The sequence below is a fragment of the Streptomyces sp. Wb2n-11 genome, assembly GCF_001049855.1.
Lineage (GTDB): Bacteria > Actinomycetota > Actinomycetes > Streptomycetales > Streptomycetaceae > Streptomyces > Streptomyces altiplanensis.
Window position 1 is genome coordinate 757,501 of sequence record NZ_CVPB01000001.1, and the last position, 55,851, is coordinate 813,351.

Here is a 55,851-nt window from a genome sequence, read left to right on the forward strand (position 1 = left end):
GCAGCGCGGGGTGGGAGGCGGTCATGCCGTTGATGAAGACACCGCCCGCCTCCAGGTCCTGCACGAACCGCTCGACCTCCCCGTCGTCGCGCGTCCACACATTCGAGCTCAGACCGAAGGGCGAGTCGTTGGCGAGGGTTACCGCCTCGTCGAGGTCCGATACGCGGTAGACCGTGGCCACCGGGCCGAAGGCCTCTTCGCGGTGGATTCGCATGGCGTCGGTGACGCCGGTGAGGACGGTGGGCTCGTAGAACCATCCCTTGTCCTGCTTCTCGGGACGTTGCGCTCCGCACTGCACCGTGGCGCCGAGGCGCAGGGCGTCGTCGACGAGCTCTTCGAGATCGGTACGCCCCTGTTCGCTGGCGAGCGGTCCGACGTCGGTGGATTCCCGCATCGGGTCGCCGACGGTCAGTTCCCGCATTCCGGCGGTGAAGCGCTCACAGAAGGCGTCGTAGACGTCGCTGTGGACGATGAAGCGCTTGGCCGCGATGCAGGACTGGCCGTTGTTCTGCACCCTGGCCGTCACCGCTGTACGGGCAGCCCGTTCGATGTCGGCCGACGGCATGACGACGAAGGGGTCGCTGCCGCCGAGTTCCAGAACGGTCCGCTTCACCTCGTCGCCCGCGACGGCTGCGACGGAGCGTCCGGCCGGTTCGCTTCCGGTGAGCGTCGCGGCGGCCACCCTTCGGTCGCGCAGGATGCCCTCGATCGCGCCGGATCCGACGAGCAGTGTCTGGAAGCACCCGTCGGGGAAGCCTGCGCGGCGGAACAGGTCCTCGATGTAGAGGGCGGTCTGCGGGACGTTCGAGGCGTGCTTGAGCAGGCCCACGTTGCCGGCCATGAGCGCGGGGGCGGCGAAGCGTACGACCTGCCAGAGCGGGAAGTTCCACGGCATCACGGCCAGGACGACACCGAGCGGGCGGTAGCGGACGCTCGCCCAGGAGGCACCGGAGTCCGTCACGTCGGCGGCGGAGGGGTGCTCGTCCGCCAGGAGCTGCCGCGCGTTCTCGGCGTACCAGCGCATCGCCTTCGCGCATTTCGCCGCCTCGGCGCGGGCGGCCACGATCGGCTTGCCCATTTCGGTGGTCATGGTGCGGGCGATGTCCTGCTGCTCCTGGTCCAGCAGGTCCGCGGCGCGGTTCAGGAGTTCCGCACGCCGGTCGAATCCGGTGGTGCGGTGGAGCGTGAAGGCGGTCGCGGCGCGTGCCAGGCGGCGCTCGATCTCTTCGGCTCCGAACGCGTCGAACGTCTTGAGCGTCTCTCCGGTGGCGGGGTTCACCGTGGCGATGGGCATGCTGCCGTCCTCCTCGGACTCGGTGCTTCGAGATTTGCGCGGTACGGGCGCTCCCGCAACGCGGCGGGGGCCTCGTCTGCTTCACCTGTCAGGTGGAAGTCCGCCCGGACAAGGAGCGTGGGAGACCGGTCCGGGGAACGCTTCCGGGACTCCTCGGACCGTTCCCGGAGCCGAGGGCGGGAGGTGGTTCCTGCGATGCGCGCTGTGGGCGTGGGTCTGTTCGCGGTCCTGGCATGTCTGGCTCTCTCGGGCTGTTCCTCTCTGGGCGGTCGGGAGGAGGCCGCGGCAGCGGCGGCTCTGCGTTTCGAGGAGAACCTGCGCCGGGCGCAGGCCCTGCCGGGGTGCGACGGCCTGGCTCCCGGTACCCGCGAGGAGCTGGAGGAAACAGCCGGTTCTCCGTGCCCCGCGGCTCTGGCGGCACTGGAGCTGCCGTCGGCGAGCGGGGTGCGCCGGGTGGACGTGTACGGGCACCAGGCCCGTGTCGTCCTCGACGCCGACACGCTTTTCCTCTCGGCCTTCCGCGACGGGTGGAAGGTCGTCGCGGCGGGCTGTTCGGCGCGGCCCGGGCTTCCGTACCAGTGCGATCTGAAGGGCGGGTGAGACAGTGCGGCTGATGTTCGGGCTCTGCCTTTTCGTCGTGTTCGGCGGCCTGGCCTACGCGATCGTGGTGGGGGTGATGCACTGGTGAGCGCATTGCCGCGCTTCTTCCGGGACAACGGCCTGTCCCTGGCGTTCGGCGGCGCTTTTCTGCTCAGCCTGGCCGGTCAGGCCGTCGCGGGCCACGCCGATTTCAACAACCGGCTGATCACGGAGGGCCTGCAGCCCGTCACTTTCCCGGGTTATCTCCGCACGTCCGATTTCGCGGTGGACGTGACGGAGAACTGGCAGTCGGAGTTCTTGCAGTTCTTCCTCTACATCTTCGGCACCGTGTGGCTGCTGCAGCGCGGCTCACCGGAGTCGAAGCGCATGGGCGAGGCGGGCCTGGAGTCCGACGAGAAGCAGAAGACGGGTCGCTACGCGAGGGAGGACTCTCCCCGGTGGGCGGCCGCGGGCGGGTTCCGTCAGTCGCTCTACTCGCGCTCCCTGGGCCTCGTCATGGGCCTCGTCTTCCTGCTTTCCTGGCTGGCCCAGTCGGTCACGGGAAACGTCGCCCACAACGAGGAGCACCTGCGCGATCTCCAGGCACCGGTCAGCTGGGGCGCGTACCTGCTCTCCGCCGACTTCTGGAACCGCACGCTGCAGAACTGGCAGTCGGAACTGCTCGCGGTGGCCTCGATGGTCATTCTCTCGGTCTATCTGCGTCAGCGTGGTTCGCCCGAGTCCAAGCCGGTCGGCGCACCCCACCGGGCCACGGACGTCGAGGGCTGAGGCGCGCCACCGTCAACGCGTCACCGTTAACCGGAACGCAAAAGGGGAAGCCGAGAACCATGGCTGCAGAACGCCGGACTGTGGACGAGTCGTACTGGATGGCCACGGCCCCCGGGACCCGCTGTCCGCCTCCGGACTCCGATCTGACCGCGGATGTCGCCGTGATCGGTGGCGGCATCGCCGGCCTGTGCACCGCTTGGGAACTGGTCCGGGCCGGCCTGGACGTCGTACTCCTGGAGGCGGACAGGATCGCCGCCGGAGTGAGCGGGTACACCACGGCGAAGCTGACGGCGCTGCACGGTCTGGTGTACGCGAGGCTGGAGGCGAGGTACGGCCCCGACGGCGCCGCGCTGTACGCCCTCTCGCAGCAGGACGCTGTCGAGCGGACAGCGGCGCTGTGCGACGAGCTGGACATCGACGCCGATCTGGAGCGGACGGCCGCCTGTACGTATCTGGAGGATCCGCGGCGGACGGAAGAGCTCAGGGCCGAGGCCGAGGCCGCCCGGCGGGCCGGGCTCGACGCGTCGTTCGTGACCGGGACGGAACTGCCGTTCCCGGTGGCCGGGGCGGTGCGGGTGGAGGGGCAGTTCCAGTTCCACCCGCGCAAGTTCCTGCTGGCCCTGGCCGAGCGGATCACCGCTGCGGGCGGGCGCGTCCACGAGCGCACGCGCGTCACCGGGCTCCACGACGGTGTGCGCTGCCGTCTGTCGACCGAGGGCGGGCTCACGGTCGAGGCGCGTGACACCGTCGTCGCGACGCATTACCCCGTCTTCGACCGCACACTGCTGTTCACCCGCCTGAAGCCGAGGCGGGAGCTGGTGATCGCGGCTCCGGTGCCTTCCGGTGCCGCGCCGACGGGCATGTACCTGAGTCCGGAGGACGGGGTGCGTTCGGTGCGCAGCGCGCCGTACGACGACGGACGGCGGCTGCTGATCGTCACGGGCGAGACGTTCGAGCCGGGCGCCGGGGACGTACGGGAACGGTTCGCGCGCCTGGACGGGTGGGCGCGGGAGCGGATGCCGGGCTTCGCCGAGGCGGAGCGGGCCTACCGCTGGTCGGCGCAGGACAACGACTCGAGCGACCATCTGCCCTACGTCGGGCACGCGCATCCGGGCACCCAGCACGTCTACGTGGCGACGGGCTTCGGCGGCTGGGGCATGAGCAACGGCGTGATGTCCGGCCGTCTGCTCGCGGCCCACATCGCGGGTGGCCCCCGGCCCGCGTGGACCGATCTGTACGACCCGCGGCGACTGCCCCAGGTGCGCGAGACGGCGGAGCTGGCGAGGTTCCAGAGCGCTGTCGCCCGGCACTTCCTGGGCGACCGCCTGCACACCGGGCACGTCGACTCGGTGGACGAGATCCCACCGGGCAGCGGCGCGGTCGTCCGTCTGGAGGGCAAGCGCTGCGCCGTGTACCGCGACGAATCGGGCGAGACCTCCGCCGTTTCGGCGCGGTGTACGCACCTGGGCTGTCTGGTGCACTTCAACGATGCCGAGAAGGTCTGGGAGTGTCCTTGCCACGGCTCGCGCTTCGGGACGGACGGCACGGTCCTCCACGGCCCGGCCACGCGCCCGCTGGAGCCGCGTGGCCGCCCGGCCGGTTGAAGCCTTCCGGCACTTCTGACGCTTCTGACGCTTCTGACGCTTCTGACGAGAGGCTCTCGTCGCTCAGGATTCTTTGAGGGAGCGCTGGAGCTCGGACTTGTTCATCGACGAGCGTCCGTGGATGTTGCGGCGCTTCGCCTCCGCGTACAACTGGTCGTACGTCTGCCCCTCCGAGCCGCTGTGGGACCGCTTCCCGCCTCGCTTCGAGGGCGACTCGCCCTGCGTGGAGCTCTTGCTCGCCGTCTTGGACTCGCCGGAGCGCGCGCGCTCCTTGTTGACGGTGCGCGAAGCGATTTCCTTGGCCCTCTTGTTGCTCTCGCCTCGTTCTTCTGCGCCTTCCTTGATGTGTTCGTACTGGCGTTCCCTCTTGGAACTCGAACCCTTGGGCATTTCTCCTCCTCCGAGCATCGAATCAGTGGGCCGCTTCCTTCTGGTCAGCAGCTTCCGCCCACCCTGCGTCCGGTGTCTCCTCTCCGCAAACGCAGCTTCCATTCATTCCCACCGCTGGGATTGCGAGCCCGTTTCCGGCATTCGGCGCGACCACCGGCAGACCATCCGGAGCGCGTAAAGGAGCGTCACAGTCCAAGTGAGCGCGAAGGCCGAGACGAGCATCGGTGCGGATGTCCTGACCGCCGGTACCAACAGGAACGCGGAAATCGCCACCAGGGAGCAGAGGAAAACGCCGCGCCGCCGGTCCCTCAACCCCTTGAGAAACTGGACCGCGGGCGCCGGCCGACGTCGCATCGTCCGCAGTTTGAGCTCCAGCACGGCGTCGCTCCGGCGCACCGAATGCTCGATCCCGGCCAGGATCCGCCGTTCGTCATCCGTGAGACCGGCTCCGTCCATCTGCGAACCCTCCTCACGGCTTTTCGGTCACCCCGGGTCACCACTCCGGGGCACCGTGCGCGCATCACGGCTGGATCAATGAACGGCGAGTACCCTCCGAGCACAGGACCAGACCCTCAATTCCATGATCAGCCGCCTGCTCCGGGCGTTCATGTGGCTCGCCACCATGAGAGCCCGGGGGCAGGATGGAATACGAAACCGGCCCTACACGCTCCCATTCGACCAGGACACAGTGCGATGGAAATGGAAACGACGGCCGCAGGCACCACATCGAGCCACGAGGTATTCGGCGCTCCGTGCTGGATCACCCTGATGGCGCGCGCTCTGGAGCCCGCCCAGGCCTTCTACGGAGCGGTTCTGGGCTGGGAATTCCGGCAGGCCGGACTCGGTCGCGGATTCAGCATCGCTCTGCTCGACGGGGCACCCGTCGCCGGAATCGGCGTACTCGACACCGCCTTGCAGGCGCCTGTCACCTGGACGCCCTACTTCGCTGTCGCCAGCGTGGACGAAACCGCGAGCCGGATCCGTGAGCGAAGCGCCACCGTCGCCGTGGGGCCTCTGCGGTTCGCCACCGGCCGCGGGGCCATCGCGGCGGACCGGGACGGCGCCGTCTTCGGCATCTGGGAGGGAGAGCTCTTCTCCGACTGGCACGTGTGGCGCAAGAACGCACCCGTCTGGCTGCGCCTGCGGACCCGGGACGCGTTCGATGCGGCGATCTTCTACGGCCAGGTCCTCGAATGGGCGAGCGGTCGCCCCGGCTGCTGCGAGGTCGAGTACCAGGAGGACGAGGTCGTACTGCTCCAGGACGGACACATCCTGGCGCGGCTGAGTTCCGGTGCGGTCGACACGGCGCCCGATCCGCTGATCCAGCCCCGGTGGCACGCCCACTTCCCCGTTCCCGACGTGGAGGCCACCGTGCAGGCGGCGCTCCGGCACGGCGGCTCCGTCCTCGGGCAGGGTCCCACCCCCTACGGCACGGAAACGACGCTGCGCGATCCGAACGGCGCGCTTTTCACCGTCACCAGCGCAGCGCCCGGATAAGCCGACGAGGAAGGTGCACCCGTGCGCGGTTACTCACAAGACGCCTCCCAGCCCGGCGACCGGGCCGGTCCGGCCGGTCCGGCCGGTCTGGGACTGACCGCGGGAAGCCCTGCGGACAGCGGCCCCGCCGGGGCGCACGGCGGTACCTGGCCGCACGGCGGTGCCCGGCCGCTGCCGCCGGACCGCACACAGGCCATCCTGGAGGCCACCAAGCACGTGGCTGCCAGGCTCAAGAGCGGTGGGTACCCGTTCGCCCTGGTCGGGAGCGTCGCCGCCTACGCGCACGGCGTGCCGGCCAGCCTCCAGCACGACGCCGACTTCTGCATCCTGCGTGAGGACGCGGAAGCCGTGACCGCGTCTCTCGAGGCCGCCGGGATCGAGGTGCGTGTCCCGCCGGAGGACTGGCTGATCAAAGCACGGAGTCACGGCGAGGAGATCGACCTGATCTTCGAACTGGCCCGGCAGCCGGTGACCAGAGAACTGCTGAGCCGGGCCCAGATCCTTCCGGTGGACTCGGTGCACATGCCGGTGCTGTCGCCCACCGACCTCATGGGCAGCCAGCTCGATGCCTTCTCGGAGCACCACTGCGACTTCGGGGCCGTACTCCCCATCGCCCGGACGCTGCGGGAGAGGATCGACTGGAGCCGCCTGCGCCGCGAGCACCAGGACTCACCGATGCCGGACGCGTTTCTCTACCTTCTCGAACGTCTGGACGTCATCGAACCACGGGAGGCAGCACCGTGAACGACACATGCGCCGCCGAGTACCGCATCGCCCACCTGCGGGAGCATCTGGCCGGCGGCGATTTCGCCGAAATGGGCGTACGGATCGAGCTGCGCGGAAACAGTGTCCTGATCGCCGGCACCGTCTCCAGCACCGCCTGCCGGGACGAGATCCTCCGTATGGCCGAGGACGAGCTGGCCGGGCTTCCGCTGCACGAGGACCTGGTCGTGGTCTCCGCCACCGCCCCCGACCGCCCCGAGGAGCTCGCGTGATCCGGATCGCGGCCGTCGGCGACATCCATCTGGGGCCGGACAGCGCGGGGGTGCTCCGGCCCGCGTTCGAAACCGTGAGCGACCGCGCGGACCTTCTGCTGCTCGCCGGAGACCTGACGCGGCACGGCACGGCCGGGGAGGCGGCCGTGGTCGCCCAGGAGGTGGCCGGGCTCGGTGTGCCCGTGGTGGCCGTCCTGGGCAACCACGACTACCACAGTGACCAGCAGGCCGAGGTGACCGCGGTGCTCGACGAGGCGGGCGTGACCGTTCTGGAGGGCCGGGGCACCGTGCTGGACATCGGCGGGGTGCTGGTCGGCGTCGCCGGGACCAAGGGCTTCGGCGGCGGATTCGCCGGCCGCAGCGGCGGCGAGTTCGGCGAACCGGAGATGAAGGAGTTCATCCGGTACACCCGGCGGTGTGCGGAGGGACTGCGCCGCTCCCTGGACGAGCTGAAGGAGCGAGGTTGCGCCGTACGCATCGCGTTGACGCACTTCGCTCCCGTCCCGGACACCCTGGCGGGCGAGCCGCCGGAGATCTTCCCCTTTCTGGGCAGCTACCTGCTGGCCGAGGCGGTGGACGAGTCCGGGGCCGACCTCGCGGTGCACGGCCACGCGCACCTGGGCACCGAACACGGGATGACCAGCGGCGGGGTGCGTGTGCGCAATGTCGCCCAGCCGGTGATCGGCCGTGCCTTCGCCGTCTACCACCTGCCGGTCCGCGTCGCGGCGGACAGCACGACGGACGGCATTCCTGTCGCGGCCGAATGATCCTGCTCCCGAGGCCGAAGAACATCGGCAGCCTCCGCCCGCACCTCCCGGACGGCGCTCCGCCCGGGCCGACCACCCTGTTCCGGTCCGGCATCAGCCCGTACGGAACCTTCCGTGACCTTTCGTACGGACATGGGCGCCCGGCTCACCGCGGTGGCGACCGGAGTGCGGCGGAAAGGGGCCGCGGCCGGATGCGGCCGCGGGCCAACGGCCCCTCACTCCGCCGTCGGGCCGCAATGCCCGGGAGCAGGTGTCGCCCCAAGGCGTAGGGCGGGAGGAGGTTGCCCGGATCCGTGTCGCCGTTGCCCCCTGGGCGGCGGCTCGGCTGTGCGTCCGGGGCGGGTGGCGGTGAGGGCGGCCGCGTGTCCCTGGCCCTGTTCCGCCTGCGAGCCGCGGGTCAGTACGACTAACTGTCGGCTGGCGGCGTGGCGTGCCGGGTTCTTCCCGGTGATCGGCACGATGAGGCGGGCAGCCCGGCGCCGGTTCGGCGAATCCATGCCGGGCGTGTGTTCGGGACGAGAGGTTCGGAGGACGCAATGGTGGTCACTCGGCGAAAGGTCCTGTGGCGCGGAGCGCAGGCCGTGGGCCTGGCCGGTGCAGGCTGGATGACCGAGGGTGTTGCTCGGGCCACGTCTGCGCGGCCCGAGCCCACCGGGGGAGGCAGCCTGCCGGCCTCGGCGTGGCGAGAGCTCGAACGGGCGCTGAGCAGCGGAGCGGGGCCCTACCGGCCGGGCGGCGACGCGTATGAGAAGTTGGTGCTGCCGGACAACCGGCGCTACGCGGCGGTGCGGCCGGCGGGCATCGTGGCGTGCGCCACGGAGAAGGACGTGCGAGCGGCTGTGGGCTGGGCGGCCGATCACGGGATGCCGTTCGCCATCCGTTCGGGTGGCCACAACTACGCCGGCTACTCGACCACCACGGGGCTGTTGATCAGCCTGCGCCGCATGCGCAGTGTGGTACCCGGCGGCCGCCGGCTGGTCCTGGGCGGAGGGGCCACCAACTCCGACGTCTATGAGGCGAGAGCGGCGAATCTGTACTTCCCCGGCGGCCGTTGCCCCGGTGTGGGAGTGGCCGGGCTGGCCCTGGGCGGCGGCTTGGGTTTCAACGACCGCAAGTGGGGCCTGACGTGTGACCGGCTGGTGGAGACCCGCCTGGTGCTGGCCGACGGATCCCTGGTGCGGGCCAGCGAGCGGGAGAACGCGGATCTGTTCTGGGCCTGCCGGGGTGGGGCCGGCGGGAACTTCGGCATCAACACCGGTTTCACCTTCGAGGCTGTCGATGTATCCGCCCAGCGCGCCACCGTGTTCGACCTGGTCTTTCCCGCCCGGCGGGGGGGCGAGGTGATGGACGCCGTACAGGATGCCCTGGCCGCAGACGAACACAACGCTTTCGACGTGCGTATCGGCTTCAAGAACGAAGGCATCGGCAGGGGTGGCACGCTGTGGCTGCTGGGCCAGCGCCTGGGTGACGAGGACGGGCTGCGCCGGGCGCTCGCGCCCGTACTGGCTCTGCGTCCGCAGAAGGCATTCGTGCAGGAGAGGCACTTCTGGGACGCCCAGGACTACTTGATGGAACTCCCCGGTCGGCCTGCGGCCAGCGCCTCCAAGTCACTGGTGCCGGACGACCGCATCGGCCGACCCGCCGTCGAGGACATCATCGGCTGGATCGAAGACTGGCAGCCCGGGCAGAAGGGCAACGCCGGCTACGTCACGCTGTTCGCGATGGGCGGCTCCAGCGCCCAGCCCGCGCCTGGCGACACCGCCTACCCGCACCGTCAGGGGACGTTCGTCATCGATGTCGGCAGTCACTGGCACGCCGACACCCCCCAGCAGACCGTCGGCCGCCTTCTCGCTCAACTGCGGACCATGCACCACACCCTGCGAGGCAGGCTGGAGACCTCCGCCGCATACGTCAACTTCCCCGACCCCGACCTGCGCGACTGGCAGCACGCCTACTACGGCGCCAACTACAAACGTCTCCTCGACGTCAAGCGCCACTACGACCCAACCCGCCTGTTCCGCTACGGCCAGGGCATCGGCGTCACCGATACCACGGCGTCGCACCCCTGACCCGGCCCTGGTCTCGGCCGGCCCGAAGACCGGCGGAGCGCGGGAGGTGGGCTTCATCCACACCACCGTTGACGCCGGGCACAGCGTCGGATACCAGCGAGTCGAACTCCGCGATGCGACGGTTACAGCCACTATGTGCTGGCACCTCGCTCGGCTTGGCGGCAGGGAACCGCGCCGAACCGAACAAACAGCCACCTGGCCGACGTTGTCCTCCACCGCGATCGGAGCGAAATTCCTCATGAGCGGTGGAGGCCGTCAGGGTATGTGTAATCAGTACTTGAGTGTCGAAGTCTCCCCGTGATGCTGGACACTCGACGCTTACGCCGCGAGGCCGTGTTCTGGCTCGTGCCGCTGCCGGGTCTCCAGCGGGATGAGATGGCCCCAGAGTCGATGCCTCCGTAGCCGCTTGCGGTGATAGAAGGTTTCGATGAAGGTGAAGATCTCAGCGCGGGCAGTGGTCCGGCCGGGCCGGCGGCGGGCGCCGGTCCCCGCTTTCAGCAGCGCGAAGGAACTCCCGGCGGCGGGCGGCGCGGGCCTGCTCGCCGGCCATCCAGCCGTAGAAGGAGGAGCGGGCCACCTTCAGCAGCCGGCACAACAGAGCGACTGGGTGGGTGGTCTTCCCCGCCTCGATGAACGCATACACGGCGTTCATCGACCGCTCTCCTTCGCGAAGAAGACCGCCGCTTTTCACAGCACCTCGATCGTCTCGGCCTGCTCACGGTTCTGTCGCCGCAGCCGACGCAACTCCTCCCGCTCCGCGCTCGTGAGCTCGCCGGCACCCCCTGTCCGCGGTCGATCGTGTCCTGCCTGACCCAGTTCCGCAGCCCCTCGCCACTGACCCCGACCCCCGGGCCGCTGAAATTTCCCCGTGCAGGTGGGCACACGGTTATTGATTACGCGACGAGCGTGAATTCAACGCTGCGGGGTCGGCGTTCGTATTCGTCGAGCCGAGGTGTTCGTTGGCGGAGTGCCGACGGCGGATGTTGTAACGGATCAGCCAGGCGAAGACCTTCTCTCTGCAGGCGGTGGCGCCACCGCACTGCCGTACCGGTAGTCACCGGACGGGAACGCCCACGTCCAGAGACACGCCCCCACACGTGTCCAGACAATCGGTTGGCTCTATTCACCAGTAGTGCCGTCGGCTGTTCGCGGGTTTGGGAGGCACCCAGATTCACGGTCGGGTGATGTTCACGAGTTTTGACAGCACTGTCGTTTGGAGAGTCAGACCGTCGGATGGTGCCATCACCCATCCTCACTGTCGTTTGGCGGCTGGACCAAGGCCTTCACCGGCCCATGCCTCTGCGCGGCCATCGTTGACCGCCTCACCTTCAACGGCACGATCGTCGAGACCGGCACCGACTCCTACCGACTCGCCGACACGCGCGCACGCACTGAACATGCCGAGGTCGGCTGATCCCGTTCCGAATTCGCCGCCCGTCCCGATGCCCCGGGTGAGAATCAAGGCCCAGGACCACTGACGAGGGTGAGAAGGCCGTGAGGCACGCACTGAACCTATGGCGTCAAGAACTCGGAGAAGTACCCGACTCGGTCTGGCAACAGACCGAACTCCGCGTGCTGATCCTTGCCGACAACGGGCTCACGGCCCTCCCACCGGAGATCGAACGACTGCACCGGCTGAGGACCCTGGACCTGGGCCACAACACGCTCACGTCGATTCCCGACGAGCTGGGCAGGCTGACGGAGCTCAGCGACTGCCTCTACTTGCACGACAACCAGCTGTCACGGATTCCGGAGGCCGTGGGAAAGCTGGCCAGGCTGCGATACCTCAACATCGGCGAGAACTCCCTCACGACCCTCCCCGAGGCCATCGGGAGGATGACCAGCCTCATCGAGTTCAGGGCACAGCACAACCAGCTGACCACGTTGCCCGACTCCATCGGCCGGCTCCGCAACCTGCGTGAGCTCTGGCTCCGGGGAAACACGATCGAGCACTTGCCGCCGTCGACAGCCGAACTGCACGAACTTCGTCACCTGGACCTGCGCGAGAACTCCGTGGCGGAGCTGCCGCCGTCACTGGCCGGCCTGCCGCGGCTGCGCCAGATCGACCTGCGAAGCAACCGCCTCAGCCACTTGCCGGGCTGGCTCACACTGCTCCCATCGCTGGAGAAGCTCGATCTGCGATGGAACGACATCGATCCTTCCCTGCCGCTGCTGACCGAACTCGAGCGACGGGGATGCGTCGTCTTGACGTGAGTGAGACGACACGCGATCTCTCCCAGCAGTGCCGTCATTTTCTCCTGAACATCTACGAGCAAGTTGATCATTAAATGCCGCTGAAACTCGCCGGCAAACGCTGCTGCTGAAGATGAACGAAGCCAATCGGTGGACGAAGCCGCTACACCGTGCCGCCTGGCAGACCTGCCACGCGTGTGCACTCGGAAACTGCTGTCCTCCACATGATCACAACAGTTTCTTCGGTCATGGCGCTGTCGGAGCAAGCCGTCCGCACAGGGTGTGGCTGTGGGCGGATCCCTTACCGGTGGTGTGCTGCACACCAGCCGACCGGATCCTGTCGCACCCACCGGCCGCAGGAGCACCGCGCCGGGCCCCGGCCCACAGTGCGCGGCTGGATCGGGCGTGGGGCGACGGGTGGATCGCAGCCGGGGACGCCGCTGCCGCCTTCGACCCCCTGTCCTCCCAGGGCATCCTGACCGCCCTCACCACAGGACTGGCCGCCGCCCAGGCGCTCGACGCCCACCTGCGCGGCGACCCCGCCACCCTCACCCGGTACGGGCAGCAGGTGGACGCCGCCTACCTGCACAACCACCGCATCGCCTACCGGCAGGAGACCCGCTGGGCCGGCCACCCCTTCTGGGCCCGCCGCCACCCGGTCGGCCGCCTGACCGACCGTCCGAACAAGCAACCCCTCCAAGGAGTACCGGCATGACCACCACGTCCCAGACCCACACCGGATCCGGCAAGGACCGGCACGGCCACCGTTTCCTGCTCATCGGCGAGAAGACGGTTTCGCCTTCCAGATGATCGCCAAGTTCGGCCTGGACGCGAAACTGCGAGAGCAGTAACTCAAGGACCTCGAAGCCCACCGGAACGAGCGGGTGCACTACTCGCTGTTCTCCGAGGGCCACTGGCCGCTCAAGGAAATCGTCGACGGCACCCGCACCTCCCTGCCCGTCGAGCTCGAACGGGTAAATGTCTACACCAACGGCAACCGCACCTTCACCACCCTCCTCGCCGCGACCACCGCGACCTGCCGCGCGGAGGACGTCGCGCACTACCAGTCGCTCGCCGCCACCACCTACCCCGACTACCTCACCTGCCCGGCCTTCGGTGAGGGAGACGAGGTCCACTTCGCCCATCAGTTCGCCGCCCCCAAGAACTGGGACGAAGTCATCACCACCACCCAACCTCAGAGCTTCCAGCAGACCGACCTCACTCACGCGAAGGCCGTCACCATCCCCGCCATCAAGGACTCCAAGGGCGTGCTCGACAAAAGCCTCCTGACAACGGGCCAGAAATACGAGGGCACGATCGACAGCCGCAAGGTCTCCTTCACCGCCGGCCGACAGGGCTGGCGGAACCACACCAGCCTCAACAAGCAGTAAAGGATTACCTGCTGGCCCACCGCATCACGCTACGGGCCCACCAGCGCACGAAGGGACTCATTCACCTCCGATGGGATGAAAGCTCTGAAAGCAGGGCAGAAGGCAAGGTCCGCATATGGTGACTGATCTTGATAAAAGATCTCTCAGCGCGTTCTCGCAGGCAGGAGCGGGAGCCGGGTGACCAAAGCGATGGCTGCGCGCGCAAGACATCAACACCACCAACTGGATCTGGACCGTCCGGCGCCAGACCACCCCCGCTCCCGGCGCCTCACCGACAAGGGGACGAAGGGGCAAGCGAGCCCGCCAGGTCCCCGTCATCGATGGGGATCCACCCCTCGTCGCGCAGCGCATCCCGGCCGCCGGCCCCGGTCCCGACGCGCGCGTGTTCACCGGACCCCGGGGCGACCGCATCTCCACCGCGGTCCTGCGCGACGCGACCCACTGGGACGGCGTCGTCACGAAACTCGGCTACGAGCACCTTCGCCGCCACGGCCTGCGGCACACAGGACTCACATGGTTCGCCGACGCCGGGTCCAGGGGCACGTCCCACACAAGATCGCCGGGCACGGCTCTCCGGCCACCACGCAGCGTCACCTGTACCCCGACGTGCACAAGATCACCGCCGCCGGCGCCGCCCTCTCGGCTCACCTCAGCGCGCTCCGCGCACCCCGGTTCCCGCCGAGCCCCATCATGGTCACCCACCGGCACGGTCAAGACGGGTTGGTCCCAACCGGTCCCCAAAAACGATCAAGGGCCGGTTTCAGATTCCTCTGAAACCGGCCCTGACCTGCGACTCTTTCGAGTCGGGACGACAGGATTTGAACCTGCGACCCCTTGACCCCCAGTCAAGTGCGCTACCAAGCTGCGCCACGTCCCGATGCCCGTCTGGCCTGGAGTTTCCCCTGGCTGAACGTGCTTGAGAACAATACCGCACTTCGACCGGTGATCACGAACCCCATTTCGCGCCCCGCGGGGGAGGCGAAGCGAGGCGCACGTCAGACGCGCTTGTCGAGCCAGGCGGTCAGGTCGTCCTGGACCTCGTCCCGGTTGGTCTCGTTGAGGATCTCGTGGCGGGCGCCCTCGTACCCCTTCCAGGCGAGGTCCTCGGTGCCGAGGTAGCGGAAGTCCTCCAGGAGCTCGTACACGAGGGTCATCTTCTGGTTGCAGGGGTCCTCCGTGCCCACGGCGATGTGGACGGGCAGGTCGGCGGGGACGCGGGCGAGACTGCGCGGGTCGTTGATCTTGCGGATCGCGCGCACCCAGTCCAGGGCGAGGCCCGCGCTGAAGGCGAAGCCGCAGCGCTCGTCCGCCGCGTACACGTCGACCTCGGCCTCGTCGCGGGAGAGCCACTCGAAGCCCGTGCGGCGCGGATACGGGTCGTTGAAGGAGGAGAAGAGGGTGGGGATGTACGAGGAGAGGGCCGTGCGGCCGCGCTCCGCGACCTCCGCCTCCAGGCCGGCGATCGACTCCTGGAGTTCGGCCCCCGGAAGCGTACGGAAAGTGCCGGACAGGATGATGCCGGCCAGGCCGTCCGGGTACTCCTGGGCGTAGTCGCGGGCCAGCATCGAGCCGAGGCTGTGGCCGAGCAGCACGACGGGCAGGCCCGGGTGCAGCGCCCTGGCCTGGTCGCCGACCGCCTTGAGGTCGTCGACCATCGCGCGCCAGCCGTTCTCTCCGGCCACGCCGTAGCCGCCGGTGGTGGCGGCGGTCGCGCCGTGGCCGCGGTGGTCGGAGGCGATCACGCCGTAGCCGTGGGAGACCAGGTGCTGTGCGAACCGGTCGTAGCGCAGGGCGTGCTCGGCCGCGCCGTGGGCGATCTGGACGAGGGCGCGGGGCCGCCCGCTGTCCGGAAGCCAGATGTACGCGGCGATCTGTGTGCCGTCGGCGGCGGTCGCCGTTCCCGTGCGGTGCGGAGTGCTCATCGGGCACGCCTCCTGGTGTCTGTGGTTCCGGGTGCTGAGTGTGCTGAGGCTGACTCTCCCCAGGGCCGGACGCCTCACACCAGGCTCCTGCCGACCCATTGACCCCTTCGTGGGCGGGAACCTACTCTGAGCGACGCACTCCAGAAAGCGCTTTCTAGCCCCGTTAGCCGCCTCACCAGCACCGGGAGCGCCCATGAGTCGTCCCGCGCGAAGATTCCTTCTGTCCTTCACCGCCGTCGGAGCCCTGCTGGCACTGATCCTGGGACTCGGGATGGCCTCGCCTCCCCGCGCCGAGGCAGCGCCTTTCCGCGTTCTGGTCTTCTCCAAGGTCACGAATTTCGCCCACGACTCGATTCCGGCGGGGATCGAGGCGGTCGAGAAGCTCGGCCGTGAGAACGGTTTCGAGGTCGAGGCCACCGAGGACGCCGCCGCCTTCACCGACACCAACCTCGCCCGCTTCCAGGCGATCGTCTTCAACAACACCAACTCCACTCCGGAGAAGGGCGACCTGCTGGACGCCGGGCAGCGGGCAGCCCTGCAGAAGTTCGTACGCTCCGGGGGCGGCTGGGTCGGTCTGCACGCCGCGTCGGCCAGTGAGCGCGACTGGGGCTGGTACGAGGGCCTGGTCGGCGCGATCTTCGACAAGCACCCCGCCGTACAGACGGGGCGGGTGAAGGTCCTGGACCGGGCGCACCCGTCCACCAAGGGGCTGCCGGAGCTCTGGGAGCGTACGGAGGAGTGGTACAACTGGCGCACCAATCCGACCGGGAAGGTGCACACCCTCGCACAGATCAAGGTGCGCGACGGCATCGCCGGCCTGGACGAAGGCGTCGACCACCCGTGGTCCTGGTGCCAGAACTACGACGGCGGAAGGTCCTGGTTCACCGCGGGCGGCCACGACAAGGCGGCGTTCCAGGAGGAGGACTTCCTCCAGCACGTCCTCGGCGGCATCCAGTGGGCCGCGGGCAGCAAGCCGGGCGACTGCACGGCGACGAAGACCGGCTCCTTCCAGCGCACCGCGCTGGCCACGAACGACCTGGCCGACCCGTTCGAACTGGCCGTCGCGCCCGACCGGCGGGTCTTCTTCATCCAGCGCACCGGCAAGCTGAAGGTCATCGACCAGACGACGCTCAGGGTCTCGACCGCGCTGGACTTCGCGTACACACCGGAGATGACGAGCCAGTCCGACGGTCTGCTCGGGCTCGCCCTCGACCCGGGGTTCGAGAAGAACAGGTGGCTGTACCTGCTGCACTCCGACAAGACCGAGAAACGGCTCAACCTGTCCCGCTTCACCGTGAGCGGTACGGGGGGCGGCACCACGGTCGACCCCGCCTCCGAGAAGCGGCTGCTGACCATCCCCACGCTGCGCGGCGAGGGCCGGGCCAACTCCCACATGGCCGGGTCGATCGCCTTCGACACGTCGGGCAGCCTGTACGTCGCCACCGGTGACAACACCGACCCGTTCGCGTCCGACGGCTTCGCACCGATCGACGAGCGCGAGGGGCGCCGCGCCTGGGACGCGCAGGGCACCTCGGGCAACACGAACGACCTGCGCGGCAAGGTGCTGCGCATCACCCCGCGGGACGACGGCACGTACACCGTCCCGGCCGGGAACCTCTTCGCGCCGGGGACGGAGAAGACGCGGCCCGAGATCTACGCGATGGGCATGCGCAATCCGTTCCGGATCACCACCGACCCGCGGAGCGGTGCGCTGATGGTCGCCGACTACGGGCCGGACGCCCGCCAGGCGAAGGCCGACCGCGGTCCCGAGGGGACCGTGGAGTACACCCGCATCACGAAGGCGGGCAACTTCGGCTGGCCGTACTGCATCGGCGACAACACCCCTTTCCACGACTACGACTTCGCCACGAAGACCTCGGGCGGGAAGTTCGACTGCGGATCGCTGGTCAACGATTCCCCGAACAACACCGGACTGCGTGAGCTGCCGCCCGCCCAGCCCGCCTCGGTCTGGTACGCGTACTCGGCGTCGCCCGAGTTCCCCGAGGTCGGCACCGGGGGCGGCGGGCCGATGAGCGGTCCGGTCTACGACTACGACGAGGCCAACCCGTATCCGACGAAGTTCCCCGAGTACTTCGAGGGGAAGTGGTTCACCTACGAGCTGACCCGGCAGTGGTTCAAGACCTTCTCCGTGCAGGAGGAGGACCAGACTTTCACCGACCCCCGCTTCGCGCCCGTCAGGGCGGGCGATCTCCAGTCGATCAACCCCGTCTTCGGCGACATGAAGTGGAACCAGCCCTTCGACGCCGACTTCGGGCCCGACGGAGCGATGTACGTCATCGACTTCGGCCTCGGCAGCGGCACGGGACGCGGTGGCAGCAACGACGGTGCGGGCATCTACCGCATCGACTACGTCGCCGACGGGCAGCTGCCCGCCGCCAGGGCGACCGCGAGTCCGGACAGCGGTCCCGCGCCGCTGACCGTGGAGTTCTCCAGCGCCGGGTCGGGGCTGGAGGGCGGTGAACCCGTGACGTACGCCTGGGACTTCGACGGGAACGGCACGACGGATTCCACGGAGGCGAACCCCACCCACACCTACCGGACCAAGGGCCGCTTCACCGCCCGCCTCACGGTCGGTGCGCCCAAGGGCCTGACGGGACTCGCCGTGCAGGAGATCACCGTCGGGAACAGCCGGCCGGAAGTGACCCTCCAGCAGCCGCCGGACGGCGGGATGTTCAGCTTCGGCGACACCATCCCCTTCACCGTCAAGGTCAAGGACCGGGAGGACGGGCGGCCCGTCGACTGCTCGCGGGTGGTCGTCCAGTCCCAGCTCGGCCACGACAGCCATCTGCATCCACTGGACAATTACACCGGGTGTACGGGTGAGATCGTGACCGATGCCGGGGACAGTCACGGCCCCGGCCAGAACCTGTACTACGGGATCACCGCGCAGTACGAGGACAAGGGCGGCCCGGACGGCGTCCCGGCCCTCACCGGCTCCGCGTCGCTGACGCTGCGCCCGGCGCTGCGCGAGGCCGAGCACTTCACGGCGACGGGCGGCGCTCACGACGGCGCCGTGGTCGCGAGCCGTGCGGACGCCTCGGGCGGGAAGCGGCTGACCGAGATCGAGGACGGCGACTGGATCTCCTTCGACCCGGTGCACCTCAAGGGCATCGACTCGGTGACGGTCGGCGCGGCGTCCGGCGGCATCGGCGGTGACATCGAGTTCCGCACGGGATCGCCGGCCGGTCCGCTGCTCGGAAAGGTGAGCGTGGCGAACACGGGCGGCTGGGGCAACGTCGTCTCGCCGACCGCCGAACTGGCGGACCCGTCCCCGGGCGGCACGATGAAGCTGTACGCCGTGTTCACCAACCCGCAGTGGTCGGCGGACAAGCCGGACCTCTTCGCCGTCGACTGGCTGCACTTCAACGGCCGCGGCGTCGAGGGGAAGCCGGGCACGAAGGTCTCCGTGACCGCGGTTCCGGCCGGGGGCGGCGCACCGCTGGCGGTGAAGCTCACCGGCGAGGTGAAGCCGCTGCCGGGCCGCACCATCGCCTCGTACCACTGGGACTTCGGCGACAACGCGAAGCCCGCGCCGGGCACGGAGGGCCCCGCGGCGGAGCACACGTACGCCAGGAAGGGGACGTACACCGCGCATCTGACCGTCACCGACGACAAGGGTGACACGACTTCCGGAGCAGTCCGGATCGACGTGAGTTGAGGTGGGCCGGACATGAACAGCAGCACACGGCGCTCGTTCCTCGGTACGGCCGTCGGGATCGCCGCGGCGGCCGGGATGGCGGGCGGCACGGTGGCGGCGGAGGCGGCGGAGGCCGTCGGTCCGCGGCGGCGCATCCCGCCGTCCGGCATCGGGATGCACCTCTACACCATGCGCACCCCCCTGGCGAAGGACTTCAGGGGGACGCTCGCCCGCCTCGCGGAGATGGGCTACGCGACCGTCGGGGTCAGCGGCAGACACGGGAACAGCGCGGCGGACATCCGGCGGATGCTCGACGGGGCCCGGCTCAGGGCGGTGCTCGAACACGTCGCGTACACCACCGTTTCGGGCAGCGGCCTGCCGCAGGCCGTCGACGATGTCGTCACGCTCGGCGGGAAGTGGATCGTCGTGCCGAGCCTGCCGGGTGCGATGCACAGCCCGGCCGGCTTCCGGGAAGCCGCACGGCAGTTCAACAAGGCGGGGCTCGCGGCCCGTGAGAAGGGCCTGAAGGTGCTCTTCCACAACCACGGCGGCGACCATGTGGTCAGCGGAGGCGAGAACCTCTACGACATCCTGCTCACCGAGACCGATCCGGAGCTGGTGGGCTTCGAGCTGGACGTGTACTGGGCGGCCAGGGGCGGCGCCGACCCGGCGCGGCTCTTCGTCGAACACCCGCGGCGCTTCCCCGCCCTGCACGTCAAGGACATGGCGCCGGACGGGGACTTCGCGGACGTGGGCTCCGGGGTGCTCGACTTCCCGGCGATGTTCGACAGGGCGCGACGGGGCGGCGTGAAGCAGTGGCTGGTGGAGCACGACGCACCGGCCGACCCCTTCGCGACCGCGCTGAACAGCTACGGGTATCTGTCCCGGCTGCGGTACTGAGTACGCGGCCGGGGCTGCGGCACCGAGGGCGGCCGTCGGCCCCGGACGTTCAGGTGCGTCCGGGGCCGGCGACGGGCGCGGTCCTGCGGGTGCTCGCCGGAGCGACGGCGGATGCCTCCGCGGGGCCGGCCGTACGGCAGACGGCCGACTGGGCGGAGTCCGACGCGGCCGTCGCCGGCTGGAGGCCGGGTACATCGAGTATGCCGAGTGCCCCGAGGACGGCCGGGAGGCGGACGCCGAAGCGGCCCCGGCTCCGGCCGCGCTCACGTGGCGCAGGTGCACGGCGCGGCCGGTCCGCGAGTCGCGGGCCGGTTCGCGGGCATGGGGCATGACGGCGCGACGCTCCTCACCGTCCGGGCGGACACGCCGCAGGACGCCTTCGCACCGGGGTGGGCGCCGGATCCGGCCGGTGCGTCAGTCGCCCGCGGCGGCCGTTCCCAGGAGCTCCCGGATGTGCGTCGTGGCGTCCCGGAACTCGGGCCGCCCCATGGTCTGCGCGTAGTCCCGCTCCGCGCCCATCCCGACCTCGACGATCTCCGTGATCGTGCCGGGCCTGGGGCTCATCACCACCACCCGGTCCGCGAGGTAGACCGCTTCCGAGATGGAGTGGGTGACGAGCAGGACGGTGGTGCCGGTCTCGCGCCAGATGCGGTTGAGCTCCATGTTCATCTGCTCGCGGGTGAGCGCGTCCAGCGCGCCGAACGGCTCGTCCATGAGCAGTACGGGCGGCTCGTGCAGCAGCGCACGGCACAGTGCGACCCGCTGCTGCATGCCGCCGGACAGCTCGTGCGGGTAGGCGTCCTCGAAGCCGCCGAGCCCGGTCATCGCGATCAGTTCGGCGGCGCGCTCACGGGCCCGCGCGGCCGGCATCCTGCGCATCTCGGCCTGGAGGAGGATGTTGCGCCGGGCCGAGCGCCACTCCAGGAGTGCGGCGCGCTGGAAGACGTAACCGATGTCGTGGCGCGGCTCCTTCACCTGCTCGTCGCGGAGCCGGACCTGGCCCGAGGACGGCTTCAGCAGGCCGGCGACCAGCTTGAGGAGCGTCGACTTGCCGCAGCCCGAAGGGCCGACGATCGCCACGAACTCGCCCGTCGCGACGTCGAGGCAGACGTCGCGCAGCGCGGTGACGTCCCTGTTCTTCGTGCGGAAGCGGACGGCCACGTCGTCGATGCCGACCGCCGCGGACGTCGCCGCGCGGAGCGTTGCGTTCCTGGCCATCGTCATCCCTTCGGCGCCGTACCGGCGTCCCAGTACTCCGACACGTCCTTCGGGCTCCTGACCATCCCGGCCTCGGCGAAGACGTCGACGGTCTGCTTCCAGTCGGCCTCGGTGTTGACGCCGGGCGCCTTGCCCTCGGTCGCGTCGGTGTGTAGCAGCGTCAGCGTCGTCCTGAACTGCTCCGACAGCACGTCCTCGGGCGGGAGTTGCTCCGATGCCCCGTCCATCGAGGCGATCGCAGGCCCGGGCGCCTTCTCGGCCTCCGCCCAGGATTCGCTGACGGCCTGGACCATGCGCTTGGCGACGTCCGCCCTGGGGCCGGCCAGACTCTTCGGTCCGGCGATCAGGCCGTTGGAGTAGAAGTTCAGGCCGTGCTCGGAGAAGCGCAGGTAACCGACGTCCTTCTTCGCCTTGTTCCGCATGGCCGGGCCCTGGTCGCTCGCGTAGCCGAGCAGCGCGTCGGTCTTGCCGGAGATCACCGCGGCGATCTTGCCCGCCGGGTCGGTGTTCTGGACCTTGACGTCGGACTCCGCCAGGCCGTTCTTCTCGAGGAAGATCGGGAAGGTCTTGGAGAGGGCGTCGCCCGCCGTGCCCGCGATCGTCCTGCCCTTGAGGTCCGCGGGCGTCTCGATGCCCTGCGCGTCGAAGAACTGCACGGACGCGGGCGTGGTCTGGAGGAAGACGCCGAGGCTCTTGACCTTCACGCCCTGGTCGACTCCGGCGAGCAGGGCGGGGGTGTCGGCCCAGCCGAAGTCGGTCTGGCCTGCGGCCGTCGCCTGGACGGTCTTCTGCGATCCCTGACCGGCCCTGATCGTCAGGTCGATGCCGTGCTTCTCGAAGACCTTCTTCTGCTTGCCGTAGTAGAAGGGGGCGTGTTCGCCGTACGGGTACCAGTTGAGCGTCAGCGTGACCTTGTCGAGCTTCTTGCCGGAGTCGCTCGTGCTGGTGGCGGAGCCGTCCTCGCCGCAGGCGGCCGTGGCGACCAGCATCAGAGGTACGAGTCCGATCAGAAGTCTGCGCGCATGCATGGGGCCGGCCCTCTCGGAGTCAGTACGCGATGAGTACGCGTCGGTACGCGGTCAGTACGTGGTGGTGACGGACGCGTCCCGGCGGCTCGCGTGCCACGGGAGCAGCAGCTTCTCGGCGATCTCGACGAGGACGAAGAGGACGACGCCGATCAGTGACATGACGAGCAGTCCGGCGAAGAGCATCGGGGTGTCGAGGTTCCCGTTGGCCTGGAGGATCACGTAGCCGAGCCCTTCGTTGGCGCCGACGAACTCGCCGACGACGGCGCCGGTCACGGCGAGCGTGACGGCCACCTTGAGTCCGGAGAAGAGGTGCGGGAGGGAGGCGGGGAAGCGGATCTTGACGAAGGTCTGCCAGGGGCTCGCCCCCATGGTCGCCGACAGTTGCAGCATTTCGGGGTCGACCGCCTTGAGGCCGGTCACCATGGAGATCACGACGGGGAAGAAGGCGATCAGCACGGCGATGAGGATCTTCGGCGCGATGCCGAATCCGAGCCAGACGACGAACAGCGGCGCGATGGCGATCTTCGGTACGACCTGGGCGAAGAGCAGGACCGGGTAGAGCGTCCTCTCGACCGTCGACGAGTAGACCATCACCACCGCCGCGAACACGCCGACCACGGCCGCGATCAGGAAACCGAGCAGTGTCTCGTAGATGGTCACCCAGCTGTGCTGCGTGAGGTAACCCGTCTTCTGCGTCAGTACGTCGAGCGTCGCGCCGGGTGAGGGGACGAGGTACGCCTCGACCAGCTCGGCCGCGGCGACCGTCCACCAGGCGGCGAGCAGGGCCATCAGGAGGGCGGCCGGGCGCCAGCTCTTCTCCGCCGCACCGAGGAACCGTTCGCGGGCGCCCGGCTTCTCCCGCACGGCGACTCCGTCGGCCGGGGCCGCTCCGCCCGCCGTTTTCCCGGCCGCCGTCGTTGACGTTCCCGGCGCTCCCGGCGCTCCCGGCATGACGTGCTGGCTCACGGTGAACTCCTCAGGAATACGGAGGCAGTTGCGAAGAGCTGGGTGGCTAGGAACCGGAAAACACTTTCAGAAAGCGCTTTCTGACGAGGTGTCGCCACGCTAGTGACCGGCCGTACGCACGGTCAATAGGCCGTCCCGAAGTTTCGGAACCCTGCCGCCACCGCCCCCCACGGGATCGGGTCGAGTGCACGGGAATCACCGGCCCAGGTGACGCTGGAGGCCGTCGCCCGCCGCGCGGGGGCCTCCCCGGCCACGGCGTTCCGAACGCTCAACGGCACCACCCGGGCCCGCGAAGACCTGCGGGTGCGCGTGCGCCGCCGCCGACGCGCTCGGCCGCCTCCCCGACGCCCATGCCCAGGCGCTCGCCGACGCCCCGACAACACCGTCGGAGTCGCCCGCCACGACGTCGGCGCCCCCTGCTTCGCCGCGATCGCCGGCGGAGTCGTGCGGGCGGCCGCCGAACGGGGCCTGCTCGTCATGCCGGCCTCCACCTTCCGGAAGCCGGGCCGGGAGACCGCGTACGTCTCCCTGCTGCGTGCGCAGTGCGCCCGCGCGATCCTGCCGATCGGCCCCGGCTTCGTGTCCTCAGTCGCCGGAGGGGCTCCATCGGAGCCTGTCCGGCGACTGAGGACACGCCCGAAGGGCGCCCGGGGGCCTGGCGCCTGCCCCGGGTTCGGGAAGGGGCGAGCAGGGGAACAAGCCCGCCGCAAGCACCCCGCCCCGCCCACTCCCCATTCCGAGGAGCCCCCGCGATGCCCGCCCCCTACCTGCGACTCCCCCCGACCGACGGCCTGCGGTCCCCCCGCACCGGATGGACCCGCGCCCACTGGGAAGCCATGGCCGACCACCTCCTGGCCTCCCTTGTCCCGTACGCGACACCGTGCTTCGCCCAGTACCGGCTCCCCGGACGAGGCAGCTGGTCGGGAGTGGTCTCGGACGGCCTCGAAGGCTACGCACGCTCATTCCTGCTGGCCTCCTTCCGGATCGCCGGATCGGGCGGTGACGTCGGTCCGCGCCTGATCGAAAGGTACGCGCAGGGTCTGACAACGGGCACCGACCCGGACCCGGGCTCCGGAGAGGCCTGGCCGCGCCTCACCGACTGCTCCCAGCAGATGGTCGAGGCCGCCTCGATCGCCGTCGGCCTGCACGAGACCCGCCCCTGGATCTGGGACCGTCTCGACACCCGTGTCCAGGAGCGGGTGGCCGACTGGCTCTCCGGCTTCGTCGGCGGCCGCACCTGGGACAACAACTGGCGGCTCTTCCAGGTCGTGTCCGAGCAGTTCCTGGCCTCCGTCGGCGCGCCGCACAGCCGCTCCGACATCGAGGGCGGCCTGGATCGTATCGAGGACTGGTACGCCGGCGACGGCTGGTACACCGACGGCGACGGCCGGAACTTCGACTACTACATCGGCTGGGCGATGCACCTCTACCCGCTGCTGTGGTCCCGAATGGCAGGCGACGACGACGGCGGCCGCACCCCCGTCTACCGGGACCGCCTCTCCCGGTTCCTCGCCACCTACCCGCACTTCTTCGGCGGCGACGGCTCCCCCGTCCACCAGGGCCGTTCCCTCACCTACCGCTTCGCATCCGTCGCCCCCGTATGGATGGGCGCGCTCGCCGACTGCACCCCGCTGGAGCCGGGCCTCACCAGGCGCCTCGCCTCCGGTGCGCTCCGGCACTTCGCGGAGCGCGGCGTCCCCGACGAGCGGGGGCTGCTGCCCCTGGGCTGGTACGACACCTTCCTCCCCACGACCCAGTCCTACTCGGGTCCGGCGTCCCCCTACTGGGCGAGCAAGGGCTTTCTCGGCCTTCTCCTGCCCGTCGGCCACCCCACGTGGACCTCGCGCGAACTGCCGCTCCCCGTCGAGGAGTCCGACCAGTACACCGCGCTTCCGGCCCCCGGCTGGCTGCTCCACGGCACCCGCCACGACGGCATCGTGCGCCTCGTCAACCACGGCAGCGACCACAATCCGCTCACCGGCGACGCCGAGGACGATCCGCACTACGCGAAGTTCGCCTACTCCACGGCGACGGCGCCCGACGCCGCCGCGCACGCCTGGGCGCGCGCCGTCGACAACCACCTCGCGCTCCTCGCACCCGACGGCACCCCTTCACGCCGCCGCCGGATCAACCCCGGCGACTGCGCGGGACGCACCGCCTCCTCCTGGCACGTCGCGCACCTTCCCGGCGACGAGCGGGAGTTCCGTATCGACACGACCAGCGTGCTGTACGGGCCGTGGGAGGTACGGGTCCACCGGGTGGAGGCCCCGGAGGGAGCGGGCGTGCGCGAGGGCGGCCACGCGGTGGCGGGGTCCGAGCGCCCCTGGGCGGAGACGGGCCCCGGCTGGGCCCTGGCCCGTACGGCCGAGGGCCTGACCAGCACGGTCGTCGCGCTGTGCGGCTGGGACGCGGAGGAGGCCGCGGTCTCGCGCGACGTCCAGGCCAATGCGTACGGTCCGCACTCCGCGACACCGTTTCTGCGGCTCGGCGCCCATCCGGGCGGGCACAGCGTCCAGGTGTCCCTGATCGCGCTGTCCCGGGACACGGTCCACCCCCAGACGCTGCGCGAGGCCGTCACGGTCGAGGTCTCGGCCGGATCGGTCCGGCTGTCCTTCCCCGACGGAACGGTCGCGGACGTATGACGACACCGCACGACGGGTGCGGTGTGCGGGCCCGTGTCAGAGCCAGATCCCGCCGTCCTCCCGGCGCCGGATCAGTTCGGCCAGCTCCGTGGCCATCGCCTTGATCGTCTCCAGTCCCGCCCGCCCCCACCGGCGCGGCTCGGTGTCGACGACACAGACCGTGCCGAGCAGGATGTCCGTACGGTCGATGACGGGCGCACCCATGTACGACCGGATGCCGATCTCGTCGACGACCGGGTTGCCCGCGAACCGCGGGTAGTCGCAGACGTCCTCCAGAACGAGCGCCTTGCGCCGCGCGACGACATGCGGGCAGTAGCCGTGGTCGCGGGCGAGGAACCGGCCGATACGGCTCGTCGCGGCCACCGCGCCCAGGTCGGTGCCGCTGTGCGTGCCGGTCGGGGTGTGCAGTCCGGCGAAGAACTGCCGGTTCTCGTCGATGAAGTTGACCATGGAGTACGGCGCGCCGGTCATCTCCGCGAGCCGGTCGGCGAACGCGTCGAACGCGGGCACGGCCCGGTCGCCCAGCCCGAGCTGGTGGAGTCGCTGCACACGGGCGGGCGCCTGGGGGTCGGCGGGGGGAAGCAGCAGGGAGCCGATCCTGTGGCGGGTCATGCGGGTGCTCCGTAACTCGGCGGGGCCGGGGTGAGGGTGAGGAGGTGCCGGACGAGGGTGACCAGCGTGCTGATCCCCGAGCCGGCGACACGGGCGTCGCACAGCACGACGGGGGTCTTGTGATCGAGGTCGAGCGCGGCCCGCACTTCCTCCGGTTCGTAGCGGTGGGCGCCGTCGAACTCGTTGACGGCCACGACGAACTCGATGCCGCGCCGCTCGAAGAAGTCGAGGGCAGCGAAGCAGTCCTGGAGGCGTCGGGTGTCGGCGAGCACGACGGCGCCGAGGGCGCCCTTGGAGAGTTCGTCCCACATGAACCAGAAGCGCTCCTGGCCGGGGGTGCCGAAGAGGTACAGCACGTGCCGGTCGTCGAGAGTCAGCCGGCCGAAGTCCATGGCGACGGTCGTCGTGGCCTTGTCCTCGACACCTTCCAGGCGGTCGGTCCCGACGCTCATCCGGGTGAGCAGTTCTTCCGTACTCAGCGGTGCGATCTCGCTGACCGCTCCCACAAAGGTCGTCTTGCCGACCCCGAACCCGCCCGCGACGAGGATCTTGAGTGCGGTGGGAAACAGGTCAGAGCCGTCGTCGTAGACCATCGAGCACTGCCTCCAGCAGGGATAGGTCGGTGGGCTGGTCGTCGAAGCGGGGCGCGTGGGTGGTGAGCGCTCCGCAGCCGACCAGGTCGGACAGCAGCACCTTGGTGATGACCGCGGGAAGCCGCAGATACGCCGCGATCTCCGCCACCGAGGTGGGACGTGCGCACAGCCCGAGCGCCTGGGCATGCTCGGGACCGAGGTGCATCAGCGGCTCCGCCCCGGTGGCCCGCACCATGGACAGCAGGTCGAGGGCGGTCGTGGGGCGGGTGCGGCCGTCACTCACCGCGTACGGGCGGACGAGCCGGCCGGCCGCGTCGTCGAGCCACGGCCCGTCCTGCGGGGGCGGCACCCTCAGAATCCCGTGGCGCTCTGTGCGCCCGCCCTCTGCCTGGCCGGTGTCACCAGGTACGGCCGGACGCTCTTGACGAGCATCGCCATCTCGTAGCCCAGCACCGCCGCGTCCGCCTCGCGGCCCGCGAGTACCGCGAGACAGGTGCCGGAGCCGGCGGTGGAGACGAAGAGGAGGGTGGAGTCGAGCTCCACGACGATCTGGCGGACCTCTCCGGCGTCACCGAAGCGGGCGCCCGCGCTGCGGCCGAGCGAGTACAGGCCGGAGGCGAGGGCGGCCATGTGGTCGGCGCTGTCGTTGTCGAGGCCGTGGACCGACTTGACCAGGCCGTCGGAGGAGAGCAGAACCGCGTTGCGCGTGAAGGGAACACGCTGGACCAGGCCGCTCAACAGCCAGTCGAGGTCGGGCACTCGGCCGGTCGGCGCATCACTCGCCATGGTGCATCTACTCCTTGGGGTACCGCGGGTCGGAAGGGTGGGGAGAACGACGGGAGCGGTCAGCCCGCGCCGCCCTCCCGCGGGTGGTACGGCTGCGGCTGCTGTTCCGGGGCCGGCACCCAGTCCGGTGCCTGGTCCGGTTGTGGAAAGGGGTGCGGGTCCGCCTGGGCCTCCGCCAGGCCGATGCCCCGCTGGAAGGCCGCCATCAGACCCGGGTCGTGGAGGGCGGGGTACTCGTCCTCCCGGCGTGCGGCGGGGGCTTCTCTGAGCTCGGGCACCAGGTTCTCCTGGCTGCGGCGCCTGGGCAGCCGGGGGCGGCTCACCGCGCCGCTCGTGTATCCGTCCGCGGGCGGTTGCGGTTGCGGTTGCGGTTGCGGTTGCGGTTGCGCGGGGACCGGTTCGGCGGGGAAACCGGGCACGGTGGAGCGGTTGACGCCCGGGTGGGCGGCGGCCGGGACGGACCGGTCCTCCCGGCTACCGCGTACCGGGAGCGGTGCGTTGCCGTGGACGCCGGCCATGTGAGCGTGGGCCCGGGGAACGGCGTGTGCGGGTACGGGCGTGAGTGGGGGGGCGCCCGGCGCCGGCGCGGAAGCCGGGATTCCCTGCCACGTCCCGGCGGTCGCCGTCCGTGCGGGACCGTCCTGGTCGTCCCCGCCCAGCAGCCCCTGCGGCAGGACCAGTACGGCCTGGACACCGCCGTAGATGTTGGCCTGGAGCCGGACGGTGACGCCGTGCCTGCGAGCCAGCGCGGACACCACGAAGAGGCCGATGCGCCCGTCCCTGAGAAGGTGGCCGACGTCGACGTTGTCCGGGTCGTGGAGCAGAGCGTTCATCTTGTTCTGCTCGGTGGCGGGCATGCCCAGGCCCCGGTCCTCGACCTCGATGGCCAGGCCCGCCGTGACGTACTGGGCGCGGAGCAGCACGGTGGTGCGCGGGGCGGAGAACACCGTGGCGTTCTCGACGAGTTCGGCGAGGAGGTGGATGACGTCGGCGACGGCGTGGCCGCGCAGGGTGCCGTCGATCGGCGGCACCAGCTTGACCCGTGAGTACTGCTCGACTTCGGCGATCGAGGAGCGCAGTACCTCCGTCATGGTCACCGGATTGCTCCACTGGCGCCGGGAGACCGCGCCGCCGAGAACGGCGAGGTTCTCCGCGTGCCTGCGGATGCGGGTGGCCAGGTGGTCGACGTGGAAGAGTCCCTTGAGCAGGTCGGGGTCCTCGACGTCGTTCTCGAGCTCGTCGAGCAGCTGGATCTCGCGGTGCACGAGCGACTGGAGACGGCGGGCCAGATTGACGAAGACCTCGACCTTCTGGTCCGTGTCAGCGCTGATGGAGAGCTGGGCGGCCTGCACGACGGCGCCCACGGCGGCCTCGTGCGCCCGTCCGAGCTCCAGTTCCAGCAGGTCGAACTCGTCGCCGTCCGGCGCACCGGGCGGCGGCGTGCGCCGGACGGGCGGCCCCTCGCCGCGCCGCAGCCGCTCGACGACCGCACGCAGGTCGGCCTGCCCCCGGGCGCTGGACCTGCGCAGCGCGTTGCAGCGGTCGAGCACGGTCTTCGCGGCCCGGTCGGCGCCCACGACGGCCGCCGCCAGCGCGACGACGGCGAGGGCCGCGGCCCCGGCGAGCGCGGCCCATAAGTCGCGCGTCGACTCGGCGGCGCCGACGCGGAGGGTGAACAGCACGGCAGCGGCGCCGCTGAGGGTGACGGCGACGGCCGGAAGTACGGCAGCACGCAGAAGCTGAGGACGCAGGTGGGCGTCGGGCATCGGCTGTGCGGGGTGGGAGCGTGCGCCCGGCCGTCCGTGCCGCCCGCCCTCACGGCGGTCTGCGCGCGCGGCGGGTGCGCGGAGTTGAGACATCAGTGTCCTTGGTACGTGGGCCCCAGGGGTCGACGCACTACGTCTGCTCGACTGTTCGACCACTGCCGGTCTGGGCTGTTCGACCAGGGCGTCGTGGCCCCGTGTCGATCACCGGACACACACAGTAGTCGGCAGCCTTTCATGATCGGCGGACAGTTGCCAAACTTGCCCGCGCAGCTCCCCACTCTGGTATGAGACCCCGTACGCCAGGCCGAAAAGCCCACGCCGCCGGCAGCCCGGGACGGCCTGGACCGCCTCCGCCTCCGCACCCGGGGCCCCGCCGGGACGGCACGCGGGCCGGGCCGGGCCGGGGCGAATTCATTCAGCGCCCCCCGGAATGAAAACGGGCACATAACAGCAGATGACATAAAGCCCGGCAGGGAAGGCCATTAGTTTGTCACCGCCGGGCTCCGGAGCACCGCCGTACGGTTAATGGCGCTCCGCTCTTTTCCGGCGAGCGGCCACGTCACCCGCTCCCCCTCGGAGCTGACTTCCGGAGAGCAAACCCGCCCCATTTGAGCGTTACGTCCCGCTTGAGTGGCAGACGGTCCGTAACTTCGGGCAAGACATCAGGTGACTGGCTCTCGCCATGCCGAGTAGGCTATTTTCCACAAACAGGAAAGGGACTACTTCGATGGTTCAGCGCACCGTAACGATCTATACCGACGATCTCACCGGAACCGAGGGCGAGGACATCGCCACTCATGCCTTTAGCGTGGACGGTGTCCACTACGAGATCGACCTGGGACCGGACAACTACCAGAAGCTGCTGGACGTCCTGGGGCCCTTTATGGGCGCGGGCCGCAAGGTCAACGGTGGTGGTGCCCGCCGGACCGCCAAGCGCGCGCAGTCCGGTGGAACAGATGCAGCCAAGGTTCGCGAGTGGGCCCAGAGCCAGGGCATTGAGGTGAACAGCCGCGGCCGTATCCCGGCCGACTTGATGGAGAAGTACCAGGCGGCCCATTGACGTATTCGGCCTCGAAGGAAGCAAAGTCCCCAACCGCGCGAGCGGCAGGGGACTTCGTGTTTTCCGCCGATGTGCCGGCCGCTGACCACGGGCGGTTTTCACGCACACCGAGGAAGCGCCGAAACGCAGTTCCCGGGGCCTCCACCACCGGGCCGGCGCCGCCGTAATCGACATCCGGCGGGTCGGGCCGCGGCAAGGCGTGAAGCCGTCGTGAACCCGCCGGCCGTCCTGTGAATGGCGTCGTTCCGGCCGAAACCCCGGGAGCGTCCCGTCCCGGCCCGGCCCGCGAACCGGCCGCCGCGGCACTCGCGGCCCGCCCCGCACCGTGTCGGCAGCACCGCCGCCGCGGATCACCGGCACTCAGTCGACGACGAGGTCCAACTGGGCCGATTCCACCGGCGGCCAGGCGGGCCAGCCGCCCTCGACGGGTCCGGCCACCGAACGCCACCACGGGGTCACCGCCGGCCTGTCGGCCGGCTGGAACGGCTCCCCCGGCCGAGGCGCGGCAGTGGCGACACCGGCCCGGCGGGCGGCGAACATGGTCCGTTCGGCCGGCTCCGCCCACGGGTGGAAAGCCAGGTTGAACGTACCCCAGTGGATCGGCAGCATCACCCCGAGCGGCTGCCCGCCCTGCAGATCGAGATGGGTACGAATCCCCTGCTCAGGGGTCATGTGGATGTCCGGCCAGTGGTCACTGTAAGCACCGATCTGGATCATGGTCGCGTCGAACGGACCGTGCTCGGCGCCGATGTCCCCGAAGCCTTCGAAGTAGCCGGTGTCGCCGCTGTGGTAGATCCGGTGCTCCGGTCCCGCGACGGCCCAGGAAGCCCAGAGGGTGTGCTGCTGGTTGCGCAGGCCGCGGCCGCAGAAGTGGCGGGCGGGGGTGGCGGTCAGGGCGAGTCCGGCGACCTTCGCCGTCTCGTTCCAGTCGAGTTCGCGCATCCGGTCGGCGGGCACGCCCCAGTGTTCCAGGTGGGCGCCGACGCCGAGCGGCACCGCGAAGACCGTGCCGGTGCCCGCGAGGGCGCGGATGGTGGGCATGTCCAGATGGTCGTAGTGGTCGTGGGAGATCACCACGGCGTCGACGGGGCCGAGCGAGGCCAACGGCACGGGGACGGGATGCAGCCGCTTGGGCCCCGCGAAGGCGAAGGGGGAGCAGCGCTGCCCCCACACCGGGTCGAAGAGCACGCGCCGCCCGTCGATCTCGGCGAGCACGCTCGAATGGCCCATCCAGGTGAGGCGCAGCCCGGTGGCCGGCGGCTGGGCCAGATCGGCGAGGGTCGTGGCGTGGAGGGGCACCGGCCCGGCAGGAGACCTGCGGAGCCGCTCTTCCTTGCGGAAGTAGAGCTTCGCGAGTTCGAAGGTCGACGCGGAGGTCCTCGTCCCCGCACCCACCGGGTTCTGGAAGACCCCGTCGGCGAAGTGGGGCGAGCGGCGGATGCGCTCCATCCGCTCCCCCGCCGGATCCGCGCCGAAAGCGGCGGTCCGCAGCGCGCGCAGCCGGGAGCGCAGCGGCGGCAGGGCGTCAGCACCGGTCACAGGACCTCCAGGGGCTCGGTCTCTTTTCCATTATGTGCGCCGGGTCCGACAGGGCGGGGGCGGGACCGTCGCGGAAGCGGGTGCGGAACGGGTCGCACAGCCTGGCTTGAACTGATCGTTGGTTCAGTAACGGATCTCGTTGACAGGGGTCCGCCCGGCTCCAAATACTGACTGACTGTTCAGTTAATCTGCCGTGGAGACACCGTCGTGCCTGAAGGCACCCATGTCCGACCTCCCTACCGAGCTCGCTCCGCTCACCGCGGAGCAGCGCGACACCGTCGAACTCATCCGCGCCTTCGCGCGTGAGGAGATCAGGCCCCGGGCGCGCGCCGTGGACGAGGCGGACACCGAGACGCCCCGGGACCCGTGGCGCAGGGCCGCCGAGGTCGGCATCACCGGATTCACGCTCCCCGAGGAGTACGGGGCGGTGGTTTCACCGACGTCTTCACGCAGTGCCTCGTCCAAGAAGAGCTGTACGTCTCCCGAGGAGATCACCGCATGAGCGCCCCCGCCCCCCTGATCTCGCTGAGCTGGACCGACCACGTCACAGGGCGCCGGGGTTTCCTGGTCGTCGACCGGCTCGTGCGCGGCGTGTCCAGCGGTGGTCTGCGCATGCGCGAGGGCTGCACGCTCGACGAGGTCGAGGGGCTGGCCCGCGGCATGACGATGAAGGAGGTCCTCCACTACAACCCCGAGAGCCGTTACGTCCCGCTCGGCGGCGCCAAGGGCGGCATCGACTGCGATCCCCGGGACCCGGAGGCGTACGGCGTCCTGGTGCGCTACCTGCGCGCCGTGCGTCCGTACATCGAGAGCTTCTGGACCACGGGCGAGGACCTCGGCCTGACCCAGGACACCGTCGACAGGGCCGCCGCCGAGGCCGGTCTCGTCTCCTCCGTCCAGGCCGTCTACCCGCTGCTCGACGACGAGAGCGCGGCACGCCGTCGGCTCGCCGGCGCGTTCGCCGTGGAGGTCGACGGCATCGGGCTCGACGAACTCGTCGGCGGCTGCGGGGTCGCCGAGTCGGTGCTCGCGGCGCTCGACCGCGCCGGGGTCGCGTACGAGGGCACGCGCGTCTCCGTGCAGGGCCTCGGAACGATGGGCGGTGCGACCGCCCGCTTCCTGTCCCGCGCGGGACTGAAGATCGTCGCCGTGGCCGACGTGAAAGGCACGGTCGCCAACCCGGACGGTCTGGACGTCGAAGCGCTGCTCGGCGCCCGCGACGCGTACGGCGCCGTGCACCGGAGTCTCCTGCGCCCCGGCGACCGGGAACTGCCGGGCGACGCCTGGCTGTCCGCGGAGGCGGAGGTGCTGGTCCCGGCGGCCGTCTCGTACGCCGTGGACGCCGCCAACCAGGAACGCGTCAGCACCACCGTCCGCTGGATCGTCGAGGCGGCCAACATGCCGGTGCTGCCCGACGCCGAGGTGCTGCTGGCGGAGCGGGGGGTGAGCGTCCTGCCGGACGTCGTCGTCAACTCCGGTACGAACGCCTGGTGGTGGTGGACCCTCTTCGGCGACATCGGTGCCGACGCGGACGAGGCGTTCGCGTACACGCGGCGCTCGATGCGCGCGCTGGTCGACCAGATGCTGGCACGGGCCGAGGCGGACGGCACGACGCCGCGCGCGGCGGCCCACGCGATCGTCGCCGACCGCCTGCCGGTCGTCGCGGAGCGGTTCGGGTGGTACAGGTGACCCGCACCGGACGCACCGGCCTGGACGCCTCCTCGACCCCCCGGTCCGTCGCCGTCGTCGGCGCCTCCGGCAACCCGGAGAAGTGGGGCCACTGGCTGGCCGCCGGGGCCCTCGAAGGGCGCGACCGCCGTACGGTCCACCTGGTGAACCGGCGCGGCGGCGAACCGCACGGCGTACGGTTCCTGCCCGGTCCGGACGGTCTGCCCGACCCGCCGGAGCACGTGGTCGTCGCCGTACCGCCGCGGCAGGTCAGGCCCCTGGTGGTCCAGGGGCTCGCGGCGGGTGCCCGCTGCTTCACGGTCATCACGTCGGGCGGTACGAGCGCGAGCTCGCCTCCCTGGTCACCGCGGGCGGGGCGCGGCTGCTCGGCCCCAACTGCACGGGCGTGGTCGACACGACGAGCGAACTGCGCCTGAGCTGGAGTGATCTCCCGGCCGGAGCGGTGGGCCTCGTCTCGCGGAGCGGCAACCTGGCGCTGGAGATCGGCAGACTGCTCTCGCGCGCGGGGCAGGGATTTTCGCGCTTCGTCCCGCTCGGCAACCAGCGCGACATCGACGCGGCGGACGCGCTGGACGCGCTGCTCGCGCACGACCCGACGCGGATCGTCGCCGCGTACGTCGAGGACTTCCGCGACGGCCGCCGCCTGGCCCGCACCCTGACCGCGACCCACGCGGCGGGCAGACCGGTGCTCCTGCTGACGGTGCTCCTGCTGACGGTGGGCCGCAGCGAAGCCTCGGGCCGCGCCGCGGCCTCGCACACGGGAGCCCTGGTCAGCGCACGCGCGACGGTGGAGGCGGTGTGCCGCGACGCGGGCGCGCTGCTGCTGGACACGGCGGAGATCGCGGACACGTCGCTGTTCCTGCTGGGCGAGCGGGCGTCGTACCTGACGGGCGAGTGCCCGAGGCTGGACGGCGGGCAGCGGCTCGGCAAGCAGGCGTACGGGCGGACCTCGGCCGCCACCGTGTAACACGTATCCGGCGGAGCCTCCCCCGCCCCGCTCCTCAGCACCCACCGCAGGGTCCGGCAGCGGTTCGCCGGACCGTGGTCCTCGGACTGCCGTCCCCAAACCGTGCTCCTGAGAGCGTGCTCCTCAGACCGTGGTCCTCGCGGTCACCAGCCGGTGTCCGCCCAGCACCTCGGAGAGCTCCGCCAGGAACGGCCCTGCCGGCGGCGGCCAGTTCCACAGCACCAGCCCCAGGTGGGCGACCGCGACCGGCGGATCCATCTGCCACGCCAGGAAGTCGGCCCACTCACCGCAGCGCACACAGGCCCCGCCGTCCGGGCCCGTACCGCCGAACCATGCGTACAGGGCGTCGAGCAGCGGGGCCCACGCGTGCGTCCACATGTCGGGGCCGCTGTCCGAGTGCTCGGTCCCGGCACCGCAGTGCGGGCAGGTGGCCGTCCAGGGGTCGGCGCACGCGTACACACGGCGCTCGATCTCCATGACCACGCCGCACGCCGCGCCCGCCGCCACCGCGTCCTCGGTGACGGCGTACGCGGCGCACGGTCCCGGTGGCCTGCCGAGTCCGTCGCCGGGCAGGCAGTTCGTCAGCTCGCTCCGGACGATGCCCCGGTGCTCCAGCCACTCCATGACCCGGCCGGCGAGCACGGCGGCTTCCTCCGGCCGGGCGTCCAGGTCGGCCACCCACACGTACGCGTCTCCCATGCCGCGCACGCTATCCCGTCGCCGGATCGCTCATCCCTCGGAGCGCCGCGTCTTCGCGCCCAGCGCGTAGAAGACCAGCCCGATCACCAGGAACCGCAGCAGCGGCACGACCTGGCTGAGCGTGTACTGGAGCCGTTCGCCCGAGAACGCCTCGGGCAGCGAGGCGGCGGCCGACCCCTCGGTGCCGAACCAGCCGACGCCGAAGCCCGGCCAGATCAGCACGACGACGGTGAAGGCCACGAACCCGGTCGCGAGCACGGTCACCAGCCATGTCCCGGCGCGGCCGTCGGGGACGGCGTACGGGCGCGTGACGTCCGGGTACTTGCGGCGCAGGGTGAGGGTGACCGTGCCGTCGGCGGCGATCGAACCCCCGTAGACGGTGAAGGCGGCCTTGCAGGCGTCGGTGAAGCCGCCGAGGCTGCCGATGTCCTGGCTGGGGAGGACGAAGAGGATGCCGGGGATGGGGCCGCCGTACAGGACGAGCGAGGCGAGACCGGAGCGGAGGATGGACAGGGGGATGTCGCGGCGCGGGTTCTTCATCTCCTCGGCGGCGGAGCTGGGGAGTTCGAAACCGGCGAAGTTGAAGATCAGGACGGGGGCGAGGGCGACGAAGCCGACGTAGGTGGGGGCGAATTCCCCGGTCGGCAGGGTGTGCACACCGTGCCGCGCGGCGAAGACGACGACGGAGACGAGGAAGAAGCCGAGCAGTACGATCCGCGCGACCGCACCGGCGATCGGCACCCACTTGCCGATGCGCACGGACTGCACGACGGCGAGCGCCCCGCCCCGGATGAGGACGAGTCCGGCGGCGTACTTCCAGCCGCCGGGCAGCGGGGTGAGGAACTCCTCCCAGGTGGTGAGGACGGTGATGCACAGACTGCCGCCCATCCAGGCGGGGTTGGAGATCCAGTAGGGGATCTGGTTGAGCCCGGCGGTGAGCCGCCCGAGGGCGAGCCGCGTCCAGACGTACGGACCGCCCTGCGCCGGGAAGGCGGAACCGAGTCCGGCGACGAGCAGCCCGTACGGGAGGAAGAAGGCGATCGCGAGGATCGCCATCCAGGTCAGGCCCTGGGGGCCCTGCGCCGCCACCGAGCCGATGGTGTCGAGGCCGACCAGTATGCATATGAGGAAGAAGAGGACGTCGAGGCGGCGCAGGCCCTTGTGGAGCCTGCCGCGCTGTTCGCCCCAGCCCCCGGAGAGGTCGGGCGCTTCGGCGGCGGTCCCTGCTGCTGTCCCTGTCGCTGCTGCTGACCGGGAGGGAGGTGCTTGGGCCACGGGGCTGACTCCTACGGCGGTACGAGGAGTGCGTACAGGCGCGGCACTTCGAACTGACTGAATGGACAGCCAGTAGAGGTGACTGCGGCCTGCGCCACAGCGCGCTGTCAAGGGTTCGGCGGCACCCCGGTGACCGGCCTGGTCAGGCGGTCCGTGTGTAGGGTTGTCGCGTGGCAAGAGTCCGGTTGAGCGTGGAGGAACGGCACGAAGAGATACTGCGCGCCGCGGTCGAACAGATCGAGGCACGGGGTGTGAGCGCCGTCCGCATCGCCGATGTCGCCTCGGCCCTCTCGGTGAGCAACGCGCTGGTCCTCTACCACTTCTCGACCAAGGAGAAGCTTGTCGCGGCCGCTTTCACGTACGCCGCCGAGAGCGATCTCGCACAGCTGCGCAAGCTGCTCGGCCGTCGTACCAGCGCGGTCCGCAGACTGCGCGCCGCGGTCCGCTGGTACGCGCCGACCGGGCAGGCCAAAGGGTGGAAGCTGTGGATCGAGGGCTGGGCGGCCTCGCTGCGCGAGCCGGCGCTCCGCCAGGTGGCCCGTGACCTCGACCAGCAGTGGAAGGCGGCGCTGGCCGAGGTCATCACGGAGGGCGCCCGGGCCGGTGAGTTCCGGTGCGAGGACCCCGCGTCCGCTGCCTGGCGGCTGACGGCCCTGCTGGACGGCCTCGCCGTTCAGACGACGTCGTACGCGGGGCCCCTGTCCCGCAGCACCATGCTGGAGTGGACCGACGACGCGCTGGCGCACGAGCTGGGCATCGACCGCGCGGCGCTGACGGCCGCCGCCCGCTGAGGTACCGGGCCGCTGAAGTACCGGGCCACTGAAGTACTGAACCACTGAAGTACCGGGCCGCTGAAGTACCGGACGCGTCACTCCAGTTCGTACACCGCGGTGACGGTCACCTCTTCCTGGACCTCACCGGGTGCCACCGGCACTTTGCCCTCACTGAACGCCGCGACGGGCATGTCCAGCGGGCGGTGCGTCCCGCCTTCCGTCTCCGCCAGCGAGACGAGCCGCCCCAGCCTGTGGCCGCTGAGCCGCGCGTACTGCTCGGCCTTCGACCGCGCTTCGGCGTGCGCGGCCTCGCGGGCCCTGGCGCGCAGGACTGACGGGTCGGCCACGTCGAAGGCGACGCCGTTGATCCGGCCCGCGTCACCCGTCGCGTCGGTCACGGCCTCCATGACCGCGCCGGTCCTGCCGATGTCCCGGATCTTGATGGAGAAGGACTGGCCCGCCTGGTAGCCGATCAGTTTCGAGGCCCGGTCGGTGTGCTCGTGGACGGCGTTCAGGGAGAGGCTCTCGGTCCGCACGTCGCTGTCGTCGATGCCCTGCGCGCGTACGGCGGCGAGCAGTGCGCCGGCGGCCTTGGACTGGGCGGCCAGCGCCCGCTTCGCGGTGGGCTCCGTCGCCTCGACCCCGGCGGTGAGGACAACCGTGTCGGGGGCGGCCGAGGCTCTGCCTTCACCGCTCACGGAGACGGTGGTGGCGGCAGCGGGCGCGGCTGCCGGGAGGGCTGTTCCGGGGACGGACGGCGGCGCCGCCAGGGCGGGTGTGGCGCCGCCGATCAGCAGTCCGCCGGTGAGCACGGCGGCGGTGAGGGCTCGGGCCGCGGCCGACGGGAGGAACGGCGGGAGCGAGGGGGACGAGGGCGCCGTGCATGCCGTGGGTGTCGTACGTACGGGCATGGAGATGGTCCTTCCAGAGGTAGGAGGGCCATCCCAGCACCGGCCGCCACCGGACCGATCGCGCCACTCCAGCCCTGTCACCTCTCCGTACCAGCCATACTGTGTCCAACCGGCCGGAAGGGGTTGCGGTGTCGGAACAGCAGTCTGAACGCGTGCGGTACGACGTCCTGGTGGTCGGCGGCAGCGGTGTGGACACCGTGGTCCGCGTCGACTCGCTGCCCGTGCCGCTCGCCGACTCGCTCGGCGTGCCACCCGTCCGCGAGTGGCCGGGCCACACCGGAGGCAATGTCGCGCTGGGCTGCCGGGCTCTCGGCCTCGAGGTGAAGTTCATCGACTTCATCGGCGACGACTGGGCCGGCGGGCAGGTCAGGGAGCGGCTCGCCAAGGGCGGTGTCGATTTCGAACCGCTGATCTCACCTGCGGGCACCCGCCGGGCGGTGAACCTCGTCGACAGCACGACGGGCCGCCGGATGTCCTTCTACGACGCCCGCGACCCCGAAGGCCTGCGGATGCCCCGCGACTTCTACCTGCCCCACCTGCGGCGGACCGGGCACGTCCACCTGTCCGTCATGAACTTCGCCCGACACCTGCTCGACGACATCCAGGAGCTCGGTGTCCCGGTCTCGACCGACCTGCACGACTGGGACGGACTCGCCGACCACCACAGGGAGTTCGCCCTCCGCTGTGATCTGGTGTTCCTCAGCGCGGCGGGCGCCGGCGAACGGTTCGCCTCCGTGATGCGGGACATCCTGCGTGAGGGCCGCGCCCAGGCCGTGGTGGCCACGGCCGGCGCGGACGGCTCGTACCTGCTGACGCGGGACGGCAGCCGCACCCCGCACCCCATCCCCGCGACCGTGCCGCCCGGCCCGGTGGTGGACTCCAACGGCGCCGGGGACGCGTACGTCAGCGGATTCCTGTACGGGCGCCTCACCGGCCGGGGCCTGGAGGAATGCGCCCGTCTGGGCGCCCGGGCGGGCGCCCACGCCTGCACGACGGAGGGCAACACGGGCCTGATCGGTCCGGGCGACCTCCTCTCCCCCTAGGTCTCCTGGCCCCCTGAAGCCCTTGGAACCCATGGAACTTCAGGAACCCTTGGAGATTCAGGAGCCCGCCTGGGCTTTTCTCAGGTCTGACGCACCGGTTCGTACGCCTCCTGGCCGAGACCGAACGTCCAGGCCACCCCTTCCTTCGCCGTCCTCGTCCTGGGCGGCACGCGCAGCCAGTACGTACGGTGCGTGCCGTCCGGCTCGGGGGTGGAGTTGACCACCTCGACCATCACCACGTCCTCGTCGCCCTGGAGGGCTATGCGCCAGAGGACGCCGGTCTCGTCGCGGTGGACGGGCTGGGCGTCCGACTCGGTGAGGTAGCGGTCGTAGCCGTAGTGCTCCAGCATCACGCGCCGCAGCTCGGCGTTCTCCTCGGCCCGGATGCGCGCGGGCGTCAACGACGTCAACTCGTCGAGGAACGCCGCCGGTACGGGCATACCGCGCCAGGCGTACAGCGCGAACCCGTCGGGAAAGGCCAGGGCGGGGCCGTCGCCCCGGTCGAGCCGTCCGGCCTCGTCACGGTGGAGCTCCACCGGCCGTTCGCTGATCACCACGGCGCTCTCGTACGGCCACCACCAGCCCGCGTGCCTGGCCACCTGCGCCAGCCCCGCGAGCCGGTCGCCCCGGCCGTCGAACGCCGCTAGCCAGGCGGCGTCGTGCTGGCCGAGCACCGCGTCGAGCAGGGCCAGCCGTACGTCGGACTCGTCCTCCGGCCGCTCCGTGAGCTCGGCGACGACTGCGGCCCGTATCCGCTCGGCCAGTTCCCTGGTGGTGTCCCACAGCTGGGCACCGGTGGCGGACCACAGTCCGGCCCAGCCCGTCGGCCCCAACTCGTCGTGCAGGCGGCGCCGCTCCTCGGCCCACGGCCCGGTGCGCACCTCGTCGCGCACCGAACGTCCCGCACCGGTGAGCCGTTCGACGGCCTCGACCGCCGCCTTGGGCGAGGCGGCCCAGACGATCCGCTCCGGCTCCGCCAGTCCCGCCGTGCGGTAGGCGAGCCGCACGCCCTCCTCCGCGGCCGCGCGGTCCGCCGCGCCGGTCGCCGCCGCGACGGCCCGCCAAGTGTTCACATGCTGCATCGAATTCCCTGTCCCCTGATCCCTGGCCCGTGGTCCCGTGTCCCTGGTCCGCGGCGCTCAGTCCGCGACGATGCGGACCGATCCCGGTACGTACTCGCGCTGGCGCACCACCCGGTACCAGCCCTTGGGCAGCGGTATCGCCGCGTGCTCCTCGTGCACGACCCGTCCGCCCTCGGGCAGATGGAGCAGCATCGGGTCGAGGGGACCCGCCTCCCGCAGCAGCCTGCCGGGTCCCTGCACCGCGTGCGCGTGCCCGGTGACTTCGCCCAGCGCGAGCACCAGACGGCCACGCGCGTCGCGCCGTTCGCCGGTGGCCTCCGCCAGGTGTGCCGGCACCGCCGACTCGTCCAACGGCACGGTCAGTACGTCCCCTTGCCGGTACATGGCTGTCTCCCCCTCCCGGGCCGCACACCCTGTGCCGGCCACGTGGAAAACGTTACGGTCCGGGTCTGACAATCGTTGCTGACCTGCGAAAACGGACCCGCTCGCGGGATTGTCAGTGCCGCTTGATAAACCTTTCGCACGTCAGTCGCTCGCACAGTGTCAACAGCGTCAGGAGACCAGGGCCATGTCCGGTGTGGACCATCTGCAGGAACTGCTCGGCCTCCCGGCCGTCGACTTCCGGCCCGGCCTCCCGGCGCCGTTGCCCGCCGCGGACGCCGCGGCGTGGCGCATCTCCGTGGACCCCTTCGGGGACGAGGACGAGCCGTGGGAGGAAAGGTTCGGCGAGTTCCTGAAGACCGTCGATCCCACGGGGGTACGCGCACTGATCATCGGTCAGTGGGGCGAGACGTACGAGGAGGATTCGAGCTACCCCGTCAACCTGGTCATCACCGCGGCCGACCGGCTCACCTCCCTGGAGGCCGTCTTCGTCGGTGACCTGACCCAGGAGGAGGCCGAGATCTCCTGGATCGAACAGTCCGATGTTACGGGCCTGCTGAGCGCCTTCCCCCGTCTGCTGGAACTCGGCGTGCGCGGCGGCCAGGGCCTCCGTTTCCCGCCGGTGCGGCACGAGCGGCTGCGCTCGCTCGTCTTCGAGTCGGGCGGTCTGCCGGCGCAGGTCGTGCGCGGCGTCACCGAGAGCGAACTGCCCTCGCTGGACCATCTGGATCTGTGGCTCGGCGTCTCCGAGTACGGCGGTGACACCGAGATCACCGACCTCGCGCCGCTGCTCTCCGGCACCCTCTTCCCGGGGTTGCGCCATTTCGGGCTGCGCAACAGCGAGATCCAGAACGAGATCGCCGCGGCTGTCGCGTCGGCCCCCGTCGTCGCCCGGCTGGACACCCTCGACCTGTCGAACGGAACCCTCGGTGACGAGGGCGCCGCCGCGCTGCTCGAAGGCCAGCCGCTCACCCACCTCGAACACCTCGATCTGCACCACCACTTCCTCTCCGAGGAAATGGCGCAGCGGGTGGCCGGGGCCCTGGAGCCCCACGGCGTGAGTGTCGACCTGTCGGACCGTCTGGAGCCGTGGGACAACCGCGGTGCCGAGGGCCGCTACACCGCCGTGGCGGAGTGACCGGGCATGACCGGCATCGAACACCCCGAAAACTTCCACGGGCTCCCCGTCTTCACGCTCCCCGGGCCCGGTGGCCGGCAGGCCCCGCCCCTTCCGCCCGCGGACTCCGTGGCCTGGCGTCTGGACTGTCTGTGGGACGAGGACCATCCTTTCGCCGAGCTGTGGCCCCGCTTCCTCGACTCCGTCGACTCGACGCGGGTCCGCGCCCTGGTGATCGGCCCGTGGTGGCACGACGAGTACGAGCCCCTGCGTCCCGCCCTGGACCGGATCCTCGCGGACGCGGACCGCTTCCCTGCGCTTCGCGGCCTCTTCCTCGCCGACGCCACGAGCGAGGAGTGCGAGGTGTCCTGGCTGGAGCTGACCGACGTCACCCCGTGTCTTGAGGCGTTCCCGCGGCTCGAGGAGCTGGTGGTGCGCGGCTGCGGTGAGTCGCTCTCCGACACGGACGTGCTGGCTCTGCGGCCGGTCCGCCACGATGCGCTGAAGGCGCTGCGCTTCGAATCCGGCGGCCTGCCCGGCTCCGTCGTCCGGGCCGTCGGCGCCTCCCGCCTGCCGGCTCTGGAGCGCCTGGAGCTGTGGCTGGGTGTCACGCATTACGGCGGCGACGCGACGGTCGCCGACCTCGCGCCCCTGCTGTCCGGCGGCGCCCTTCCGCGCCTGCGCCACCTGGGCGTACAGAACAGCGAGATCCAGGACGAGATCACGGCGGCCGTGGCGGCCGCGCCCGTCGTCGCCCGGCTGGACTCACTGGCCCTGTCGATGGGCACCCTCGGCGACACCGGCGCGCAGGCCCTGCTCGACGGCCAGCCGCTCACACACCTGAGCGAACTGGACCTGCACCACCACTACATCACCGAGCCCCTCCAGCAGCGCCTGCGCAAGACGCTCGAACCGCACGGCGTGCTGCTGAACCTCGACGGGCCCGACCACTGGGACCCCGAGGACGACGAATTCCGCTATGTCGCCGTCGACGAGTGACGGAAACAGCCGCCGGCCGCGCTTCGCGGTCGTCGGCAACCCCGCCAACCGCCGCGTCGCGCTCTTCCAGGAGGCCGTGACCGCCGCCGGACTCCCCGCCGCACGCGTCGTCCCCTGGCTGGCCGTGCTCACGAACGGAGCCGCGTTCCGTCCGGGCGAGACCGTACGGATCGACTCGCCCGGCGAGGACCTCGAGGTCGAGCGGCTGCTGCGGGGTGTCGGCGACGGCACCCGGGTGGAGGGATCGGCTCGCTGGTACGAGCGGTTCACCGGGGCCGTACGGGAAGTGGGCCGGGCTGCGGCGGACTGCACCCTGCTCGACGACCCCGACGAGCTGGCGGTGCTGTTCGACAAGCGGCTGTGTCATGCCGTGCTGCACGGCGCGGGCGTTCCCGTGCCGCCTTCGCCCACCTCCGGGGCCACGGCACCGGGCGTACGCGGCTGGCCGGACGTACGCGAGCTGCTGCGCGCGCACCGTATGCCGCGTGCCTTCGTCAAGCTCGCGCACGGCTCGTCGGCCTCCGGTGTGCTGGCCGTCGAGACGGCGGGCCCCGGCCGGGTGCGGGCCACCACCTCCGTGGAACGCGATCCGCGGGGACGGCTCTTCAACTCCCTGCGGGTACGCCGCTGTACGGCCGAAGGCGAGATCGCGGCGATCGTGGACGCGCTCGCACCGGACGGCCTCCACATCGAACGCTGGATGCCCAAGGCCGCCCAGCGGGGCCGGGCCGCCGACCTGCGGGTCGTCGTGGTCGGCGGCAGGGCCACGCACGCCGTCGTACGGACCAGCCGCTCCCCCATGACCAACCTCCATCTCGGCGGCGCGCGCGGGGACCTCGACGAGGCCCGGGCCGCCATGGCCGCGGCGGGCGGCAGCTGGGAGGAGGCCGTGGAGGTGTGCGAGCGCGCGGCGGCCTGCTTCCCGCGCACCCTCTGTGTGGGTGTCGATCTGCTGCCCGCCGTCGGCTGGCGCCGCTTCGCCGTCGGCGAGGTCAACGCGTTCGGCGATCTGCTGCCGCGCCTCACCGGGCTGCCCGGCAGCGACGCCGAGGGCCTGGACACCTACGCGGCGCAGGTCGCCGCCGTACAACGCGCTGCGCAAAGCGCAGCACAACGCGCCGTACCTCCCCTCGTACGGCGCACGACAAGGAACCACCATGCGATCGCCTGACATGAACAAGATCGTCGGCAGCCACGATCTGCTGCTCGTCACCCTCGACACCCTCCGCCACGACGTCGCCGCCGAGCTCGCCGCCGCCGGCCGCATACCGAACCTGGCCGCCCATCTGCCCGGCGGCGCGTGGGAGAAACGGCACGCGCCCGGCAGCTTCACCTACGCCTCGCACCAGGCGATCTTCGCGGGCTTCCTGCCCACGCCCGCCGCGCCGGGGCCCCACCCCCGGCTGTTCGCCGCGCGTTTCGCGGGCAGCGAGACCACCGCGGAGCGCACCTTCGTCTTCGACGCCCCCGACCTCGTCTCCGGTCTCGCGGACGCCGGCTACCGCACGGTGTGCATCGGCGGTGTCGGCTTCTTCGACCGGCAGGGACCGCTCGGCTCGGTGCTGCCGGGGATGTTCCAGGAGAGCCACTGGGAGCCGGAGTTCGGGGTGGCGTCGTCCACGTCCTTCGAGGATCAGGTCGGCCGGGCCGAGCGGGTCGTCGCCGGGCTCCCGGCGGACCAGCGGCTGTTCCTGTTCGTCAACGTCTCCGCGCTGCACCAGCCGAACTGGTTCCACCTGCCCGGCGCCACCCGCGAGGCGGGTGACTCGCGCGCCACCCACGCGGCGGCCCTGGAGTACGTCGACCGGCACATCGGCCGTCTGTTCGCCGCCGCGAGCAGCCGCCGCCCCTGCTTCGCCATCGTCTGTTCCGACCACGGAACGGCGTACGGCGACGACGGCTACACCGGCCACCGCCTCGGCCACGAGGCCGTCTGGACCGTCCCCTACGCCCACTTCACCCTCGACCAAGGGGCCACCCGATGAGCACCACAACGCCCCGCCCCTACCAGGATTACGTCTACGCCTACCCGCACAAGACGGCGTACCGCGGGCTGGAGAACCGCCCCTCCCTCCGCGGCCTCTGGGCGGACGAACCCAAGAACGCCCTTTCCCTCTACCTCCACATACCGTTCTGCGAGGTCCGCTGCGGCTTCTGCAACCTCTTCACCCGGATCGGCGCCCCCGGTGAACTGACCGGCCGCTACCTCGACGCGCTCGATCGGCAGGCGACCGCCGTCCGCGACGCCCTCGGTGACGGCGGCGTCCACTTCGCCGCCGCGGCCTTCGGCGGCGGCACCCCCACCTTCCTCGACCCCGGTGAGCTCGAACGGCTCTGCGACATCGCCGAGAAGCGGATGGGCGCGGACCTCGGCGCCGTGCCCCTGTCCGTCGAGGCCTCCCCGGCCACCGCGACCCCCGACCGCCTCACTGTTCTCGCCGCCCGCGGCACGACCCGCCTCAGCCTCGGCGTCCAGAGCTTCGTGGATTCCGAAGCCCGCGCGGCCGTGCGCCCCCAGCGCCGCGCGGACGTCGAGACGGCCCTCGCCGCCGTCCGCGACGCCCGCATCCCGGTCCTCAACATCGACCTCATCTACGGCATCGAGGGCCAGACCGCCGAGACCTGGCGCACGTCGCTCGACGCGGCGCTCGCCTGGCGGCCCGAGGAGCTCTACCTCTACCCCCTGTACGTACGCCCGCTCACCGGCCTCGGCCGGCTCGGCGCCGAGGCCGACGCCGCCTGGGACACCCAGCGCCTGCGCCTCTACCGCCAGGGCCGGGACCACCTCCTCGCCCACGGCTACGAGCAGGTCTCGATGCGCATGTTCCGCCGCGCGGACGCTCCGGAGCAGGCGGCCGACGACTACGCCTGCCAGACCGACGGCATGATCGGCCTCGGCTGCGGAGCCCGTTCGTACACCTCCGCGCTCCACTACTCCTTCGACTACGCCGTCGACATGCGCGAGGTCCGCAAGATCATCGACGACTACACCGCCACCGGGGACTTCTCCCGTGCCGAGGTGGGCCGGTACGTCGACGCCGACGAGGCACGCCGCCGCCATCTGCTCCAGTCGCTCCTCCAGGCCGGGGGCATGCGCCTGACGGACTACGCCGAGCGGTTCGGCACGGCGCCGGCCGACGACTTCCCCGCCGAACTCGGCCGCTTCGCCGCCCGCGGCTGGCTCGACGACGGCGCGCCGAAGGACCTGCTCCGGCTGTCCGCCGACGGCCTCGCGTACTCCGACGCGCTCGGCCCGGAACTCTTCTCCGACTCCGTACGGGCCGCCATGGCCGCGTACGAACCGAAGTGAGCCCGGCCATGGAGCCGAAGGACCTGCTCCGGCTGTCCGCCGACGGCCTCGCGTACTCCGACGCGCTCGGCCCGGAACTCTTCTCCGACTCCGTACGGGCCGCCATGGCCGCGTACGAACCGAAGTGAGCCCGGCCATGGACCTGACGATCCTCTACCGCGGCCCGCTCGCCTCCTGCGACTACGACTGTCCGTACTGCCCGTTCGCCAAGCGCCGCGACAGCCGCGAGCAGTTGCGCGCCGACCGCGCCGCGCTGGAGCGCTTCACCGAGTGGGCCGCCGCGCAGACGAACGGCGACCGCCTCTCGGTGCTCCTCACCCCGTGGGGCGAGGGCCTGGTCCGCTCCTGGTACCGCCGCGCCCTCACCGAGCTGTCCCGCATGCCGCACGTCCGGCGCGTCGCCATCCAGACCAACCTCAGCTGCCGCACCGACTGGCTCACCGAAGCAGGCGCCGACCTCGGCACGCTCGCGCTGTGGTGCACGTACCACCCGGGGCAGACACCGTACGGCCGTTTCCTCGCCAAGTGCCGCGAACTGACCGTCCGCGGCGTGCGGTTCAGCGTCGGCGTGGTCGGCTTCCCCGAGCACCTCGAAGAGGCGCGCAGGCTGCGCGCCGCGCTCCCCTCCGAGGTCTACCTGTGGGTCAACGCGGCCGAGGGCCGCACCTACACGGACGAGGAGGCCGGACACTGGACGGCTCTGGACCCCCTCTTCCCGTACAGCCGCCACCCGCACCGCTCCGCCGGTCTGCCCTGCCGGACCGGCGAATCGGTGATCTCGGTGGACGGCGAGGGCACGGTGCGCCGCTGCCACTTCGTGCGCGCCGAGCTCGGCAACCTCTACGACGGCTCGTACCGGCAGGCACTGCGTCCGCGTGCCTGCCCCCTCGCCGTCTGCGACTGCCACATCGGCTACGTCCACCTGGAGACGCTGCCGCTGTACGACGTGTTCGCGGGCGGCGTCCTGGAACGCGTCCCCGGCGCACCTGCCGCCCTCTCACAAGGGCAGCAGGTCGGGCCGCTTCGCCTCGACGTGGTCACCTGAGGACTCCCCGCGCAGCCGGCGCCCGATCCACGGCACCAGGTGCTCCCGCGCCCACTGGATGTTGTCCCGGCGCACCTCCAGCACGCCGCGCGGCGCCATCGGCGGCCACGCCTGGTCCGGGTCGGCCGGGACGTCGAGCCCGAGCACCTGCGCGGCGCGCAGCGCCACCCGGGTGTGGCCCTCGGGCGAGAGGTGCAGCCGGTCGCCGTCCCAGGCGCGCCGGTCCTGGATGGACTTGAGCGACCACAGGTCGAGCACCGGGCAGCCGTACCGGTCGGCGACCGCCCGTACGTGCGCCGTGTACGTCGCGATCTTGCCGCGCAGATGACGCAGCACGGGCATGGTGCGCGTGTCGAAGCCGGTGGTCACCATCACGGTGCCCACGGCGCCGGCGAGGTCGGCCACGGCCCGCTCGAAGCGCTCGGCGACGTCGTCGGGGTCGCTGCCGGGCCGGAGGATGTCGTTGCCGCCGGCGCAGAAGCTCACCAGGTCGGGTGCGAGCGCCTTCGCGCGCGGGACCTGCTCCGCCACGATCTGGTCGAGGAGACGGCCGCGTACGGCGAGGTTGGCGTAGCGGAACGTGTGCTCGGGTACGCGGTCGTCGAGGAGTACGGCGAGCCGGTCGGCCCAGCCGATGAACGCACCGTCGGGTCCGGGATCTCCGACGCCTTCGGTGAAGCTGTCGCCGATCGCCGCGTACGACCCGATGGTGCCTGCGCTGAATGATCTCGAATCGTCTGCCACGTCGGCACATCCTTCACCGGAATGAGTGACCTACGCCACCGTAGGGAGGGGTTGACGTGGGGTGATATAGGACACCGGTCAAGCTTTGTCCAACCCGGAATAGACCAAAAAATGCGCATACGCCCCCTTCCGCCGCCCGGTGCGGGCGGCGGAAGGGGGCGTACAGGAGCGTTCAGGCCGACCCGGGAGGGATCAGACGGTGACGCCGTGGCCGCGCAGGTAGGCCAGCGGGTCGACGTCCGAGCCGTAGCTCGGGCCGGTCCGGATCTCGAAGTGCAGGTGCGGGCCGGTCGAGTTGCCCGTGGAGCCGGAGAGGCCTATCTGTGTGCCGCCGCCGACGCTCTGGCCGGAGGAGACGGACAGCGAGGACAGGTGGGCGTACTGCGAGTACCGGCCGTCGTCGTGCTTGATGACGACCTCGTTGCCGTACGAGCCGCTCCAGCCCGCGGAGACGACGGTGCCGGCACCGACGGCCTTGACCGGGGTGCCGCTGGCCGCGGCGAAGTCGACGCCCGTGTGGTAGCCACTGGACCAGCTGCCGCCGGCGGCGCGGTACGGGGTGGTGACGCTCGCGGAGACCGGGGCGGTGAAGCCGGATCCGGTGCTCTGGGCGGCGGAGGCGGAGTTCACGGAAGTGGACTCCTCGGCCTTGGCCTCGGTCTTGGCCTCGGCCTTGGGAGCGGCGGCCTCGGCCTTGGGCGCGGCAGGAGCCTCGGCCGCAGGCTTCGCCTGCTTCGCCGGGGCCTGCTTCGCCGGGGCCTGCTTCGCGGGCGCCGACGCCTTGGCGCCGATGGTCAGCTCCATGCCCGGCAGGATCAGCGAGGGGTTGCCGCCGACGACCTCACGGTTGTCCTCGTACAGCTTCTGCCAGCCACCGCGCACGTTCTGCTCTTCGGCGATCTTCGACAGGTAGTCCCCGGAGACCACGGAGTAGATCTTGGTGCTGGTCTTCTTCTGCGGCGTCGCCTTCTCGGACACCGCGGCGGCGGACGCGGCGGCCGGGGCTGCGGCCTTCTCCGCGGCGTTCGCACCGGTGGCGGTGATCAGGGGAAGTGCGAGTACGGCTCCGCCCGCTCCCGCGGCGACAATTCCGCGAGTGATCGAGTTGGACCTCGGGCGGCGGTGCTTACCCTTTGCGGGCATGGAACATTCCTCTCCGGCGCCTACGAGGTGAGCTGTCGGGTTCGGGCTGGAGATGCCCGGCCGCGCTGCTGCGCGACTTCACCCCAAGCCGGTCCGGACGCACGAGACGTCCGGATCACCGGCGTACTTACCTGGGTCCCCCGCTCCTGCCAACGCGTGAGTGAGTGAGTGCGGATTCCGGGAGGTGGCAGGATTCGGCGGTCCACCCGGATTGCGGTGACCGTAAGCCGACGGGGGTCCCCCGTACAAGCCAGTCCATTCACACGGGCATTGCCTGACGGGAATTCACCACGGAATTCCCGTCACCCTCCGTGGATTACGGATCTTTACGCACCGCCCGTGAACCGGCATTTGCACCCGGAGCTTCGCCACGCACTGTCACGAATATGATCCTGCTCACCAGCGGCCTCTGCCATTTCCCGGCCCTACAAGGGAAGTTGCCCCAGAATCGTCCGTTTCACCCCAAATGCAACCCATCTCCCCGACCGTGGACCGCAAGGGTCGGGAAGGGGAAGCGGGAAGGGCGCGGGAAGAACATGGAGGAGCGGGGAGGAACAGGGCTCAGACCCTCCTCAGCCGGAAGACCGCGGCATCGAGGTCACCGCGCAGCGCGGTGCGCAGTCCCCGGTGGAGCAGTACGGAACCCCGGTGCACGGCCGAGGTGTCGAGGCAGGCGTACGCCGCGTCCGGGTCGAGCCCGCGCAGGCGCAGCGGAGGCTGCTGCTCGCCGTAGTGCTGGGCCTGGAGCCAGGCGAGGACGACGGTGTCGTCCCCGCGTACGTACTGGACCGCGCTGAGCCCGCCCTCGGGCGCCCGCAGCCGGTACAGCTCGCCGTGCTGCACGACCGGCCGGATCTCCTTGTACAGGTCCACCCACTCGCGCGCCTCGGCGATCTCGTCCTCGCTCCACCCGGCCAGGTCGCCGCCGATGCCGAGCACCCCCGCCATCGCGCTCACGAAGCGGAAGCGCAGCGAGCTGACCCGCCCGTTGAGCTGCGTGTTGGGGCTGTCGGTGACCCAGGCGGCCATCGCCCGCGCCGGGTGCAGCTGGCTGAAGCCGTGCTGGATGGCGAGCCGGTCCAGCGGGTCGGTGTTGTCGGAGGTCCACACCTGGTCGGTACGGGAGAGAATCCCGAGGTCGATCCGGCCGCCGCCCCCGAACAGGACTCGAAGGCGACGTCCGGATGCGCGGCCCGCAGCCGGTCGAGGAGCGCGTACAGCGCGTGCACATGCTCGGTCCACAGCTTCTGCGGGTACGGTTCGCCCGGCCAGCCCGCGTCGGTGAAGCAGCGGTTGAAGTCCCACTTCACGTAGTCGACGGGAGCGCTCGACAGCAGCCCGTGGAGCTGGTCCCAGAGGTACGCCTGGACGTCGCCGCGCGCGAGGTTGAGGACGAGCTGGTTGCGGAACTCGGTACGGGTGCGGCCGGGATGGTGCTGCACCCAGTCGGGGTGCGCCCGGTACAGGTCACTGTCCGCGTTCACCATCTCCGGCTCGACCCAGATCCCGAACCGCATGCCCAGGCCGTGCACTTCGTCCGCGAGCGGCCCCAGCCCGCCGGGGAAGCGGTCCGGGTTCGGCGTCCAGTCGCCGAGCCCGGCGCGGTCACTGGTCCGGGCGCCGAACCAGGCGTCGTCCACGACGAACAGCTCCACGCCGATGTCGGCGGCCCGCCGCGCGAGGACGCGCTGCTGTTCCTCGGAGATGTCGAAGCCGGTCGCCTCCCAGGAGTTGTAGAGGACGGGCCGCTCGCGGTCCGCGCCGGGGACGACGTGCGCGAGCTGCCAGGCGTGCCAGGCACGGCTCGCGCCGCCGAACCCGCCCTCGCTCCACAGCCCCGCGAAGACGGGTGTGGTGTACGTTCCGCCGGGCGCCAGCCGCAGCAGACCCGATTCGTCGTGCCCGGCCCCGCCGGTGATCTGCACGGTGCCGTCGGGCAGTTGCTGTACGGCGATGCGCCACGACCCGGACCAGCCGAGCGCGCAGCCGTACACCTCGCCGCTCTCCTCGGCCGCGCCCTCCGCGTCGAGCGCGACCCACGGCAGGTGCTGGTGCCCGGTGTGGCCGCGGCGACTGCCCAGGATCTTCTCGCCGGGGGTGAGCGCGGAGCGTACGAGCCGGGACTCGGCCGCCCACCGGCCGTGCAGCTGGCTCAGCCGCCACCGCTCGCGCCGGGGCAGCGTCCAGGCGGCGGCGTCGGCCCGCAGCAGCTCCAGGGCGGGGGCGCCGGCCGGCCCCTCGTGTGCGACGGTGGCCCACCGCTCGACGACGTCGGAGTCCTCGCGCATCCGGTAGTGCAGGGTGAGGCCGAGGTGGTGCACGGGGTCGGTGAAGCGCAGCCGCAGTTCGTCGCCCGCCGCGCTGGAGCCGTCGTAGAGCCACTCGGTGCCGCGCACCTCGGGCGTACGCACGGACAGGGCGGGGCGCACGAAGCGGGGCCCGCCCTCGACGGGGTACTCCTCGCGCCCGTCGAGCTGCGACTCGAACGGCCAGTAGGGCGGTGGAGGTTCGGCGGCGAGGGACTCGGCGTCGGCGAGGGAGATGCGTGGCCCCCAGTGCAGATGGACCAGTTCGTCCCGGTCCGTGAGGTGCAGCGCGTAGCTGCCGGCCGCTCCGGAGAGCAGCCAGGTACGGCCGTTGCCGCCGGTCTCGATCATGCAGTCCCCTCGGATCGGCACAGGTGCGAACATCTTGGCCGTCCTGCCGCCCCGGGGCAACGCCCGCACGGCGACGGCCGAGATGCTTGCCCCAGGTACCCATGTCGTATCGTCGAAACGCGCCGAAGTCGGCGAGCAGCGCCGACGGCAGACTTCAGGAGCCCACGTGACACAGCAGCTGCCGCAGGTCCCGTCGACAGAGCCCGAGCCCGAGCTTGCCGCGGTGCGCAACTTCCGTGACGTGGGCGGTCTGCCGACCGTGGACGGGCGGCGGGTCCGGCACGGAGTGCTTTTCCGCAGCGGCCACCTGGCACACGCCACCGCCGCCGACGCGGCGTTCCTCGGTTCGCTGGGCCTCCACACGGTCTTCGACTTCCGCAACGAGGCGGACCAGAAGCTGGAGGGCCCGGACATCGAGCTGCCGGGTGTGCGCAATGTGAATCTGCCGCTGACGGACCCGGCCGACGGCGCCGTGTTCTGGAAGATGGTCCGCGACGGGAACCTCGACGAGCTGCGCGAGATCCTCTCGGACGACAAGGGCGCCGACCGGATGTCGGCGACGTACCGGGAGATCGTCAGGGGGCGTACGGCCGAGCACAGCCGGGTGCTGCACGCTCTCGCCGAGGACAGCGTCCCCGCGCTGATGCACTGCGCGGCGGGCAAGGACCGCGCGGGCCTGTCGATAGCCGTGACCCTGCTCGCGGTCGGTGTCGAGCGCGACGCCATCGAGGCCGACTACCTGAAGTCGAACGACCCGCACCGCCGCTACAAGGTGCACCGCAGCGACAACTCGCCCGCCGGGATGTCCTCCGAGGTGATGGAGCTGCTCAACCCGCTCTTCGAGGCCCGCGCGGAGTACCTGGCCGCGGCCTTCGAGACGATCGAGGAGACCTGGGGCACCACCGACCGCTACCTCGCGGAGGGGCTGAACGTCACCCCCGGGATCCGCGAGCGGCTGCGGGTGCGCCTGCTCGACGAGAGCTGAGCGCAGCCGGTGTCAGCGTGAGCCGCCGAGCGTGAAGAGCAGGTAGACGAAGGCCGCGAAGAGGTGGCCCGCGACGACGTACACGAAGACGCGGATCGCCAGGCCTCTGGGGATCCTGTCCTCCACGAAGCGGCGGGCTGTGGTCTTGTCTTCCGGCATCTCAGGTCTCCTGGGGGAGGCACAGCGCGGCGGTGGCGCTCTGCAGCAAGGTGTGGACGAACAGCAGGTCGGCCCCGTCCGGGGAGGCGGCCGCGATGCGGTGCGGGGTCAGCGAGTCGAAGTGCGCGCTGTCTCCGGCATCGAGCCGGTGGACGCTCTCGCCGAGCACCAGGCGCAGGGGCCCCGACAGCACGTACAGCCACTCCTCACCGGGGTGGACCCTCACCAGGTCCCCCTGCGCGCCGTACGGCACGTGCACCCGCAGCGCCTGCATGGCCCGCCCCGGGCCGCCGGCCCGGTGGTACGTCCAGCCGTCGGCCTCCCGCGGCTGCGCCTCGTCCGCGCGCAGTACGGCGTCCCACTCGCCCGGCGTCTCGCCGAGGAGCGCGGACACCGTCGTACCGTAGACACGGGCCAGCGTGAGCAGCATCGGCAGCGAGGGCTGGCGCTGTCCCGTCTCCAGACGGGACAGGTGGGCGGGTGAGAGAGCGGCGCGGCGCGCGGCCGCCTCCAGGGTGAGGCCGCTGCGGCGGCGCAGGTCGCGCAGGCGTGGTGCGACCGAAGGCAGTCCTTCGGCCGTCTCTTCGGGCCGGGGGGTCATGCCTCCATTGGGCCAGAGGTATTGCCTCAGAGGCAAACATTTTGCCTCAGAGGCAAAATTACCGGTTGGCCACGGCCTGCTTCACGAGCGTCCTGCCGAAGTCCCACATCAGGCCGCCGCCGCTGTGGGCGTCGTCCATCACCGCGGTGAACGCGCCGACGAAGCGGTCCACCTCCTTCTCCCCCACGATCAGCGGCGGAATCAGCTTGATCACTTCGAGGTGGTCGCCGGAGACCTGGGTGAGGATGCGGTGCTTCTGGAGCAGCGGCACGACGACCATCTGCGCGAAGAGTCCTTTGCGGGCGGCCTGGAGCACGGTCCAGCGGCTGCGCAGTTTCAGCGAGCCGGGCCGGCCGAACTCGATGCCGATCATGAGGCCGCGTCCGCGCACGTCGTGCAGCAGCTCGTAGCGGCCGACGAGCGCGGTCAGCCGCTCGCGCAGCAGGTCGCCCGAGCGCCGGGCGTTCGCGACGATCTCCTCGTCCTCCATCACCGTGAGAACGGCGAGGCCCGCCGCCATGGCCTGGGCGTTGGATCCGAAACTGGCCGAGTGGACCAGGACCCGGTCCATGGAGGAGTAGACGCGTTTGAAGATCCAGTCCTTGCCGAGGGTCGCACCGACCGGGACGTAGCCGCCCGAGAGCGCCTTCGCGACGCACAGCAGATCCGGCTCCACCCCCTCCTCGTGCTGGTACGCGTAGAAGTCTCCGGTCCGGCCCAGGCCCGTCTGCACCTCGTCGGCGATCAGCAGCGCCTTGTGACGGTGGAGCAGCTCCTGCGCGGCGCGCAGGAACCCCGGCGGGGACTCGTGCACGCCCTTTCCCTGGATCGGCTCGACGACGAAGCCGGCCACGTCGCCCCGCTTCAGCTCCCGCTCCAGGGCGTCCAGGTCGCCGAGCCCGATCGCGGTGTCGGGCAGCAGCGGAGCGAATCCGTCCCGGAAGCCCGCCTCGCCGTTCACCGACAGCGAGCCCGTGGTCAGGCCGTGGAAGGCGTGGGCGCAGTACAGGATCCTGGGCCTGCCCGTCGCGTACCGGGCGAACTTCAGCGCGGTCTCGACGGCCTCCGTGCCGCTGTTGCCGAAGAACACCCGGTCCAGGTGCGGGCTGTGGGTGAGCAGCTTCTCGGCGAGCAGTCCGGGGAGCGGCTGGCAGTCGAAGCGTGTCAGGTCGGCGAGCGAGGCGTCGAGGACGTCGTGCAGCGCCTTGCGTACGACGGGATGGTGCCGGCCGAGGCCCATCACGCCGAAGCCCGCGAGCATGTCGAGGTAGTCGTTGCCTTCCGCGTCCCAGAAGTAGGCGCCCTCGGCGCGCTCGTAGACCTTGTCGAAGCCGATGGTGCGCAGCATGCGCGGCAGCTGGTGGTTCAGGTGCCTGGCGTGCAGCTCGTAGCGCTCGGCCCCGCGTTCGGCGAGGAGCCCCGCCAGGTCGAATCCCTTCGGCTCGCCGTCCGTCATCGCGCGCTCTCCTCAAGCTTTCGCCGGCGGGGCCGGACTTCCCGGCCACCGGGACGGGGGTGGTCCGCCTCCGGTGCGGGCCGGGGTGCCGGTGGCGGAGACCGCCTCCGCGGTCTCCGTCCCCTCGTCGTCGTCCTGCTCACCGGCGCCCGGGCCTCCCCGGACCACCGGCGCTCTTCACGTCACCCGCGGGTTCCCGAGACGGTCTCGCGGGCCGCGCGCAGCGACTCCTTGAGCGAACCCATGGTGGCGAGCACGGCCGTCGGTTCGTAGCCGCAGTGCGCCATGCAGTTGGCGCACCTCGGGTCCTTGCCCCGCCCGTACTTGTCCCAGTCGGTGTCCTCGATGAGCTCCCGGTACGTCGGAACGTACCCGTCGCTCATCAGGTAACAGGGCCGCTGCCACCCGAAGAGCGAGTAGTTGGGAATCGCCCACGCCGTGCACGGGAAGTCCGCCTTGCCCTCCAGGAAGTCCAGGAAGAGCGGCGAGTGGTTCAGCCGCCAGCGCCGCCGGTTGCCGCCGGAGAACGCCTTCCGGAACAGTTCCCTGGTCTGCTC

General features: G+C 70.8%; 53 protein-coding genes, 1 tRNA gene, 2 pseudogenes and 1 riboswitch (2 of these 57 cut by a window edge). Of the genes and pseudogenes, 29 read left to right on the top strand and 27 right to left on the bottom strand.

Features of this window, described 5'->3' with window-relative positions; translation table 11 throughout:
• Positions 1-1,294, bottom strand: the 5' portion of a protein-coding gene (locus BN1555_RS03320) for an NADP-dependent succinic semialdehyde dehydrogenase (protein WP_093797692.1). The gene continues 116 nt to the left of window position 1, outside the view; only the first 1,294 of its 1,410 coding nucleotides appear in the window; the start codon lies at positions 1,292-1,294; its stop codon lies beyond the left edge, outside the window.
• Positions 1,295-1,489: 195 nt separating this feature from the next.
• On the opposite strand from BN1555_RS03320, the gene BN1555_RS03325 reads away from it, so the two are divergent.
• From BN1555_RS03325 to BN1555_RS03335, 3 genes are all read left to right on the top strand, one after another.
• Positions 1,490-1,894 carry a hypothetical protein gene (locus BN1555_RS03325; RefSeq protein WP_093797694.1) on the top strand — a complete coding sequence of 135 codons (405 nt, stop codon included), beginning with the start codon at positions 1,490-1,492 and terminating at the stop codon, positions 1,892-1,894.
• An 84-nt stretch (positions 1,895-1,978) separates the two neighbouring features.
• Positions 1,979-2,662: a DUF6766 family protein gene (locus BN1555_RS03330; protein ID WP_218058174.1), complete on the top strand. Its 684-nt coding sequence runs from the start codon at positions 1,979-1,981 to the stop codon at positions 2,660-2,662.
• 59 nt (positions 2,663-2,721) lie between these two features.
• Entirely contained in the window at positions 2,722-4,266 is a 1,545-nt protein-coding gene (locus tag BN1555_RS03335) for an FAD-dependent oxidoreductase (protein WP_093797698.1), read from the top strand.
• A gap of 63 nt (positions 4,267-4,329) precedes the next feature.
• On the opposite strand, the gene BN1555_RS03340 is transcribed toward BN1555_RS03335, so the two are convergent.
• Together BN1555_RS03340 and BN1555_RS03345 are read right to left on the bottom strand one after the other, a co-directional pair.
• Complete coding sequence (locus tag BN1555_RS03340; RefSeq protein ID WP_093797700.1) at positions 4,330-4,656, bottom strand: plasmid stabilization protein; 327 nt, start codon at positions 4,654-4,656, stop codon at positions 4,330-4,332.
• A gap of 102 nt (positions 4,657-4,758) precedes the next feature.
• A complete protein-coding gene (locus BN1555_RS03345; protein ID WP_093797702.1) occupies positions 4,759-5,112 on the bottom strand; it encodes a hypothetical protein in 354 nt (117 codons plus the stop codon).
• Positions 5,113-5,349: 237 nt separating this feature from the next.
• Here BN1555_RS03345 and BN1555_RS03350 point away from each other — a divergent pair, with 237 nt between their 5' ends.
• From BN1555_RS03350 to BN1555_RS03370, 5 genes are all read left to right on the top strand, one after another.
• Positions 5,350-6,153, top strand: coding sequence for a VOC family protein (locus BN1555_RS03350; RefSeq protein WP_093797704.1), 804 nt, complete (start codon positions 5,350-5,352; stop codon positions 6,151-6,153).
• 21 nt (positions 6,154-6,174) lie between these two features.
• Positions 6,175-6,897, top strand: a complete 723-nt coding sequence (locus BN1555_RS03355; RefSeq protein WP_255305849.1) for a nucleotidyltransferase family protein — start codon at positions 6,175-6,177, stop codon at positions 6,895-6,897.
• Positions 6,894-7,148 carry a hypothetical protein gene (locus tag BN1555_RS03360; RefSeq protein ID WP_093797706.1) on the top strand — a complete coding sequence of 85 codons (255 nt, stop codon included), beginning with the start codon at positions 6,894-6,896 and terminating at the stop codon, positions 7,146-7,148. Before BN1555_RS03355 ends, BN1555_RS03360 begins: the two co-directional genes overlap by 4 nt.
• Positions 7,145-7,915 carry a metallophosphoesterase family protein gene (locus BN1555_RS03365; protein ID WP_093797708.1) on the top strand — a complete coding sequence of 257 codons (771 nt, stop codon included), beginning with the start codon at positions 7,145-7,147 and terminating at the stop codon, positions 7,913-7,915. The genes BN1555_RS03360 and BN1555_RS03365 overlap by 4 nt, the downstream gene beginning before the upstream one ends.
• A gap of 539 nt (positions 7,916-8,454) precedes the next feature.
• Complete coding sequence (locus BN1555_RS03370; protein ID WP_176709939.1) at positions 8,455-9,984, top strand: FAD-binding oxidoreductase; 1,530 nt, start codon at positions 8,455-8,457, stop codon at positions 9,982-9,984.
• Positions 9,985-10,426: 442 nt separating this feature from the next.
• Here BN1555_RS03370 and BN1555_RS03375 read toward each other — a convergent pair whose 3' ends face one another.
• Entirely contained in the window at positions 10,427-10,636 is a 210-nt protein-coding gene (locus BN1555_RS03375; RefSeq protein WP_093797712.1) for a hypothetical protein, read from the bottom strand.
• 597 nt (positions 10,637-11,233) lie between these two features.
• Between BN1555_RS03375 and BN1555_RS03380 the strand changes: the two are divergent.
• From BN1555_RS03380 to BN1555_RS03395, 4 genes and pseudogenes are all read left to right on the top strand, one after another.
• Positions 11,234-11,398 (top strand): annotated as a pseudogene (locus tag BN1555_RS03380) (ATP-binding protein); the annotation flags it as partial.
• A gap of 80 nt (positions 11,399-11,478) precedes the next feature.
• Positions 11,479-12,198, top strand: a complete 720-nt coding sequence (locus tag BN1555_RS03385; RefSeq protein WP_093797714.1) for a leucine-rich repeat domain-containing protein — start codon at positions 11,479-11,481, stop codon at positions 12,196-12,198.
• A gap of 289 nt (positions 12,199-12,487) precedes the next feature.
• Positions 12,488-12,892: a tryptophan 7-halogenase gene (locus BN1555_RS38820; RefSeq protein WP_369688936.1), complete on the top strand. Its 405-nt coding sequence runs from the start codon at positions 12,488-12,490 to the stop codon at positions 12,890-12,892.
• Between the two features lie 169 nt (positions 12,893-13,061).
• Positions 13,062-13,568 carry a hypothetical protein gene (locus tag BN1555_RS03395; RefSeq protein ID WP_093797716.1) on the top strand — a complete coding sequence of 169 codons (507 nt, stop codon included), beginning with the start codon at positions 13,062-13,064 and terminating at the stop codon, positions 13,566-13,568.
• A gap of 803 nt (positions 13,569-14,371) precedes the next feature.
• Here the strand turns inward: BN1555_RS03395 and BN1555_RS03405 are convergent.
• A tRNA-Pro gene (locus tag BN1555_RS03405) sits at positions 14,372-14,445 on the bottom strand.
• Positions 14,446-14,563: 118 nt separating this feature from the next.
• Positions 14,564-15,490, bottom strand: coding sequence for an alpha/beta fold hydrolase (locus BN1555_RS03410; protein WP_093797718.1), 927 nt, complete (start codon positions 15,488-15,490; stop codon positions 14,564-14,566).
• A 193-nt stretch (positions 15,491-15,683) separates the two neighbouring features.
• Here BN1555_RS03410 and BN1555_RS03415 point away from each other — a divergent pair, with 193 nt between their 5' ends.
• Entirely contained in the window at positions 15,684-19,169 is a 3,486-nt protein-coding gene (locus BN1555_RS03415; protein WP_093797720.1) for a ThuA domain-containing protein, read from the top strand.
• Positions 19,170-19,181: 12 nt separating this feature from the next.
• Positions 19,182-20,048, top strand: a complete 867-nt coding sequence (locus BN1555_RS03420; protein WP_176709940.1) for a sugar phosphate isomerase/epimerase family protein — start codon at positions 19,182-19,184, stop codon at positions 20,046-20,048.
• A 414-nt stretch (positions 20,049-20,462) separates the two neighbouring features.
• Here the strand turns inward: BN1555_RS03420 and BN1555_RS03425 are convergent, their stop codons facing one another.
• The 3 genes from BN1555_RS03425 to BN1555_RS03435 are packed head-to-tail and all read right to left on the bottom strand — an operon-like array spanning position 20,463 to position 23,245.
• Positions 20,463-21,266, bottom strand: coding sequence for an ABC transporter ATP-binding protein (locus BN1555_RS03425; RefSeq protein WP_255305850.1), 804 nt, complete (start codon positions 21,264-21,266; stop codon positions 20,463-20,465).
• 2 nt (positions 21,267-21,268) lie between these two features.
• A complete protein-coding gene (locus tag BN1555_RS03430; protein ID WP_093797724.1) occupies positions 21,269-22,294 on the bottom strand; it encodes an ABC transporter substrate-binding protein in 1,026 nt (341 codons plus the stop codon).
• A 51-nt stretch (positions 22,295-22,345) separates the two neighbouring features.
• Positions 22,346-23,245, bottom strand: coding sequence for an ABC transporter permease (locus BN1555_RS03435; protein ID WP_093803141.1), 900 nt, complete (start codon positions 23,243-23,245; stop codon positions 22,346-22,348).
• 767 nt (positions 23,246-24,012) lie between these two features.
• Between BN1555_RS03435 and BN1555_RS03445 the strand changes: the two genes are divergently transcribed.
• Entirely contained in the window at positions 24,013-25,902 is a 1,890-nt protein-coding gene (locus BN1555_RS03445; RefSeq protein WP_093797726.1) for a DUF2264 domain-containing protein, read from the top strand.
• Between the two features lie 36 nt (positions 25,903-25,938).
• Here the strand turns inward: BN1555_RS03445 and BN1555_RS03450 are convergent, their stop codons facing one another.
• The 5 genes from BN1555_RS03450 to BN1555_RS03470 are packed head-to-tail and all read right to left on the bottom strand — an operon-like array spanning position 25,939 to position 29,752.
• The gene (locus tag BN1555_RS03450) at positions 25,939-26,514 is read right to left on the bottom strand and encodes a GAF domain-containing protein (protein ID WP_093797728.1); all 576 of its coding nucleotides are present in this window, start codon (positions 26,512-26,514) and stop codon (positions 25,939-25,941) included.
• Positions 26,511-27,107, bottom strand: coding sequence for a GTP-binding protein (locus BN1555_RS03455; RefSeq protein ID WP_093797730.1), 597 nt, complete (start codon positions 27,105-27,107; stop codon positions 26,511-26,513). Before BN1555_RS03455 ends, BN1555_RS03450 begins: the two co-directional genes overlap by 4 nt.
• Positions 27,085-27,456, bottom strand: a complete 372-nt coding sequence (locus BN1555_RS03460; RefSeq protein ID WP_093797732.1) for a DUF742 domain-containing protein — start codon at positions 27,454-27,456, stop codon at positions 27,085-27,087. Before BN1555_RS03460 ends, BN1555_RS03455 begins: the two co-directional genes overlap by 23 nt.
• Before the next feature lie 2 nt (positions 27,457-27,458).
• The gene (locus tag BN1555_RS03465; RefSeq protein WP_093797734.1) at positions 27,459-27,893 is read right to left on the bottom strand and encodes a roadblock/LC7 domain-containing protein; all 435 of its coding nucleotides are present in this window, start codon (positions 27,891-27,893) and stop codon (positions 27,459-27,461) included.
• A 59-nt stretch (positions 27,894-27,952) separates the two neighbouring features.
• Entirely contained in the window at positions 27,953-29,752 is a 1,800-nt protein-coding gene (locus BN1555_RS03470; RefSeq protein ID WP_107081058.1) for a sensor histidine kinase, read from the bottom strand.
• Between the two features lie 634 nt (positions 29,753-30,386).
• On the opposite strand from BN1555_RS03470, the gene BN1555_RS03475 reads away from it, so the two are divergent.
• Positions 30,387-30,719, top strand: coding sequence for a histone-like nucleoid-structuring protein Lsr2 (locus BN1555_RS03475; RefSeq protein ID WP_093797736.1), 333 nt, complete (start codon positions 30,387-30,389; stop codon positions 30,717-30,719).
• A 360-nt stretch (positions 30,720-31,079) separates the two neighbouring features.
• On the opposite strand, the gene BN1555_RS03480 is transcribed toward BN1555_RS03475, so the two are convergent.
• Positions 31,080-32,258 (bottom strand): MBL fold metallo-hydrolase, encoded by a 1,179-nt coding sequence (locus BN1555_RS03480; RefSeq protein ID WP_093797738.1) that lies wholly within the window; start codon positions 32,256-32,258, stop codon positions 31,080-31,082.
• Positions 32,259-32,481: 223 nt separating this feature from the next.
• On the opposite strand from BN1555_RS03480, the gene BN1555_RS03485 reads away from it, so the two are divergent.
• From BN1555_RS03485 to BN1555_RS40070, 4 genes are read left to right on the top strand one after another with little or no spacing between them, the layout of a single operon-like run.
• Positions 32,482-32,760, top strand: a complete 279-nt coding sequence (locus tag BN1555_RS03485) for an acyl-CoA dehydrogenase family protein (protein ID WP_255305851.1) — start codon at positions 32,482-32,484, stop codon at positions 32,758-32,760.
• Entirely contained in the window at positions 32,757-33,947 is a 1,191-nt protein-coding gene (locus BN1555_RS03490; RefSeq protein WP_093803142.1) for a Glu/Leu/Phe/Val dehydrogenase dimerization domain-containing protein, read from the top strand. The genes BN1555_RS03485 and BN1555_RS03490 overlap by 4 nt, the downstream gene beginning before the upstream one ends.
• The gene (locus tag BN1555_RS40065; RefSeq protein WP_255305852.1) at positions 33,944-34,363 is read left to right on the top strand and encodes a CoA-binding protein; all 420 of its coding nucleotides are present in this window, start codon (positions 33,944-33,946) and stop codon (positions 34,361-34,363) included. Before BN1555_RS03490 ends, BN1555_RS40065 begins: the two co-directional genes overlap by 4 nt.
• The gene (locus BN1555_RS40070; protein WP_255305853.1) at positions 34,333-34,914 is read left to right on the top strand and encodes a hypothetical protein; all 582 of its coding nucleotides are present in this window, start codon (positions 34,333-34,335) and stop codon (positions 34,912-34,914) included. Before BN1555_RS40065 ends, BN1555_RS40070 begins: the two co-directional genes overlap by 31 nt.
• Before the next feature lie 123 nt (positions 34,915-35,037).
• Here BN1555_RS40070 and BN1555_RS03500 read toward each other — a convergent pair whose 3' ends face one another.
• Positions 35,038-35,613 (bottom strand): hypothetical protein, encoded by a 576-nt coding sequence (locus BN1555_RS03500; RefSeq protein ID WP_093797740.1) that lies wholly within the window; start codon positions 35,611-35,613, stop codon positions 35,038-35,040.
• A 30-nt stretch (positions 35,614-35,643) separates the two neighbouring features.
• The gene (locus tag BN1555_RS03505; RefSeq protein ID WP_255305854.1) at positions 35,644-36,888 is read right to left on the bottom strand and encodes an APC family permease; all 1,245 of its coding nucleotides are present in this window, start codon (positions 36,886-36,888) and stop codon (positions 35,644-35,646) included.
• Between the two features lie 170 nt (positions 36,889-37,058).
• Here BN1555_RS03505 and BN1555_RS03510 point away from each other — a divergent pair, with 170 nt between their 5' ends.
• Positions 37,059-37,679: a TetR/AcrR family transcriptional regulator gene (locus BN1555_RS03510; protein WP_093797742.1), complete on the top strand. Its 621-nt coding sequence runs from the start codon at positions 37,059-37,061 to the stop codon at positions 37,677-37,679.
• Between the two features lie 77 nt (positions 37,680-37,756).
• Here BN1555_RS03510 and BN1555_RS03515 read toward each other — a convergent pair whose 3' ends face one another.
• On the bottom strand, positions 37,757-38,572 hold the full coding sequence (locus BN1555_RS03515) for an SIMPL domain-containing protein (RefSeq protein ID WP_093797744.1): 816 nt from the start codon (positions 38,570-38,572) through the stop codon (positions 37,757-37,759).
• 128 nt (positions 38,573-38,700) lie between these two features.
• Here BN1555_RS03515 and BN1555_RS03520 point away from each other — a divergent pair, with 128 nt between their 5' ends.
• Positions 38,701-39,615 (top strand): carbohydrate kinase family protein, encoded by a 915-nt coding sequence (locus tag BN1555_RS03520; protein WP_093797746.1) that lies wholly within the window; start codon positions 38,701-38,703, stop codon positions 39,613-39,615.
• 80 nt (positions 39,616-39,695) lie between these two features.
• Here BN1555_RS03520 and BN1555_RS03525 read toward each other — a convergent pair whose 3' ends face one another.
• Positions 39,696-40,697 (bottom strand): DUF6745 domain-containing protein, encoded by a 1,002-nt coding sequence (locus BN1555_RS03525; protein ID WP_093797748.1) that lies wholly within the window; start codon positions 40,695-40,697, stop codon positions 39,696-39,698.
• 57 nt (positions 40,698-40,754) lie between these two features.
• Complete coding sequence (locus tag BN1555_RS03530; RefSeq protein ID WP_093797750.1) at positions 40,755-41,081, bottom strand: hypothetical protein; 327 nt, start codon at positions 41,079-41,081, stop codon at positions 40,755-40,757.
• A gap of 184 nt (positions 41,082-41,265) precedes the next feature.
• Here BN1555_RS03530 and BN1555_RS03535 point away from each other — a divergent pair, with 184 nt between their 5' ends.
• The 6 genes from BN1555_RS03535 (at position 41,266) to BN1555_RS03560 (ending at position 47,549) form a co-directional block, all read left to right on the top strand.
• Positions 41,266-42,216, top strand: coding sequence for an STM4015 family protein (locus tag BN1555_RS03535; RefSeq protein WP_093797752.1), 951 nt, complete (start codon positions 41,266-41,268; stop codon positions 42,214-42,216).
• 6 nt (positions 42,217-42,222) lie between these two features.
• Positions 42,223-43,194, top strand: coding sequence for an STM4015 family protein (locus BN1555_RS03540; protein WP_093797754.1), 972 nt, complete (start codon positions 42,223-42,225; stop codon positions 43,192-43,194).
• Positions 43,175-44,365 (top strand): STM4014 family protein, encoded by a 1,191-nt coding sequence (locus BN1555_RS03545; RefSeq protein WP_093797756.1) that lies wholly within the window; start codon positions 43,175-43,177, stop codon positions 44,363-44,365. The genes BN1555_RS03540 and BN1555_RS03545 overlap by 20 nt, the downstream gene beginning before the upstream one ends.
• Before the next feature lies 1 nt (position 44,366).
• Positions 44,367-45,179: an STM4013/SEN3800 family hydrolase gene (locus tag BN1555_RS03550; protein WP_093797758.1), complete on the top strand. Its 813-nt coding sequence runs from the start codon at positions 44,367-44,369 to the stop codon at positions 45,177-45,179.
• Entirely contained in the window at positions 45,176-46,504 is a 1,329-nt protein-coding gene (locus BN1555_RS03555; RefSeq protein WP_093797760.1) for an STM4012 family radical SAM protein, read from the top strand. The genes BN1555_RS03550 and BN1555_RS03555 overlap by 4 nt, the downstream gene beginning before the upstream one ends.
• A gap of 136 nt (positions 46,505-46,640) precedes the next feature.
• Positions 46,641-47,549: an STM4011 family radical SAM protein gene (locus BN1555_RS03560; RefSeq protein WP_093797762.1), complete on the top strand. Its 909-nt coding sequence runs from the start codon at positions 46,641-46,643 to the stop codon at positions 47,547-47,549.
• Here BN1555_RS03560 and BN1555_RS03565 read toward each other — a convergent pair.
• The 3 genes and pseudogenes from BN1555_RS03565 to BN1555_RS03575 form a co-directional block, all read right to left on the bottom strand.
• The gene (locus BN1555_RS03565; protein ID WP_093797764.1) at positions 47,502-48,293 is read right to left on the bottom strand and encodes an SGNH/GDSL hydrolase family protein; all 792 of its coding nucleotides are present in this window, start codon (positions 48,291-48,293) and stop codon (positions 47,502-47,504) included. The genes BN1555_RS03560 and BN1555_RS03565 overlap by 48 nt on opposite strands.
• A gap of 192 nt (positions 48,294-48,485) precedes the next feature.
• Positions 48,486-49,436, bottom strand: a complete 951-nt coding sequence (locus BN1555_RS03570; RefSeq protein WP_093797766.1) for a M23 family metallopeptidase — start codon at positions 49,434-49,436, stop codon at positions 48,486-48,488.
• Positions 49,437-49,438: 2 nt separating this feature from the next.
• A riboswitch (cyclic di-AMP (ydaO/yuaA leader) is annotated at positions 49,439-49,613 on the bottom strand.
• 384 nt (positions 49,614-49,997) lie between these two features.
• A pseudogene (locus BN1555_RS03575) lies at positions 49,998-52,093 on the bottom strand (alpha-galactosidase).
• Positions 52,094-52,259: 166 nt separating this feature from the next.
• On the opposite strand from BN1555_RS03575, the gene BN1555_RS03580 reads away from it, so the two are divergent.
• Complete coding sequence (locus tag BN1555_RS03580; RefSeq protein WP_255305855.1) at positions 52,260-53,078, top strand: tyrosine-protein phosphatase; 819 nt, start codon at positions 52,260-52,262, stop codon at positions 53,076-53,078.
• A gap of 12 nt (positions 53,079-53,090) precedes the next feature.
• Here BN1555_RS03580 and BN1555_RS38825 read toward each other — a convergent pair whose 3' ends face one another.
• From BN1555_RS38825 to hpnH, 4 genes are all read right to left on the bottom strand, one after another.
• Positions 53,091-53,237 carry a DUF6126 family protein gene (locus tag BN1555_RS38825; protein WP_176709941.1) on the bottom strand — a complete coding sequence of 49 codons (147 nt, stop codon included), beginning with the start codon at positions 53,235-53,237 and terminating at the stop codon, positions 53,091-53,093.
• Position 53,238: 1 nt separating this feature from the next.
• Positions 53,239-53,838, bottom strand: a complete 600-nt coding sequence (locus BN1555_RS03585; protein WP_093797768.1) for a helix-turn-helix domain-containing protein — start codon at positions 53,836-53,838, stop codon at positions 53,239-53,241.
• A 58-nt stretch (positions 53,839-53,896) separates the two neighbouring features.
• A complete protein-coding gene (locus tag BN1555_RS03590; RefSeq protein WP_093797770.1) occupies positions 53,897-55,294 on the bottom strand; it encodes an aspartate aminotransferase family protein in 1,398 nt (465 codons plus the stop codon).
• 182 nt (positions 55,295-55,476) lie between these two features.
• On the bottom strand, positions 55,477-55,851 hold the end of the coding sequence (hpnH, locus tag BN1555_RS03595; protein WP_093797772.1) for an adenosyl-hopene transferase HpnH. Its footprint extends 648 nt past the window's final position; 375 of the gene's 1,023 nt are visible here — the last part of the coding sequence; the start codon falls outside the window, past its right edge; its stop codon occupies positions 55,477-55,479.

What these genes read in the sequence shown, in the direction of transcription:
- BN1555_RS03325 (WP_093797694.1), top strand. Translation starts at nt 1,490, where the DNA reads ATGCGCGCTGTGGGCGTGGGTCTGTTCGCGGTCCTGGCATGTCTGGCT.
- BN1555_RS03335 (WP_093797698.1), top strand. Translation starts at nt 2,722, where the DNA reads ATGGCTGCAGAACGCCGGACTGTGGACGAGTCGTACTGGATGGCCACG.
- BN1555_RS03340 (WP_093797700.1), bottom strand. Translation starts at nt 4,656, where the DNA reads ATGCCCAAGGGTTCGAGTTCCAAGAGGGAACGCCAGTACGAACACATC.
- BN1555_RS03345 (WP_093797702.1), bottom strand. Translation starts at nt 5,112, where the DNA reads ATGGACGGAGCCGGTCTCACGGATGACGAACGGCGGATCCTGGCCGGG.
- BN1555_RS03350 (WP_093797704.1), top strand. Translation starts at nt 5,350, where the DNA reads ATGGAAATGGAAACGACGGCCGCAGGCACCACATCGAGCCACGAGGTA.
- BN1555_RS03375 (WP_093797712.1), bottom strand. Translation starts at nt 10,636, where the DNA reads ATGAACGCCGTGTATGCGTTCATCGAGGCGGGGAAGACCACCCACCCA.
- BN1555_RS03410 (WP_093797718.1), bottom strand. Translation starts at nt 15,490, where the DNA reads ATGAGCACTCCGCACCGCACGGGAACGGCGACCGCCGCCGACGGCACA.
- BN1555_RS03415 (WP_093797720.1), top strand. Translation starts at nt 15,684, where the DNA reads ATGAGTCGTCCCGCGCGAAGATTCCTTCTGTCCTTCACCGCCGTCGGA.
- BN1555_RS03420 (WP_176709940.1), top strand. Translation starts at nt 19,182, where the DNA reads ATGAACAGCAGCACACGGCGCTCGTTCCTCGGTACGGCCGTCGGGATC.
- BN1555_RS03425 (WP_255305850.1), bottom strand. Translation starts at nt 21,266, where the DNA reads ATGGCCAGGAACGCAACGCTCCGCGCGGCGACGTCCGCGGCGGTCGGC.
- BN1555_RS03430 (WP_093797724.1), bottom strand. Translation starts at nt 22,294, where the DNA reads ATGCATGCGCGCAGACTTCTGATCGGACTCGTACCTCTGATGCTGGTC.
- BN1555_RS03435 (WP_093803141.1), bottom strand. Translation starts at nt 23,245, where the DNA reads ATGCCGGGAGCGCCGGGAGCGCCGGGAACGTCAACGACGGCGGCCGGG.
- BN1555_RS03445 (WP_093797726.1), top strand. Translation starts at nt 24,013, where the DNA reads ATGCCCGCCCCCTACCTGCGACTCCCCCCGACCGACGGCCTGCGGTCC.
- BN1555_RS03450 (WP_093797728.1), bottom strand. Translation starts at nt 26,514, where the DNA reads ATGACCCGCCACAGGATCGGCTCCCTGCTGCTTCCCCCCGCCGACCCC.
- BN1555_RS03455 (WP_093797730.1), bottom strand. Translation starts at nt 27,107, where the DNA reads ATGGTCTACGACGACGGCTCTGACCTGTTTCCCACCGCACTCAAGATC.
- BN1555_RS03465 (WP_093797734.1), bottom strand. Translation starts at nt 27,893, where the DNA reads ATGGCGAGTGATGCGCCGACCGGCCGAGTGCCCGACCTCGACTGGCTG.
- BN1555_RS03470 (WP_107081058.1), bottom strand. Translation starts at nt 29,752, where the DNA reads ATGTCTCAACTCCGCGCACCCGCCGCGCGCGCAGACCGCCGTGAGGGC.
- BN1555_RS03475 (WP_093797736.1), top strand. Translation starts at nt 30,387, where the DNA reads ATGGTTCAGCGCACCGTAACGATCTATACCGACGATCTCACCGGAACC.
- BN1555_RS03485 (WP_255305851.1), top strand. Translation starts at nt 32,482, where the DNA reads ATGTCCGACCTCCCTACCGAGCTCGCTCCGCTCACCGCGGAGCAGCGC.
- BN1555_RS03490 (WP_093803142.1), top strand. Translation starts at nt 32,757, where the DNA reads ATGAGCGCCCCCGCCCCCCTGATCTCGCTGAGCTGGACCGACCACGTC.
- BN1555_RS03500 (WP_093797740.1), bottom strand. Translation starts at nt 35,613, where the DNA reads ATGGGAGACGCGTACGTGTGGGTGGCCGACCTGGACGCCCGGCCGGAG.
- BN1555_RS03515 (WP_093797744.1), bottom strand. Translation starts at nt 38,572, where the DNA reads ATGCCCGTACGTACGACACCCACGGCATGCACGGCGCCCTCGTCCCCC.
- BN1555_RS03525 (WP_093797748.1), bottom strand. Translation starts at nt 40,697, where the DNA reads ATGCAGCATGTGAACACTTGGCGGGCCGTCGCGGCGGCGACCGGCGCG.
- BN1555_RS03530 (WP_093797750.1), bottom strand. Translation starts at nt 41,081, where the DNA reads ATGTACCGGCAAGGGGACGTACTGACCGTGCCGTTGGACGAGTCGGCG.
- BN1555_RS03535 (WP_093797752.1), top strand. Translation starts at nt 41,266, where the DNA reads ATGTCCGGTGTGGACCATCTGCAGGAACTGCTCGGCCTCCCGGCCGTC.
- BN1555_RS03540 (WP_093797754.1), top strand. Translation starts at nt 42,223, where the DNA reads ATGACCGGCATCGAACACCCCGAAAACTTCCACGGGCTCCCCGTCTTC.
- BN1555_RS03545 (WP_093797756.1), top strand. Translation starts at nt 43,175, where the DNA reads ATGTCGCCGTCGACGAGTGACGGAAACAGCCGCCGGCCGCGCTTCGCG.
- BN1555_RS03550 (WP_093797758.1), top strand. Translation starts at nt 44,367, where the DNA reads ATGAACAAGATCGTCGGCAGCCACGATCTGCTGCTCGTCACCCTCGAC.
- BN1555_RS03555 (WP_093797760.1), top strand. Translation starts at nt 45,176, where the DNA reads ATGAGCACCACAACGCCCCGCCCCTACCAGGATTACGTCTACGCCTAC.
- BN1555_RS03560 (WP_093797762.1), top strand. Translation starts at nt 46,641, where the DNA reads ATGGACCTGACGATCCTCTACCGCGGCCCGCTCGCCTCCTGCGACTAC.
- BN1555_RS03570 (WP_093797766.1), bottom strand. Translation starts at nt 49,436, where the DNA reads ATGCCCGCAAAGGGTAAGCACCGCCGCCCGAGGTCCAACTCGATCACT.
- BN1555_RS38825 (WP_176709941.1), bottom strand. Translation starts at nt 53,237, where the DNA reads ATGCCGGAAGACAAGACCACAGCCCGCCGCTTCGTGGAGGACAGGATC.
- BN1555_RS03585 (WP_093797768.1), bottom strand. Translation starts at nt 53,838, where the DNA reads ATGACCCCCCGGCCCGAAGAGACGGCCGAAGGACTGCCTTCGGTCGCA.
- BN1555_RS03590 (WP_093797770.1), bottom strand. Translation starts at nt 55,294, where the DNA reads ATGACGGACGGCGAGCCGAAGGGATTCGACCTGGCGGGGCTCCTCGCC.